The organism is Paenibacillus sp. MDMC362 (genome assembly GCF_003269305.1).
Taxonomy (GTDB): Bacteria; Bacillota; Bacilli; order Paenibacillales; family Paenibacillaceae; genus Paenibacillus_AQ.
On sequence record NZ_QLYT01000029.1, the window covers coordinates 1 to 57671 of the forward strand.

Consider the following 57671-nt stretch of genomic DNA (forward strand, 5'->3'; position numbering starts at 1 on the left):
AAAGTCATTACGGACGTATTTGAAGAAATCTTAGGCATATCTCCAATTGGAATAGAGGACAGTTTCTTTGAACTTGGTGGAGATTCTATTAAAGCGATTAAGGCTGTTTCGAGGTTACGGGAAAAAGGTTATAAGCTTTCTTTCGCAGCATTAATGTATCAGCAGACACCAAGAAAGATTGGGGAAAATATTCAAAGGGGAGAAGCAAGCCAAGTATATGAACAGGGAGAAATCAATGGGGAAAGTGCACTAACTCCTATACAACTAGAATTTTTCCATAAGGATCACATGGTACCCAATCATTTTAATCAGGCCTTAATGTTAAGAAGTGATGAGCCGTTTGACATACCTAGTTTAAAGACAGCAATTACTGAAATCATTAAACATCATGACGCCTTAAGAAATGTATATAACGAACAACGTCAAATCACGCTGTCTACAGAGGAAAGCAAGCTATATGATTGGTATGAAAAAGATTATACAAAAGTGCAAGATCCATCGAAAGAGATAGAGTATGCCAGCGATCAATTACAGGCAAGCATAGACCTAGCCAAAGGACCCTTGGTAAAAATAGGACTGTTCCATTCAGGCAGTGGAGATCATTTACTAATTTGTGTACATCATCTGGTCATAGACGGTGTATCATGGAGAATTCTGTTGGAGGATTTATTTAGTGGATATCGACAAATCCAAGAGACAGGTAAAATCAAGCTGCCAATGAAAACGGCTTCGTACAAGGAATGGGCGAATGCTTTAACACAATATGCTAAGAGTGAAGTGCTTTCAAATGAAATAGTATACTGGAAAAATATATCAGAAAAATCAAATAGTACGGAGACATTCAAGAGTACACAAACAGCAAGTGGTCAATATAAAAATAAAGTAGTGAAAGTGGACTCTGAAACGACGAAAAAGTTGTTACTTGAAGCTGGAAAGACATATAAAACCGAAATAAACGACTTGTTACTGGCATCGCTGACCATTGCAGTAAAAGAATGGAGAAACTCTAAGTACCTAACCATAGAAATGGAGGGTCACGGTAGAGAGACAATAGATAGAGAGATCGCCATTGATCGTACAGTTGGTTGGTTTACAAGTGTATATCCTATTATTTTGGAGACAAAAGATACTGTTGAAGAAAGCATTTTGGAGACAAAACAGACATTAAGACAGGTCCCTAATCATGGAATTGGATATGGAGTTTTGAGATATCTTGGTGAGCATAGTGGACTTGAGATGAGCGCAGCCGTAACATTCAATTATCTTGGAGAATTGGATAATGAGATAGACAGAATTGAAGGCATATCCATGTCGGAAATGCCATTAGGAAGAAGTATGTCAGAAAAAAATTCATCAGGAATGGGTTTGTCTCTAAACGGGGCTGTTTTAAATGGGCAACTTGAATTTGACATCATATATGATACTGGATTGTATTCCGACGAAGATGCTCAAACATTGGTGTTGGCATATGAAAGAGCAATTAAGGATGTTGTCGAAACGTGTTTAACCAGAAAAGGAACAGTAAAAATGCCATTAGACGTAACATTTATCGGTGATAACCATGATGGCGATCTAAAGTGCATGATACAAGAACAGTTGAATGATTATGGAGATAACTATATTAAAACACGTGCAACTTTAGAATGTCCTGTATTGACAGGACATGAAGACTTCTTGCGACCAGATACAGAAATTATTACTGACATCATAAGAATAGGAGGAACGGCAGAGAATGCTTCTTTGTCAGTCAAGGAAATCATCTCCAGGCATGGAGCGTTAAGAACAAAATTAAATCAAACAATGACCTATTTAGAAGAGTACGATTATTCGGATGAATGGGAAATTCCAGTAGTGAAAGGAACCTTAGCATTATCTGCAGAACAATTTAAGGAAATTGTGAATGAGATGAATTTTCTAACTGACGATAAGCTCTTATCTAGATTTTTAATCGTAGAAATTGATGCAGATCATTGCTTAGTACTTAGTGCAATTCATCATTTAATATGGGATGGAGTCTCACAAGATTTGTTTAAGGTTATGCTTCATGAAACTTTGAACAACAGACATAACACTCCTTATAACTATTCTTTCATAGAATATTGCAAAATGATCAAAAAGAAAGTTGATGAACTGGAATTTTCTAATAATCAAGAGTCTAACATGAAAGAGTATATTGAAGCTGCTAAAAAATCAGCTAACTTAGTCTCTCGACGAGACACTAAGAGGTCTACAGAAATTCATGTAAAACTAAATGAGTTACAATATCAGAAATTTAGTGAACAACCCATTAATACAGCAGCAGAATTTATATCAAGGCTTATGTATAGTGACTTATCTGAAGAATTAAATAACATACCTGTTTCTGTTTTGACACATAACAGAGATGAATTCAATAAGGGAATGTTGGGGCTGACTTTAAATTTAGATTATTCAATTTATGATAGGAAAAGTAAAATGCAAAAACAGCTTTTATCAGCATCAGAAAAATCCAGTATTAATCAATCCGCCATTACAGAAAAGTTGTTTCTTATAGCACAAAAGTACGGTTTTAATGAAATGTCCAATCGCATTCCAATCATTAATTATCAGGGAGTCCTTGATAAGTTTGCAAGTAGAGATGACATATCATTAGAGAAGATGTTTTTACAAACACAGATTATAGAGTCTGAAGATTTTGGAGTTAGCATGCACTTCTACATTCAAAATAGTACTCTAATTGCTCGCATTACAGGCATTACAATTGAAGAAGAGCTCCTTAATGATGTCATGAATAATATTTAATGTTGTATCTTACCCATAAACCACCTGCTATGCAGGTGGAGGGGGCATAAAAGGCCATATGATGCTGGGTCATGTGCATATGCTCGTGGCGGTTCCACTCAAAATATCTGAAAAATGCACATGATCTAGCAATAAACAATTGAAGTATAAATTAGACATGCTCTAAATGAAATTAGAAACAAGAAGAGGGCTTATAGTATGAATGAAAAAATTTCAAAAAGCATATACAAAAAGAATATAGGCTTATTTATTTTATCCTGCTTACTTGGTATCGTGACATCTATTCTGTTTATTGCATTGGCGTTTATACTACAAAAGTTTATTGATTATTCTATTAACAAAGATATTGACAATATCGTTAAGTTAACTACTATTTCAGTTATTTTATTGCCTTTAGGTGCAGTGGGAATGTATGTGGGGTATGGTGTTAAAAATTTATATACAAAAAAGGCAACGTTAAACCTGAAAAATACCCTGGTTGAAAACATTTTGCGGTTAGATATGAGAAGCTTCAACAAGGAGAGTAATGGAACTTACATATCACGATTGTCAAATGATATAACTATCATTCAAAACGATTATATAAAAGGGACCGTGGAAATATTTGTTCAGCTTGCTATGCTTGTAGGCGGAGTGCTTGCGATGTTTATTATTAATTCATTCCTTGCATTGAGTATATTACTCACTTGCATCATTCCACTCGCCGTTTCGAGTATATTTAATAATCGTATGCAAAAAGCACAAGGCGAAGTGGCTGAGCAAAATAAAAGTTATGTATCTTTCATTAAAGATATATTGTCTGGAAATCAGGTTGTTAAGAGTTTTAACATCGAAAAAGAGATTTTTGAAAGGGCAAAGGCAAAAGCGAACAAGCAGGAAAAAGTAAAAATGGTATACGAAAATCTGCTGTCACTCATTATGTCACTTACTGATATTTCAACATTTCTTGTTGCTGTAGTCATATTTATTGTGGGAACTCAGCAGCTCATGAAAGGACAAATTACAGTAGGGGAGATTATGGCTTTTATTCAATTGCTAAATTGCGTAACAGTTCCCATTAATCGACTCATAACCGGTTTTACCAAAAGGCAGGCTAGTCGGGTTTTATTAATGAATTTCAATAAAATAGGAGAGGCAAAAACGGAACAAACTCAAAGAGTTGATATTCCTAAATTCAGGAATAAAATTTCTTTAAATGGGCTTTCGTTAAGCGTAGATGGGAAAACAATTTTAGATGATATTAATTTTGAATTTGAACATGGAAAGTCTTATGCAATTGTAGGAACAAGCGGGAGTGGAAAGACAACCTTATTAAAGATGCTGACTGGGTTTTATGATGGGTATGAAGGAAGTATCAGGTACGACGGGGTTGAACTTGAGAAAATAAGTGATCAGTCCATTTTCCAAAATGTTAGTTTTATTCATCAGGACTGTTTTATCTTTGATGATACGATTGAACAAAATATTAAATTGTTTCGTGAATGTGATACAGATGAGTTTGAGCAAGTCATAAAGAGGAGTATGCTACAGAAATTGATTAGTGACAGAGGCGGCTTTGATATCTTATGTGGAGAAAATGGAATCCATTTTTCAGGTGGGGAAAAACAGAGAATTTCTATAGCAAGAGCACTCCTGAGAAAATCACCTATATTACTTATGGACGAGGCGACTTCAGCGTTGGACAATCAAACAGCTAGTGACCTTGAGTGTATGTTAAGTGAAATGCAGGGCATTACGAGAATTTCCATTACACATAGGCTGGATGAATCCATTCTTAGTGGATATGATGAAATTGTTTTATTGAATAATGGAAAAATTGAAGAACACGGGACGTATCATGAATTAATGGAATCCAAACAAAGATTTTATGCATTGAGTATGTTGAGTAGACATAATAATGACCTTTTAATAGAGAAAGGTATAACAAGTCTTGTATTTTAAATCTCAACGTATGTATGAAATAAGTTTTTGGACTGTTTTATGCTTGTATAAGATGAAAGGGGTGTCGTACGGATGGAGCAAATCGCAGTTGTCGGGTGTGGCGGAATGATCGGTGAAGTCATCTGTAAGAACTTATGTAAAGACTTTTTAGTTAAGGGCGGACAGCGGCGTGAACCTACAGCTTTATTGAACCTGAATAATTTTAACTATCACTTTTTGGATATTTTTGACTGGGAGAACTTGATTGCATTCTGTGCTGATTGTACCGTTGTCATTAATTGTGCAGGGCCTGAATTTGTAATTAAAGATAGAGTTGCTCAGGCAGCTATGAAAGTAGGAGCAAAATATGTTGATGCTTCCAATGCTTTATTATTGAGTCAGGAGCAAGAGCTAGAGCTCAAAGCTAACGGTGTAAATTACATAGGAGCTGGTTTTTGTCCTGGAATTACAGGTTTGCTATTAAAACGAGTGATAAATCATTTACTAGACGAAACTAAGCATGTGAATTGTTATATTGGTGGTGCGGAACATTATACGAAAACTTCTATCTCAGATATATTAATGAGTGGGCATAGTGTAATTGGAAAAACAGACTCTTATTGGAGTGATCATCGTGTTAAAACGGAAAATATAAATATGATGCAGAAAGAATTTGTACCTGAAGTGGATGTGCCTGTCTATAAGAAACCGTATTTAAGTCAAGAGATCATTGATATTCTAGAAGTTAGTTCGGTACAAGAACTCCACTGGTACAATATAGCAGCAAATGATTATATTTTTCGTTTGGCAATGCAATTTTATCAAATGCAACTTGAGTCTTCGGTTGAAGAAGCCATGAAAAAACTAGACATTAGTTTAGAAGAGCAACCTAAAGAGGAATGGATAGCTTTAGTCATTGATGCTACAGGAGTGAAAAATGGAAAGAATGTTAGGTGCAGATTGAATTTACAAATGGAAACGAGTTCAGAGTTAACGGGTACAGTGGCTGCTGAAATCGCCCGACATGCTATTTCAAGTAATAGACCTAATGGTACCTACTGGACTTATGAAGTACTTCCTATAGATTTTATGAATCAATATGTTTTTTCTAATAAACATGATTTTTATGAGGAAAAGTATATTGAAATAAAGAAATAATATTACGCTGTTACATTGCGTACATCCTATATTTATTGGATAGGAGGAGTACATTATAAAAAAGCTTTTACTTAAGAGATTGCCGTGGATCTCACTTGGAGTTATAGCTTATATACTGACAAAATACGCGCAGAACCATCAGGATTGGGCGGAAAAATATAGTAAGTCTGTCTATCCGTTATTGTCAAAAACAGTAGGATTTGTACCTTCTTGGGTCGAATTTTCTGTTAGTGAATGGCTCGTAGTGTTGGTTGTGTTACTTTTTCTATTTTATATCGTTTATTATGTGCGCAAGGTTATCATGAGTAAAGGTGTACGTAAGATGGTAGTTTATCGTGGTACTCTAGGAATCGTTGCGATCTGTAGCGTAATATATTTTTGTTATACTATTTTGGGTGGAATAAACTATCACAGATATTCTTTTTTGTCTCATACGGAATATAAAGAGGAGAACTACAGCAAAGAGGAACTGGTCAAATTGACTAAGTCGCTTGCCGTTGAGATGGAATTGGCAAGGGAAAAGTTAGCGGATACTGATCTTTTGGCTCATGTACCAGATGTTTTTGATTATTATGCACGACACGCAGTGTTCTCGATGCAAATGTTATCAAAGAAATATCCTATTTTGGAGCATTCTTTATATTCAAGACCAAAACCAGTGGTGATGTCAAAACTAATGTCGCATGCAGGGATAAATGGCATTTTTGTCCCTTTTACTTTTGAATCCAATATCAATGTTAATGTGCCAGTTTTCTTGGCGCCTGCTACTATGGCACATGAATTGGCACATCAGAGTGGTTTCATGCATGAGGATGAGGCAAATTTTATAGCTTATCTGGCATGTAAGCAGCAGGATGATCCAATGATGCTTTATAGTGGTTTTTTTCTAGCATTTGATTATTCTATATCTGAGCTAAAAAGGGTTGATCCAGATAAGGCGTCTGATATAATGTCCAGTCTGTCCAAGGCGGTGCAGCATGATATAGAACAAAATGAGCAGTACCGGGATAAGTATGAGGGTGGTATTTCAAGTATTTCAAGAAATGTAAATGACTTATATCTGAAGGCGAATAATCAGACAGACGGTTTGAATAGCTATAGTGATATGGTAAATTTATTGCTGGCAGAGCAGCGAGGGATAGAGAAGTATGATTAAATAAAGTATAGATATTATTAGGAGTGAGTGAAATAAACAAAATAAAAGTATTTCCCATTCCATATGCTGGAGCATCGGTAAATGTATATTATGAATGGAAAAAACTACTGCCGGATAGATATGAATTGTTTATGAGTGAATTGGCTGGGAGAGGAACTCGATTCAGAGAGCCTTGCTACCAGTCTGTTGGTGAAGCAAGTGAAGATATCGCCAAAAGAATAATTGAACAATTAGAATATGACGATGAATATGTTATATTTGGACACAGTATGGGAGCCTTATTGACTTATGAGATATACTATAAACTTAAGCAAATGGGAACTAAGGAACCAAGGCATCTGTTTTTTTCTGGGCGAAATGCTCCACATATTTTTGAAAAGAGAGAAGACATTGAAAATATGACTAATGAAATTTTCTTGCAAAAGGTAGAACAATATGGGGGAATACCAGAGGAGTTTTATACCCAAGAGATTATGGATATGTTTCTTCCGATTTTGCGAGCAGACTTTATAATTTTGGACAATTATAAGTTTCAGCCCAAAGCAGAAAAAATAAGTTGTGGAATAAGCGTTTTTTATGCGGATAATGACTTTTCGACTCATATCAAAGAAATTCATAAATGGAGCGAAGTTGTTGAAGGGAATGTGAAGTTTCATGAATTTAAAGGAGAACACTTTTTTTTGAATCGGTATCCTAATGATATTGTAAATACTATTGTTAAAGATACAGAGACTCAAAATATTTATTGTAATAATGAGCGCAAAGTTTACTGATATTGTACTTGAAACCCAAAAAAGAGGGAGGTTCTCCTCTTTTCCAGGCGATCCACCTGGATCGCCTGGAAAAACGGGGGTAATCTCCTCCTTAAATTCTATTTTTTGAATGAACTCAAATGCGATAAACCCTGTGCCTTTGAAAAAGTACAGGGTTTATCGACAATCTGAAGTGACCAATATGGTCGCTTTTTTGCTTATCATCACTTTTAGCTTCAGTCTGAACTCAACATGTTCTTCGTAGAAGGGTTTTTCTCTCATTACTTGGAGAGGGGGCTGCCCCTCTACCCAATTTGTTTATTCGGGATGTGTATCGCCATGGCTGGAATTAAGGCTGAACACTCCATAAAGCAGGTACATTCGAAGGTTCCCAACCAGCACCAGGAGACACACAATCAAAATCCAACCACCATTTATATCTCTAGTTACATTACTGATTCAACAAAAGTTCAACCTGAACTGATCAACGTGGTAGGCGTAGGTGACCCTGATTTATTGAAACAGGTTAACGATTGGAAAAAAGAAGGCATTCAGGGCATTCAGGCTACTTTACCTTCCCCTGATAAGATTGATCGCATTTATGTCCTCCAATATGCATACGAAGGAGCAAACCCGAAATCGATTCACCTCTTCCTTCGGTAAAGTGATCGAGGTTCAACTGATGATTGCCTTAGCCAATATGATTTTAACGACTATCGGGTTGTGGATTATGGGCTACCCTTACTTGTTCGCTCTAACGATTATGGTATTTTTACTAAGCCTTGTGCCGGTTGTCGGTGTTATGATTTCCTTCATTCCGATCAGTATTATCGGTTACCAGATTGGCGGTATCTCAACTGTCATTTGGGCGATTGTCATGATTTTACTTATCCATGCAGTAGAGACATACTTCTTAAATCCGAAGCTGTATGCTCACAAAACGAAGCTTCCGATGTTCTACACCTTTATTGTTCTTATTTTCTCTCAGCACTTCATGGGGATCTGGGGGCTTATTATCGGAATTCCGATCTTTATGTTCCTGCTCGATATTTTTGAAGTCGATCAAAGCAACGCGTTATCCTAAATAGGGGCAATAATGATCAACGAATTTCACATGCATACAGATCCCCATAAGATATCTTTGCTCTAAATTCCCTCCACACTTCAGGTGGCAGATTGGCAAAAAACTTTCGCAAGAATGTTTTAAGATCGTCTGGTCTGGGTTTTCCCCGTGCCCGGAGGGCCTTTGATAACACTGATGATGCTTTTTAAAGCCTGCTCATGCGCGTTCTTTGACTCAAGTTGTACCGAAACAAAGTATTGAGTATTAGATCTCCGAATTGGATTGACGCATCAGCTCTTTGATTTCAAGAAATTGTGCATTCGTTATTTGTTGGGATTAATGAAGGGCGTTCAGCTTATCTTCTATTCTTTCCATTCGAAGCTGCGTTTCTTTGTGGAGTTTCTCGGTCTCCTTTTGTGTTTTGGAGTTATCCATGACGACTAAGATGGTCAGACCTGCACTAAAGATCGTTAACCCTCTAGCGATTTGATTTAAATCGATTGAATTCATGGCAATCAGGCAATCGGCAAATCCAGCTCCTATAAGTAGACCGCCGATCGTGACTATCCCAGTTCTTTTCCATTGGTCTGGGATGATACTTAATGACTGTTTCATGTAGAGATCTCCTTCAGTTAGGTAGTAAACGTGAATAGGCTAGCTTCATTCTATATTTAATAAAACACAGATTCTGGAATAATAAAAGGAAATACATGGAGGCTTATTGCGTAAACTTTACTTCAATAAGTTCATCAGAGCCAGGACAGTTCCTAGTCTAAAGTCTAGGATCAGATACCCCCTAAGACGGTTATGTCGGCCACATAAGGCGGGTATAATGGATTTATAACTCGGAGCGTGACGTATGAAGCTATAAGGGGTGTTTGAATATGAAGGCAACAGAAGCGACTGGAATGGCGCGGGCAGGCAAGGTGAATTGGGTGCTTTTTAATCCAAAAACCTATGCAACGATCCTCTATTTCTTGCTATCTCTCCCGTTAGGGATTATTTATTTTACGGTAGCGATAACGGGACTTGCACTATCCATTGGTTTAACTCCAATATTTATCGGAATACCGCTGTTTTTTGGAGTAGCCAAACTGTTGAATGGGATTGTCAATTTTGAGCAAAGCATGATTAGACAAATTTTAGGTCTACCTGCTCCTTCTGGATCGTATCCCTACAATCAACAATCTGAAGCTGGGGAGAACTGGTTGAAACGAATGGTGAGAGGTTTTGACGGAGGGCTATTTATTCGAAATCTGTTGCTCGTATTACTAAGATTTGTTACTGGCATCGTATTCTTTGTTATTATGGTGACGGCGATTTCACTGGGACTCGGATTGATTGCTCTTCCCGTCGTCCATATCATCTTGATGAATGAAATGCAGCTTGATATTTTGGAGAATAGCTTGTTTAGTTATTTTCATATTGATTGGACTTATAACCAGCAATATCTGCTGTACGTAGGCGTTGGCCTTGTCCTGTTCTGGGTCGCGCTGCGCATCGTGAATGGGCTCATGCAAATTCAGCGTAGAATGATGTATGTGGATGAGCCCTATCAGCAGCCGTCAGTGCCGCCGATGGAAGCACCAATGCATGCATCCGTTCAGTCCCAATATTACGAGTACCCAGAGGATCACCCTAGTCAAGGGATGATGCAGCCAGCCCACAGAGAGCTTTAGAAGCTCTCTTTTTTTTGCCCTTTTTTGACGTAATCCAGTACAACCAGGAATTCCTAAGCCTTACTTATATGCTTATACACCTGAGCGGAAGCGGGGGTGTTCCGGGAGCATCGATTGAACGAGTTTTTGGACGCTAAGGTGCTGCAGCCCAATAAACTGCTCTTTACTCTCGGAATGCACGACCAGTTCCCCTTGATCCATGACGGCCAATGCATCGGAAATGTGATAAGCCGCCTTAATATCATGCGTAATAAATAAATACGATAGGCCAAAATTCGCCTTTAAATCAAGTAATAACTTGAGAATAGCAGATTGCGTTACCATATCAAGGCTGCTGACAGCTTCGTCTAATACAATCATTTTCGGCTTCAATGCAATCGCTCTCGCAATATTGATCCGCTGCAGCTGTCCGCCGCTAAACTGGTGAGGGTATTTTTTTCGATCGTCCGGATGAAGCCCGACGATTTCCAGCAGCTCTTCTACCTTCCGTGTTTGTGCTTGCGCTGATAACTTCTCATAGTTCATCAGCGGTTCCCCGATAATTTGCTCCGCATTCATTTTCGGATTAACCGATGAATAGCAGTCTTGAAAAACAACCTGCAGATCGCGGCGAAGCTTTTTGAGGTCGTATGCATTCGAAGCATACAGGTCGACTCCTTGAAATAAAATTTGTCCCTTCTGCGGTCTTTCCAAGCCAAGGATGACTTTGCCGAGCGTGCTTTTACCCGCTCCGCTCGCTCCAAGAAGGCCCAGGCATTGGCCGGGCTCGATCGATAGGGAGATGTCGGAAAGCACGATTGAACGCTTAGCTTTTCTAAACAGACTACTTGCGGCGTATCCATGAGTCACATGGCTTACTCTCAGCAAACTCATCACAGGGCCCCCGATCTTAAACAATTTGTGGACGATCATGCCAGTATAAACTCATTGGATTGTTGGTCTATGGAGAACGATGGCCTTGCGTTCAACAATTTTTGCGTATATTCGTGCTGCGGATGATCGAATAGCCGAAAGACATCCGCTTGCTCGACAATACGCCCTTGCTGCATGACGGCGACTTCGTCGGCCATTTCCGCAATGACTCCCAAATCGTGAGTAATGAGCAATATGGACGTGCCGTACTCCGAACGAAGACGGTCTAGCTGCCGCAATACGCGCAGCTGATTGTCCGCATCTAACGCGGTGGTCGGTTCGTCGGCAATGATGACGGAGGGGCGGAGGCAGACGGCCGTCGCAATCATGATCCGCTGCAGCATACCGCCGCTCAATTGAAAAGGGTACTGCTTCATAATGGTCGTCGGGTCCGGCAAGTTCACGTCATGCAGCGAAGATACGGCCAGCTCATAGGCTTGTTTTTTCGATAGGGAAGTATGCGTACGGATCGTTTCGATACATTGGCTGCCAATAGTCAGAACAGGATTGAAAGCATTCATCGGATTTTGCATGATAAGCGAAATTTCTTTGCCGCGAATGGCACGCATCGACTCTGAACGAATTCCGTTCAGCTCGCGCCCATTCAGCCGGATGCTGCCTTCGATTTTTGTCGTTTTCCGGTCCAGCAGCTGCAGCACGGACATGCTGGTCATCGTTTTGCCGCATCCGCTTTCCCCAATTAAGCCAAGCACGCGGCCGGGCCGGAGCTCCAAATCGATGGCATGGACGAGCGGCGTCTCGCCTTGAGCCGTCTTTGCCGTTACGCGCAGGCCGCTTATCTGCAATACAGCATTAGATTGTGCCGTCATATGGCTTCACCCTTTCAGAAACGTCGTTTTACGCCGAAGCGCTCCGATAACGCTTCTCCTAAAATATTGAAGGTCACGACGATGATTAAGATCATGATGCCCGGATACAGCATAAGCTCGGGATTGCTTCGAATATAGGATTTGCCCTCATGAATCATGGAGCCCCACTCCGGCGAAGGCGGCTGGACGCCCAACCCGAGAAACGACATGGCGGCGATGTCCATGATCGCCCATCCGATCTCTAGCGTCCCCATAACGACGATTGGCGGAAGCACATTCGGAACGATATGACGCCGAATGATCGTCCACTGTGAGGAGCCGCTTATTTTTGCCGCCGTAATGAAATTTCGCTCGCGTAAACTGAGCACCATGCCTCGAAACATCCGGGCGTAATAGACCCACTGCACCATAATCATCGCCAAGATCACCTGCGGCAATCCGGGGCCGAATATACCGACAAGTCCCAGCACGAGCACAAGCGTCGGAAATGCCATGACTCCCTCGCAAAAACGCATCAGCACTTGATCGATGATTCCGCCTTTATATCCGGCAAACGTCCCGATCAGCAAACCAATCAGGAGCGAGGATATAAAGATTAAGGATGCGAAGCCGAGTGAGATGCGCGATCCATACAGCAGGCGGGATAGATTGCATCGTCCGAGCTGATCGGTGCCGAGCGGATAATCCCATGAAGGGGACTGCAGCTTGATCGCCAAGTTGACCTGAACCGGGTCATGTGGGGCGATCCACGGAGCCATAATGGAAAGTAGAAAAAGGACGGCCAGAATGACCGAGCATACCGCTGCGGTCTTTTGGCTCCTAAGGCCGGTACGCATACTAGCTATCATTGGTCGGTCCGTCCTTTCCATGAGATTCGAGGATCCAAAACCATTTGCACAAGATCGACAATCAAGTTGCATACGATAAACAGGCAAGCGGAAATGAGCACGTAAGCCTGGATAACGGGTATGTCCCGATTAAAAATCGCTTCAATAAAATAACGGCCGAAGCCTGGCCAGGAGAAAACCTCCTCGACTATGATCGTCCCGGCGAGAAGTTTTCCTAAATTCATGCCAAGGCCGGTCAGCATCGGTGATATAGCAATTTTCAGCACGTGCTTGCCCAGAATAACCTTCTCTTTGATCCCTCTGGTTCGTGCATACATGACGTATGGCTCTTGCAATTGTTCCAGAACGCCGGTCCGCAGCAGGCGGGAATAAATGGCGATGAGCCCTAGCGCGAGTGTAAAGGACGGCAGGACAAGATGCGCGAATGAACCTCTGCCCTGCACCGGCAGCAGGTCCAACTTGACCGAAAAGAAAAAGATCAACAAATAGCCAAGCCAAAATTGCGGAATCGATGCGCCGAAATAGGCAAGCACGCGGCTAAGATGATCAAACACGCTATTTTTGTATATGGCGGCCAAAAAACCGATGGGAATGCTAATGATGACAGCCAGTACAATACTGCTGAAGGCGAGCTGAAGCGTCGCCGGCATCCGAAGGACCATTTCGTTCCAAACCGGCTCGTTCGAAACATAAGATGTGCCGAAATCGAGTCGGCACATCTTCATTAAGGATTGAATGTATTGAACGAGCAGCGGCTGATCCAAACCGAATTCCTGTCTTTTCTGTTCGAGCAGCTCCTCTGTCGGATGAATATGTGCCGCCGTCAAATAGACTTCGGCTGGATCGACGGGGGATAGATGAATCAGCAAAAACGTCAGAAACGTGGCAAACAGGAAAATAGGGATGACGGTCAAAAGTCGTTTTCCGATAAAGCTGCCCATGATGCGCCTCCCTGTATTACGGATTTAAGCTAATGCTGGAGAATGGGTTATCGTCCCGGCTTCCAGGAAATTCAAAACTGCTGATTTTGTCGTTGTATACGACATTCTTCCTGATGTAGGAGATGGGCACAAGCGCACCTTCTTCGTGAAGCGTCGTCTGAATGGCGTCATACAATTCTTTGCGTTTATTCTCATCCGTCGTAGCAAGGGCTTCCTGCACCTGCTGGTCGAGTTGTTCCTTCACCGGCAGGTTAGCGAGCGCCTCCGCAATGCCGAAGCTCTTCTCCGCTACGATATGGATGAACGAGCTTGGATCGTACGGTGCGCCGTAATTGCTGAAGAAGTACAGATCGAATTGCCCCGCGCGGAACCGTTTTATTTGCTCCGTCAGCTCAATGCCCGTAATATTCAATTTCACGCCGATAGCCGCCCATTCCGCTTGCAGCGTTTCGGCCATTGGCTTGATCACTTGATCCGACTTCTCGTAAATCAATTCCACCTCCAGCTGCTTGCCGTCTTTTTCCCGTACCGCCTTGCCCTCCGGGAGCGCCCAGCCGGCTTCGTCCAAATAAGCCTTCGCTTGCTCGAGATCGTAGCCAAGCGGGGCAGGGTTCTTCTGCGCATATGGGAAGTTGGAGGATAGCAAGCTGTCCGCGGTCTCTTCCAACCCAGAAGTGACGCCTTGCACCATGGCATCTTTATTGAAGCCGTGCTGCAGAGCCAAACGCACTTTTTTATCCGAAAGCGCCGTATTCGTCGTATTCATAACCAGCTGCCTTGTTGCAACCGGGCTGGAAATTTGCGTCGAATAATCGTCGTTAGCTTGCAATTGCATAAATGCGTCCATGCTGATGGCGCCTTCTCCGTAGATCAGGTCCAATTCGCCTTTTTCGAAGGCAAGAACGCGGGTATCGCCGTCCGGTATGATTTTAAATATGACTTTATCGATTTTAGGCTGCGCACCCCAATAATGAGGATTGCGCGTGAACTCCGCATACTCATCCGTTTTGTAATCCGTCAGCGTCCACGGGCCGGTTCCAACAGACTTCTTCACGCCCTTGGAGGTATCGCCGTCATCCGGGAAACCGGCATCACCGAGAAAACGCACCGGGCGAATAACCGACAGCTCCTGTAAAGTCGGATAATAGGCTTGTTTCAAAACGACGTTGAACGTATATTCGTCTACCGCCTCCGTTTTGTCCAGCAAGCTGATGAAACCGAGCCAGCTGTGATTATCCTTGTGTATCATAATGGCATCGAAATTTTTCTTGGCACTTGCTGCGTTGAACGGAGTGCCGTCCGAGTATTTAACATTTTGGCGAATTTTAAACGAATAGGTTTTGCCGTCCTCCGAAATTGCCCACGATTCGGCCAAGAATGGCACAATCTCGCCGCCTTCGTTATAGTTGACCAACGGCTCATAGATCATCGATTGCGCGATTAGCTGGGACGGATTATAAACATGAGGATTCATCGGTCCGATGTCCCGCGGCCACGATACCGTGATCGTTTTATTCCCAGGCGTTATGGTTTCTGAATTTTCCTTTGCGGCAGCATTGCCGTCGGCGTTATTGTTGTTAGTGCCGGAGCAGGCTGCAAGCGTAATAGAGATTAAAAGCAGTATGAGCAGCGGCGTTTGGGTTTTCGATGTAAACATCGGAGTAGTGCTCCTCTCGGATTCAGCTATTTTAATTGAGATTGATAATTATTATCAATTCACTATAGCAGATTATAATATTCCAGGTCATACTGTCAACAACAAAATGCGCTAGACTCTACAGAATATATTGATAGTATCCACAAAGAAGCACTGTAATCGATTATCAGAGCCAGCAATCAGAGTCTTAGAATCATATTCACTCCAGGTAGCAGCAAAGCCCCGACCTTATTATGTGAATACCGTTGGTTTTAATCAATTCGTACATCACTTTAGGGAGGTATAGATCTGTGGGAGACCCCTTTCTACATTTCGGAATCCGCACTTTGGCTTGGCGGCCTTCCCGTAATTTTCTTGAATACCTTGGAAAAATATTTGCTGTCCGAGAAGCCCAGTTGATAAGCCAAATCCGCCAGCTTCACATCGGGATTGCGGCGGAGGATCTCTTCGGCCCGTTCGACGCGCAGCTTGTTCACCAATTGATTAAACGGGATTCCCGTTTCTTTTTTGATCAGCTGTCCGAGGTAGATGCTGTTGTGATGAAAGATTTTGCCCAGCATGTTCAAGGTCAAGGGCTGATTCAGATGATTCTCGATATAGTGAATGACGTTCACCGCTTTGCTTCCTGAATCGGCGGCCGGTTCTGCCATCCGGGCCAACGCATCCAGCATGTCCTGTCTCGAGGAGAAGGCAAGTGCAGCCAACAGCGCTGCCTCCATCTGCTCCTGCATGCCGTAATAGGCAGGGTCATAATTCGAGTACCAATTGAACAGGTTCTTAATGAAGGTATCGAGTTGACTCGGTGTCGGAGCTGCGGCGAGGCATAGATCGAGCTTTTCAGTAACATAAGCGAGCGCGCCCTTGTAATCATGTAAGGAGAGATGCGTCCCGATGACCTGCTGATCCTTGAGGGTCAGGAAAGGGGTATGCCCTGCGGGGGCTGCCGTGAATCGGCTCGGATACAGCTGCCCATATAAACCGGCGATTGTTTCCATCAGCTCCCGCTGCATGCCGGTTAGCGACCGGAAGGACTTGCTGGTTGTATGCGATGATCGAATGCCGTCTTTCTGAAGCATCTGCGAAACAAGGTCCGTAACCGAAGTGAACTGTTCGGATGATGGAGCGATTACAGCCAGCATGGTGTCGGATGGAAGCAATAGATGGCATGCCAGACGATATCGATGACGGAGGACATCCTCATACTCCACAATATCTTCGATGGTTAATTCACATAACCTCCACCCCTCTTGAAGCGGCAGCTGAAACAGGAGCCATTGGTAGGAGGACGGGAAAGAAAGCTCGGCCAAGGATTTTCCTGACTGTACGCAGGATTCTGCTCCTCGAATGATAGAGGCCAATAGCCCACTGGCGTTCCGCTTGAATTCGCGCAGCTCCAGAATACGGGCCGAGCGGCTCATCTGCGAGGCGATTTCCTGCTCTTTTAAATTTCCGATCGCTTTCTGCAGACTGTTCATTAGCTCTTCGTCCTGAATCGGCTTCAATAAATAACCTGCCACGTCATAATCGATGGCTTTCTTCAGATATATAAAATCGTTATAGCCGGAGATGATGATGATCTGCAGCGGATACCCGTGGGAGCGCAGCTGCTCGATAAGCGCGATCCCGTCCAGGATGGGCATTTTGATATCCGTGATCATGATATGCGGTGAATGAGACTGAATAAGCTCAAGGACATCGCTGCCGTCATGGCAAACGCCCGAAAGCTCGAGACCAAGCTCATCCCATGGAATTCGGTTCTCCAAGGCCTTACAGATAATGGGATTATCGTCCGCGAGTATGACTCTATACATAGGCATCTTCCTTTCGGATCGGAACTAATAATACAATTCGCATTCCCTTCAAAGGGGCGGATTGAAGGTCTATAGCGTAGGAATCCCCATAGAATAAAGCGAGCCGGGAATGGACATGCCGCAGCCCGATGGAGGTGCCGGGAGAAGACAGCGTTCTTTTCTCAACCTGCCGCAGACTTTCTCTAAGCCTGGACTGTTCGTCGGAAGACATCCCCTTGCCGTTATCGCTCACTTCGATGCGGACATAGCCGTCCTGAACGCTGCTCTGGATCCGGATTAAGGGGGCATGTCCCGGCTGCTTGCCGAACCCGTGCTTGAAGCAGTTTTCGAGCAGGGGCTGGAGCGCCATTTTGGGTATCAGCTGGTGCAGCGTATCTGGATGGATATTCATGTCTACGTGGATGTGCGGATAAAAAGAGCTGATCTCGGCGATATACACATAATCCTTCAGATGTCTGATTTCCTGCTCCAGCGTCACGATGTCCAGAGGCTGAAGGCTGTAGGTAAACAGTGCCCCAAGCTTTTGGCACATGATGCTGGCGCTTTTAGACCCGTCGATGATCGCCTGGCTGGAGATGGTCTCCAGGGCATTATATAGAAAATGCGGATTGATTTTTTGCTGCAGGGCATCCAGCTCCGCCTGAGTCTTCAGGAGATTCATTTCATAGTTTTCCTTCAGGAGGTCCTTGGTGCCGGTTACGAGAATATTGAAGGAATTTTTAAGGTCATGAAGCTCGATGATGTTCCCCTGATAGTCTGCCGTGACCTCCAGATTGCCTCTGGATACCTGCTTCATCGCCTTCATCAGCAGATAGATAAGACGGGTAAACCGCTTCATGGAAACGAGCGAAATGATGAATATAATGAACAGGTACACAGCCATAATGGACAGGATGACCACAATGATCGTGCTGATCTGCTTGATAAACAGCTGCTGCGGCACGTAGCTCTCAATCGTGATGCCCGTAAACGGCGAAACCTCGCGGCTGAACAGCTTGCTGTCCGCATCCGACGGCTGACTCGTAGGGTCCATGTTGCTGAACAGAATCTGTCCGGAAGGATCGTGGATCCGGATCGGAATGGATGGATGAATCCGCTCGACCATATCCCTGAAATCCGGGTAGGTGATATCCATAATGACATAAGCGATCGGCTTTCGGGTCTGGATGTCAGGAATCGGCTTGATGATGGAGATGGCTTTTTCGGCCGAGATATAGTAATCACGCTCATTATTGAAAAAAATCTGGCTTTTCTCCGGATTTTGTTCGAATGTCTCGTACCAAACGGCGTCCTTCGGGATAAAGTGATCGTTAATGTCTTCTTTCGTTGAATTGACGGGCAAATGGCCTTTTTGACCCACGACGCAAAACTGCAGTCCGTCCTGAAACATGGTCATGTTCTTCAGTGTGGTGGACATGCTGCGGAACGCATGGGTAGCAGCGCTGATATCGTAATTGGGAACCGCGTAGTAGAGCGTAAGCGGCAGAACGACGTTATTGTCGGTCGTAATAATATTCTGTGTGTTTTCCACCGACCGAAAGAACGAATCCAGTTGATCGTTAATCAGGCCAATCGCTTCGTTATTGTATTTCATAATTTCATTCCGGGAGTAAACCGATAGCAGGATGAGCAGGGGAACGGTGATCACGATGACGGAACAGACGATGTAGGCGACCGTCCTGCGGTATAAATAATTGAAAAAATGCGTTTTTCCAGCCAAAGCCTAACCTCCTGTACCCAAAGCAACTAAGATTTTTCCACTTTAATGCTAAGATTCGTCGGTGTTCCAGCCGACGGATTATGGTATATCATGAACTCACACACTCATGTAAGTGCTTACAATACAGAGTTTTCTGTCAAAAGTAGACACGGTACCGTTAATCTACAGTAAAATCACCTTTTAATCAACGCTTTATCCATGCACTGTACTGCAGAACAAGGCAAGGAATAAAGCAATGCGAGATTTACGAATGGGAGGGTCTTCGAGTGATCAAAAATTGTAAAGGACTGGCTTTATCACTGGTTGCAGCCATGCTGCTGGCCCTATTATCGGCATGCTCCGGATCTTCGAGCAAAGAGGGATTTACCGGCACCGATCAGGCGGCTTCAGGTAAAAGAGTGACGATTACGGCTTGGCATGGCGCATCGGGAGAAAGCGCGAAATTTTTAGAAAATATCGTTAAAAAATATAACGAGTCGCAGTCCAATGCCACAGTGAAGCTCGTATTCGTGGATACGGACAATATGGTGACCAAATTAACGGCAGCGGCTGCAGGCAATGCACTGCCGGAAGTCGGGATGCTGATGTGGCCGATGTGGTTGGGACCGCTTAAGGATGTCGTCAAACCGCTGGATGATTTCATCCAGGCCGAGCCGGACAAGTGGAACGAGGATGATTTCCTGAACGGTCTGATTGACGGCAATGTGCGATTTGACGGTGTGACCTACGGCATTCCGATCGAGACAAATAATCGTGCGCTCTATTACAATAAAAAGCTGTTTGATGAAGCGGGCGTTACTCCGCCGAAAACTTGGGATGAGCTGGTCGTAGCAGCACAGAAGCTGACGGACCCTGCTAAAAAGAGATGGGGAATGTCCCTGCCGACGACGCAGGGCGGAGCACTGGATGCCGCTTGGGCACCCTTTATGTGGCAGGCCGGGGGCGACTATGTCAATGCGGAAGGTACGGAGCTGCAGTTTAACGGAGAAGGCGGCATCGCAGCAACTCAGTTCTTCGCCGACCTGATCAACAAGTATAAAGTGGCCAGCCTTTCGCCGCCGCAAAACGGGTTCCAGTCCGGCATGATCGCGATGAACATCTCGGGACCTTGGTCGATTCCGACGCTGAATGCTAACGAAAAGCTGGACTACGGCATTGCGCCGCTGCCGGAAGGAACGAAGGGCAAGGCGACGATTCTGGGCGGCACGAACAATTTTATTTTCAAAACGACTCCCGAAAAGGAAAAGGCGGCCTGGGATTTTCTGACCTGGTTGTCCACGCCGGAAAAAACGGCTGAATTCGCGGTCGGCTACGGTTCGATTCCGATTCGGAAGAGCAGCTCGGATACAGTAGCCTGGAAGGATTTCGTTAAGGAGAATCCGGACATTCAAGTTCATATCGATGGATACGAATACGGCAGGTACCAACCTTATAACGTGCTCACCCTTACGGAAATTACGGAGGTGATCACTTCGCATATCGAAGCTGCCATGCATAACAAAGAAATGGCTGAAGAAGCCATGAAGCGAGCATATGAGGAAAGCAAGCCATTACTGAAAACATGGTCCTCATCTAAATAGACTCAGGAGGCGGGAGATTGGATGTGAAGACACGCCATCCTATCTCCTTACCCTCTATTCCAGATTAAGCGCGTGCGAGGTGGTGCAAACATGAAACGGTTTAAGCGTATGTTCGGCAAGGATGCGGCGGTCGCATGGGTGCTGATCGCTCCTAATGTCATCTGGATTGCGGTATTTACGCTGTTCGCCATATTTTATTCGTTTTATTTGAGTTTTACCGAGGTCGATTTGTTTGCGAACCAATTCACGTTCGTCGGCCTGGAAAACTACACGCAATCTTTTGCGGATCCCGTGTTTACCAAATCCATCGTCAATACGACCGTATTCACGATATTTACGGTGGCCTTCTCCATGGCCATTGCGATCGTGGTGGCCGTGCTGCTCAACAGCAAAATCAAAGGCCGAAAGCTGATGCGCGCGGCATTCTTTCTTCCTTCCATCCTTCCGATTATCGCCGTAGCGCAGGTTTGGATATGGATTTATGAACCGAGTTACGGACTTCTGAATTATTTTCTGGAGAAGATCGGGATCGGAAATCCGAGCCATCCCTTTCAATGGCTTGTCTCGCCCGATACGGCGATGCTGTCCGTCATCATTTTCTCGATCTGGAAGTCGTTCGGCTATAACATGGTCATCTATCTGGCTGCGCTGCAGGGCGTGTCCAGATCCTTATATGAAGCTGCGGAAATCGACGGAGCGAATGCGGTCCAGAAATTTTTCCGCATTACGATTCCGGGGCTGAGACCAGCCACATTTTTTATTTTGATAACGTCTATCAGCGGTTCCTTCCAGACCTTCGGGGAGATTTATGCCCTGACGAATGGCGGTCCGATGAACCAGACGAATATGATTGCCTATTACATCTACCAATACGCGTTTGAGTTTTTCAAAATCGGCAGGGCTTCGGCAGTGAGCGTGCTGCTGTTTATTCTGCTGTTCGCGATCACGATCTGGCAGTGGAACTCGTATCAGAAGAAAGAGGATTGAGTTGTAGGAGGTTTAACGGATGAGAAGACCAACACACATGATCGGGATGCTTGTCGTGTATGGAATCCTGTTCTTGACGGTCGTGACCACCCTAATGCCATTGGTATGGATGATCACGACTTCGATCAAGACGCCGGGTGAAGTATTCGTGTACCCGCCCAAGTGGATTCCGACCGAATTTGCCTGGTCCAACTACACAACGGCTTGGGAGATGGCACCCTGGAATCGATACTTTTTGAATACCGTTTTCTATACAGTGAGTACCGTCGCAGGCGTTCTGATTACGTCGGTTGCGAGCGGATATGCTTTTTCAAAGCTGGAGTTCAAGGGGAGAAAGACGCTTTTCCTGGCTTACATCGGGACGATGATGGTACCTTCGCAGGTAACGATCATTCCGGTATTTATGATACTGTCGCAAATGAACTGGGTGGATACGTACTCGGGCCTGATCATTCCCGGTCTTACCAGCGCCTTCGGCTGCTTCCTGATGCGGCAGTTCATTACGGGCATCCCGACAGAGCTGATCGAGTCGGGCCTGATTGAAGGCGGAGGTCACATGCGTATCCTGGCTTCGATCGTCACGCCGCTTCTGAAGCCGGCTGTAGCGACGTTGGGAATTTTCACGTTTATGGGGACCTGGAACAATTTCTTCTGGCCGCTGATCGTCACGAATAGCGACGAACTGCGCACCGTGCAGGTAGGGCTCAGCTCTTTTCAGAACCAGTACGGGGACGGCGATTGGGGAGCAATGATGGCAGCTGCGACCATGGTCAGCGCTCCGGTGCTCATCCTATTTTTTTTCGCCCAGAAGTACTTCATTGAAGGCATTGCGATGACGGGGATCAAGGGGTAAATTCGCAAATACGTTAAATGTTTGGAAGGAAGTGAAGAAGTTGGATTTGAATGTATTCAAGTCACCTTCGTTGATGCTGGCCGAGACGGAACAGGGGTGGGAGAAGCTGATGCCTGCGGCGGATTCGGTGTGGAGCGCGGGACATGTCGCGGTGACCATGAAGCTGCGGGAAACGGCGACGGAAATGGGACTTTATCTGGAATCCAAAGAGCTGGCGGTGCATACCATACGCATTCGTTGGAACCACCGTTTCGCCAAACCGGTAATGCTGTTCGGAGATCACTGGGAACGCGGCTACGGAGACATGGGCTGGTCCGGCCTGCAGCCGGAACGCGTGATGCCATGGTATTTCATGATTCACGACGGCTTGTCGACGGCCGGGTTCGGCGTGAAAACCGGGGCCGGATCGATGTGCTGCTGGCAGGTAGACGCGGATGGCGTGACGCTGACGGCGGACGTAAGCAGCGGCAGTCAAGGCGTCACCCTCGGGAACCGGATTCTCAAATTCGCCGATCTCGTGCAGGTCCATGGAGGCGAGAATATGACGCCGTATGAGACGACCCGAATCCTGTGCAGCTCCATGTGTGACCAGCCGGTGCTGCCAAGCGTTCCGGTATATGGGGGCAACAACTGGTATTATGCCTACGGCAAGAGCTCTCATCATCAAATTGTAGAGGATTCGATGTTTATTTCCGCCATGGCGGAGGGCTTATCGAATCGTCCGTTTATGGTCATCGATGATGGCTGGCAGCTCAGCTCCGGCACCTGCAACGGGGGTCCATGGATAGGAAATCGTGATTTTCCCGACATGGCGGGATTGGCGAATGAAATGAAGCAAGCTGGCGTCAGACCCGGCATCTGGTGTCGTCCGCTGCTGACCCAGGAGAAGGTGCCGGAATCCTGGATCCGTTACACGAAAGGCGGGCATTTCTTAGATCCGAGCCGCCCGGATGTGCTTGAATATGTCGCGGAAACGATGAGTCGGATGCATGAATGGGGTTATGAGCTGATCAAGCATGATTTCTCGACCTTCGATCTGTTCGGGCAATAGGGGTTTCAGATGAAGGGAAAAGCCCATGCACTGCCGTACGCCTTGAGCGATACTTCCCGCACCACCGCCGAAATCGTTCTCGACTTGTACCGGACGATTGCTGAGGCTTCGAAAGACAGTCTGATTATCGGCTGCAATACGATTGGGCACCTAGCGGCGGGCTTGTTTGAAATTCAGCGCACCGGAGATGATACCAGCGGCAGATCGTGGGGAAGAACGCGCAGAATGGGCGTGAATACGCTGGCCTTCCGGATGCCTCAGCATGGAACCTTGTTCAGCCATGACGCGGATTGCGTAGGCATCACCTCCGCAGTGCCTTGGGAACTTAATCGTCAGTGGCTCGATCTGCTGGCAAACAGTGGCACGCCGCTCTTCGTGTCAGCTGACCATAGGGAGTTAAGCGGGCAGCAGAAGCGGGAGGTTCAGCAGGCCTTTGAGGCTGCTTCCCGTCCGCTTCCGGCAGCGGAGCCGTTAGACTGGATGTATAACAGCTGTCCATCTCTGTGGAAAATTTCCGGGGAGACCCGGAATTACAGCTGGAACGGCGAAGCCGTCTTGACGACAGGTACAAGAGATCACGAATGGTGGCGTTAAACTTCCATAAACAAGAATGCACCGTTTTCCGTTGGAAGTGGGTAAAGATCCTTTATTTAAGGGAATCGGCCCATTCTCGTGTTCATGCGGGCAGAAGAGGCTATGGTTATATGCTGAATATCCGCCCATTAAGGAGATCATGAGGACAGAGGATCCGTAATTTTACGAGAACCGGCCCATTATGGAGTTCATGCGGACAGAGGATCCGCTATTTACCATAATGACGGATTAATTCGCGATATATCCCGCAATAGCGGATCTCTTGTCCCCATATTGCTGCGAAATCGGTGAAAATAAGGAAATAGCGGAACCAGGGTCCTCAAAAACGCAAATCGATGAACTTTAACAATGCTGGATGGCGGTAATGATAGAATCTGTACGCGATTAATCGCTGCCGAACTGAATAACAGAGTAATACAAAAAGCTTACGCCGTTACATAACGGGTAAGCTTTAATGCGGCATGCCGTACATCCTGCCAAGCTCACGGTTCGCCTCCATAAAATCTATGCGATACTGCCAGCCCATAGAGCTTTAGAAGCTCTCTCCAAAGCGACCTTAACCGGTCGCTTTTTCCGTTTGCGTCCGGAGAGGCCTGAAATATAGCCCAATCTGCGCCTTGTATCTGCAGCTTTCAGCCGTTCACGACGATGCCAACAAGGACGTTGTCCAAGAGTAGGTGTCATTTTCCTGACGAATAATCATTAACTCAGAATATCGCGAAATGCGCCGGGTGTGAGTAAATGATTGTTTCGGAACTTCTCTAGCAGCTGATAAGCTGTGGGTGGAATTCCAAAACTTGTTGATTTTCAGCAAGGACATTGGTTTTGACAGACGTGTCCATAAGAGAGGGGGCTGATAAGAAAGTTCCAATTTATTGCAAGCGATTACAAAAGTGCGAGTTAATAAAAAAAGGAGGAGATGAAATGAAGAAAAGCGTTGCAAAGGTAACCGGCATGGTGTTGTTGCTTTCTCTGGCGCTGTCTCTCATAGCGGGAGGATGGGTGAATAAGAGTACGGTCCATGCTGCCGGTCTTTCGATCATCGGTGGTGGGGGCTGGAATGAAACGGCGTATATAGAATGGTCACCCCTAAGTAATGCGGAGGGATACAATGTATATGTTAAACAAGCAGGCGCCCCGGATTCCAGCTATCAACAAATCGATAATGAGCTGATTCGACAATACCCTTCCTATTGGAGAGCGGACGCCGTAGGCTTAGCTGCAGGACATTATGTAATGAGGGTTGAAGCCAGGCTGAGTGACGGTTCGACGGTAAATGCCGTTTCGAATAACCTATCCGTTGCGCCGCACGATCGATCGGGGTTTGCTTTTTCCTCAGACTCGCCATACCAGACAGGCTCGGGTGCCTACAATGATGACGGAACACTTAAGGATGGTGCACAAGTTATTTATGTGACCTCCGAAACGGCACGAACCGTCACCCTTAATGTGAAAATCGATAGCTCAGGCGGGGTTCAAACGGGCGTGGGGATCGGCGAGATTTTGACGCTAAGACAAAAAGGATATGATACAACCCCTCTTGCTATTCGATTTATTGGAACAGTTACAGATGACGACATGAGCGGACAACTGAATAGCAGCGGCTACCTTCAAGTAAAAGGCAAAAACGAATATTCGGAAATGAATATGACGATCGAAGGGATCGGAGATGACGCTTATGCACATGGGTGGGCATTGCTCCTTAGATACGTAGGGAATGTGGAAGTAAGAAACCTGGGACTCATGTTGTTCCCTGACGACGGGATTTCCATGGATACAGGAAACGTCAACGTGTGGGTGCATAATAACGATCTTTTTTATGGAACCGCAGGAGGAGATGCCGACCAGGCCAAGGGTGATGGTTCAACGGATCTGAAAAAAGGATCGACCTATATTACCATCTCCTACAATCACTACTGGGATTCCGGCAAGGCTGCTTTGGTCGGTTTGAGTGAATCGGAGGAATTCTTTGTCACCTTCCACCATAATTGGTTTGATCACTCGGACTCTCGTCATCCACGAATCCGATTGGGATCGGTTCACATCTATAATAACTTCTATGACGGGGTCTCAAAATATGGGGTCGGTGTGACAACGGGAGCTTCGGCCTTTGTGGAATCCAATTACTTTAGACATGCCAAATACCCGATGCTGAGCTCCTTGCAAGGTACGGATGCTTTAGGGGAAGGGACATTTTCGGGCGAAGACGGAGGCGTGATTAAGGCCTATAACAATAGGATCGTAGATGCGGACAGTCTGATTTATGCAAACTCCAATACAGGGACAGCTCCGGTAAATGCAACCTCATTCGATGCATACTTGGCTTCGTCAAGAAATGAAACCGTACCAAGCTCTTACAGAGCGTTTGCGGGAGGAACGGCTTACAATAACTTCGATACAACCGTCGATACGGGAGTGAATAGCGCCGACATTGATAACGTCAGCGATGTGGAGCAAATTGTTACCGCACAAGCCGGACGCCTGAATAACGGGGACTTTACGTGGCAATTCAATGATTCCGTTGACGACACGTCGTATGCCCTTAACACAGCTCTTATGGCTAAAATACGCAGCTACACCACTCAACTCGTATCCGTAGGCGGGAATTCAAGCGGGGTAGATCCGGATCCGGAACCCGAGCCCCAGCCCGAGCCATCCACAGGGGAACAGGCTCATAACTTTACAACGTCCGGATTGGCGAGTGATTTTTTTGATATTGTAGGGAATCTTTCAACAACGAAGGGAACCGTGGTGTATAACGGCTTGACGCTAGCCCAATGTTTGAAAATCGAGAGTTCGACCCGTATCACCTTTACCTCTACGGAACCGGCTACATTAACACTAGTGTTTAATTCGGCAGACGGAACCAAGATCAAGATTGATGGAACGAGTTATCCAATGACGAATGGTATTGTTAATGTGTTACTTGCTCCAGGAGCGCATACGATTACTAAAGATAATACAACGAATCTCTTTTATTTGGAGTTGGAGTAGAGCAGACTCCGGTTAAAAAAGTGAAGCGACCGTGATTCGGTCGCTTTTATTTTTCCTTTTTAAGACTTCTTAATTATAATTTTCTCAGTGTCCGGTCTAATTTCCATGCTGACTGTATTCGTATCCCGTAGTCATCCCTACCATGTTCCTGTACAATGAAGTGAAAATAAACGGGACGGGCGGAAGGGGGTGGCCAGCGTGTCTTTCAGGTGCAAACCGCTTAAGTCCTGGAGTCTTCGTGCTAAAATTTTGCTGATCTTCCTGCTGCTCATTTCGATTCCGCTCAGCCTGCAGGGCGTGGCTACTTACGTGGATTTTTCCAACTCCGTTGAACGAAGAACCTCCGATTATACTGCTCAATTGGTGGACCAGATCAACCGGAATTTGGACAGGACCCTGATGGAGATGCAGAGATTGAGCTTGATGCCTTTATATGATTCGGGGGTACTGTCCATCTTGCGCAAGTACAGGGAGGAGGATAGTCTGCATCAGCAGCCTACGGTGGAAGAACGCTCCAAAATGCAGCTTTATATCGCCAGCATGACCTTCGACAGGCCAGAGATTGACAGTATCCAGATTTTTGCCGGAAGCGGTTACACCTTCTCGAGCCTGGCTCCTAGTGCGATCGCTGCATATACGGACGTGGAGCGACAGCCCTGGTACCCTGGCGTGGTGGAAGCGAGAGGGGCCTGGGTGCTGCTTCCGCCGCATCGGCCTTCTTACTATCTGGACGGCAATCAAAGCTATTTTTCCGTAGCCAGGCTGATCCGTGAGCCCAATACCAACCGGACGCTCGGATTAGTCAAAATCGATTTGAAGCAGACCTTGTTCAAACAGCTTGTCGAAAATGTCAGGCTGGAAGAGAACGGCGGCATCGTCGTGCAAAATAGCCGGGAAGAGCTTTTCTACACGGCGACCGCAGATGGGGATACGGAGGCATCCAAAAAGCTTTCGGACCGGATCCTCGAGCTTTCAGGGCATTCGGAGACGGCCAGCCAGATTCTGCATATGGAGGGCAGCAAGTATTTGGTAGTCTCCAACTATTCCCGATATTCCGATATCCATATCGTCAGCTATATTCCGGTGGCGACCCTGCTTGTGGAGACCAAGGAACTTCGCAACTTCACCCTCCTAGCCGGCCTGGTATGTCTCGTTATGGCCGGGGCCTTAGCCATCTACTTCTCTTATCAGCTGACCAAGCCTCTCGGGACGCTGGTACGAAAAATGCGACTTGTGGAGCTCGGCGATTTCAAACAGAGCGTGCCGGTAACTGAGGATGAAATCGGTCGGCTCGGTTCCGGCTTCAACCGGATGGTAGAGGAAATCGACCGCCTCGTCCATGAAGTGTACGTGCTCGGCATGAGGGAAAGAGAGGCGGAGCTAGCTGCACTGCAAAGCCAGATCCAACCCCATTTTATATATAATACATTGGAGTCGATCAGCATGCTTGCCCGGCAGCGCAATAATGAGGACGTCTCAGAAATGGCCACGGCTTTGGGACGACTGATCCGCAGCGCAGTGGAGCAGGACCGAAGCCTCATCCGGCTTGGCGAGGAGCTTGAGACGGCGGAGTCCTATATTCGCATCCAAAAAATGCGCCATGGTTCCAGGCTGCAGGCTATGTTCGATATCGAAGAAGGGTTGGAAGATTGTTTGGTCCCGAAGCTGCTGCTCCAGCCGCTCATTGAGAATGCGATTATGCACGGGATTGGAGACCGCGAGCAAGGGGGAACGGTATACGTTACGGTGGCGCGTTTTGAGGATGAGGTGCTGTTGACCATTCGGGATGACGGGCGGGGCTTGTCGGAGGATGAATTGGCGGCTTTGCAAGCTTCATTGGAAGAGGCCGGGGATGATGTGGCAGCAAATACGCCGGCGATGCCATTACGCGGTCATGGAGTGGCGCTAAAAAATATTAAACAGCGTTTGCGGTTGATTTACGGCGGGGACTGTGACTTCGAAATCGATGGAAGCTTGGGACAAGGTGCGGCTTTTACCGTGACGCTGCCGTTCGCGAAACAAGAAAAGTAGGAGGTCATCAATGATCAAGCTCATGTTGGTGGAGGATGAGGACATTATCCGTAAAGGCATCCGCGATCTGATCGGCCGTGTGGCTCCTGATGTTGAGGTCGTATATGAAGCCGCTCACGGCAAGGAAGCGCTGACTTATCTGGAACGCAATGTGGTGGATGTGCTCATTACGGATATTCGTATGCGGGAGATGGACGGGCTTCAGATGGTCGAAAAGCTGCGGACCGCGGGCCATGGGATGCCGATAGTCATTATCAGCGGCTATGGAGATTTTGTATATGCTAAAAAAGCGCTGCAGTTCGGGATCGCCGATTACCTGCTGAAGCCCATAGACCGTAAGGATTTTACGGTTGCTTTGGACAAGATTCGGCTAACCTTGAATTCGTCAAATCGATATGCGGGCGGGGCTGAGCCGCAAAGTGAGGAGGACGGGGGGCCGCCATCCAACGAGGGGCACAGGATGATCCGGAAGCTGAAAGCGTATATCGCTGAAAACCCCGACGGTGATTTGCGTCTGCAGACGTTAGCGGAGATGGTGCATTTAAATCCTTCCTATCTAAGTCAGCTTTTTAAGCAGGAAGGGGGCGGCAATTTGTCCGATTATATCGCCGAAACGCGCATCCGGCGAGCCTGCAAGCTGCTGGAGACGACGAACCTGAAGGTTTACGATATCGCCCGTTTATCAGGGTATCAAAGCCCGAAGCATTTTATGCTGGTATTTAAACAGCATATCGGAATAACGCCGGGAACCTACCGGGAGCAATACGGTGTGTAACACTACATAACAAATTATGTTATGTAGTTCTTTTTTTGTGGACAAGAACAGAAAAAAACTAAAAAAATCGTACCTTTTCTGAACGTTTAGTGATTTTTTAGTTGACCATATGTAAATATAATTAACCTCATCACAACCTTAACTTGAACAATATAGAGGGGGAAGCGGTATATGAAAAAATGGTTGACCGGTTTGTTGGCATTAACACTTGGTGTGGGTCTCATTGGCTGCGCCGGAAAAGAACAGCCGAAGAATACGCCAGGCGAAGCCAGTGGCGAGAAGGTGCTGCTCAAATTTGCGACCTGGGGAAACCCCGCGCAGCTTGAGCTGTACAAAGGGCTGACCGACGCTTTCACACAGGAGCATCCGAATATTGAAGTGCAAATTGACACGATCCCGTTTGCGGACTATCAGCAAAAAATGTCCGTGCTGGCGGCAGGCCAGGAGCTGCCCGACATTGCCTGGGTATCAGAGCGGATGGTACCGCAATTTATGGCCAACGACATTCTGGCCGATGTCACGGATATTGTTCAGGATGAAGCTTTTGACATCGATGACATTATACCTTCGACGCTTGAACTGTTTCGCCAGGACGACAAGCTATACGGACTGCCGTTTTCCACTCCGCCCAGCGTGGTGTTCTACAACGAAGATTTGTTCAAGCAAGCGGGCTTAAGTACGCCAAATGAGCTTGCGGAAAAAGGAGAATGGACGTGGGAAAAGTTCGAAGAAGCCGCAAAAACGATCAAGACGAGCGCTGCTTCACCGAACGTTTACGGGGCTAACTTTTTCCGTGACTGGAAGACATGGATTATTCTCGCTTCGTATTCTTGGTCAAACGGGAGCGGACCCTTTAATCCGGAGATGACGGAATACACTTGGAATGATCAATACGGGGTTGAAACTTTGGACATGCTGAAGCGCATGATGTTTACAGAAGGCTCGCACCCGAAGGCGGGAGAGCAGGTTAATTTTGAATCCGGGCAAATCGGCATGATTTTCGACAACTATAGCTTTGTATCCAAAGCCAGGGAAATCCAAAATTTCAAATGGAGCATTGCGCCAATGCCATCAGGCTCGAAAGGCAGCGTTCCAATGATGGGTCAGGCGGGTTACGTGCTATTTAAAGAGGGAAAACATCCGGAGGAAGCCAAGGAACTGTTGAAATTCCTTGCCGGCAAAGAGGGTGTCCAAAAAACGTCGGCCTTCTTCGTGCCGCCGCGCCAATCGGTGTTGAACTCGGATGAGTTCCTGAGCGTGGAGGGCAATCCGGATGCCGGGCACATCAAGCAGGCGGTCATCGATGAAATGCCTAAAGCAGTTGTGCAGCCGGGACATATCCGCTGGCAAAACATTGACACGGAGATTTTGACAGGCTTTGACGAGTTATTTGCCGGGCGGGGTGAACCGCAGCAAATTCAGGACGAGGTAAAAAGCAAGGTGGATGCTCTGCTGAGCAAATAGTGGAAGCTTCGTTAGGAGGAACGGGCATGAATCGTTTGGATAAAGCATTAAACGAAGCGCCGGGGCTGCAGCTGTTCGTCAGCCTCCCGGCCAATGACATCAAGCTTGCAGAGGCAGCCTTGGCTTCGGGCGCCGACGGTTTGAAAGTTCATATCAACGTAGGGCACCGGGCCAGCGGCAATCGCTTCGGCACGCTGGGCAGCTATGCCGACATTTTCAAGGACATTCGCTCCCGCTTTAGCGGCCCCCTTGGAATTGTGCCCGGAGGCTCGGTGGAAGAGGTAAACGCGGAGGAAATCACCCGGCTCCCTGAGCTTGGCGTCGATTTCTACTCGATTTATGCCTTTCATCATCCTGCTTTTCTGCTGCAGGCCCCGGGATTGGCAAGAACGTTTGCGATCGATAGCGAGTTCGACCGGGGCGTCGTGGAAGGAGGCCGGACCTTCGGCATCAGTGCGCTTGAGGCTTCCATCGTTCCCGGCCATGAATATGGTACCAGGCTTACCCTTGCCGATCTGCTTCATTACCGTTGGCTTGCGGCACACGGCGGTTTGCCGGTCATTGTGCCAACACAGCGTAAAATCGGGCCGGAGGATATCCCGGCCTTGGCCGACAGCGGCGTCAAGGTGCTGTTGGTCGGAGCGGTGGTCACGGGCAATGAAGCGGAAGGCATCCGCAAGGAGGTTGCCGCTTTACGGAATGCCATCGATCGTCTGTAGAGGTGCCCCACAAGGAGGAAAGCGACATGACCACACTTGAAACGATAAAATCTGAAGGGCCCGGCCGTCCATTTCGAAGGAAGGCAAGGAAGACCAGGCCTTTAAACCGCGGAGACCATTTGGCGGGCTGGCTGTTTGTGCTGCCGATGGTGCTGGGGTTCGTTCTGCTGCTGCTTGTCCCGCTCATGATGGCGCTTTATATGAGTTTTACGGATTGGCCGCTGCTGGGTGAGGCCAAGCTCATCGGATTTGAGAATTACCGCACGATTGCGGGGGACGCGGAATTTTGGCGCGTGCTGGGCAATACGCTTTATTTTGCCGCCGGACTTGTTCCGCTGAACATTATTTTGGCATTGCTGCTTGCAATCCCGTTATCCAAAAATATTCGCGGAGCCGGCTTTTTCCGGACATTGATCTTTATTCCGGTCATGACCTCGCTGGTGGTCTGGTCGATTGTCTGGAAGTATATGTTTGCCACGGACTCCGGGTTCATTAACCAGCTGCTGCGTATGATCGGCATTACCGGACCGGCCTGGCTGTACGATACCCGGCTTGCCATGCCCGTTGTTATCGTGACCAGTCTTCTGAAAAATGTCGGTTTGAATATGGTTTTGTTCATTGCGGCGCTGCAGCAGGTTCCGGCGCAGCTCTACGAGGCGGCCAGAATCGATGGCGCAGGGAGAATGCGGATTTTTTTCCGAATTACCGTACCCATGATCACGCCGACGATTTTTTTGACCCTGATGATGACCATTATCGGTTCGCTGAAGGTGTTCGGACAAATTTACGTGATGACACAAGGGGGGCCTTCTGGAAGCACGAAGGTGCTCGTCTACAACATTTGGGAACGAGCCTTTAAGCTGTTCGAGTTCGGATATGCTTCTGCGCTGGCTTATGTGCTGTTTGTCATCACCCTGCTGCTTACGCTGGCACAATGGCAGATGAGAAAAAGGTGGGTTCTGAATGAAAGCTAGTCTATTTGCTAAAAGGGGCAACCCGGCAGGCGGGAACCTGTTCCATTATCTGCTGCTGCTTGCCGTTTCGGTGGTCATGATGACCCCGTTCGTGTGGATGGTCTCGACTTCGCTCAAACAGCCGGCTGATGTGTTTGTTTTTCCGCCGCAGCTGATTCCGTCGCCGATACGATGGGCGAATTATGCGGAAGTGCTGGAGACGATCCCGTTCCATCTATTTTATGGCAACAGCGTATATATCGCCCTTCTGGTTACCGTGGGCACTGTGCTTTTCTCTTCCATGGCGGGGTATTCCTTCGCACGAATTCCTTTTTGGGGGAGAAGCCTGGTGTTTCTGCTGCTGCTGAGCACGATGATGATTCCGAATGAGGTCATTGCCATTCCGATGTTTCTGTTTATGCGTGAGCTGGGTTGGATCAATACGCATTTACCGCTGATTATTTTGCCTATATTCGGCGCAGGCGGTGTGTTCGGGGTGTTTGTGATGCGGCAATTTTTTCTGGGGATTCCGAAGGAGCTGGAGGAGGCGGCGATGATTGACGGCTGCTCGAGGCTGCGGATTTATTCCACAATCATGATGCCGTTAGCAAAACCTGCAATTGCCACGCTGATCATTTTCACGTTTTTGACGAGCTGGAACGATTTTTTTGATCCGCTGATCTTTATTAATGACCGTAAGCTGATGACTTTGCCGCTGGGATTATCGCTGTTTACCGACGAGTCGGGGACATCGTGGCATCTGCTGATGAGCGCTTCGGTTATGGCGACATTACCACTGCTCATTGTGTTTTTCTTTGCGCAGAAGCAGTTTGTCGAAGGGGTATCCATGACGGGTCTCAAGGAATAGCGTAAATAACGCTTAAAAGGAGGAGTAAAACGAGATGGACAGCAGGACACGGATCATGGAGGCGGACGTGGTAGTTATAGGTGCGGGGCCGGCGGGCATTGCCGCCGCCATTGCCGCCGGCAGGCAGGGGGCAAGCGTCATCTTGATTGAACGGTACGGTTTTGTCGGCGGGATGTCTACGGCTGCCGGAGTTTATCCTTGGATGACGTTTCATACACAGCAAGGGGAACGGGTCATCGGCGGTATTGCACAGGAAATTGTGGAGCGCCTGATGGAGCGAGGGGGCTCGCCCGGCCATCTTCGCGATACCGTCGGTTTCGTAAATACGCTGACGCCGTACCATCCAGAGATATATAAGGTGCTTGCCGTCGATATGCTGCGCGAAGCGGGGGTGAAGCTCGTCTCGCACAGCTTCGTTGACGAAGTCGGACGTGAAGGCGAATACATCCAGTCCGTGACCCTTACTGGAAAATCGGGGCGAATCAAGGTTGACGGGAAGATGTTCGTCGATGCGTCCGGGGATGCGGACGTCGCTTATCTGGCGGGAGCGCCGACGCTTCAGGGGCGCGAAAGCGACGGGCTGTCGCAGCCGATGACGATGAAATTTCGGATGCGGGGTGTTGACGTGGAGGCGATTCGGAAGGCGATGCTTGCTGATCCCGACAATTTTTATCACAAGACGCCGTTTGCCGAACTAGAGAATGAGCGTATTCCGCTCACGGGGGTTTCCGGCTTTTATAAGGAGTGGAAGGCTGCCGAGGTCCCGATCAACCGCGATCAGGTTCTGCTGTTTATCGGACCGGAGAAGGATGAGGTGCTGATTAACTGTACGCGGGTACAAGGCTTAAGCGCGACCGACGTCGAGGAACTGACTTTGGCGGAGGAAGAAGGGCGCAAACAGGTGCTGATGATGGCGGAATTTTTGAAATCGCGGGTGCCTGGATTTGCCGAGGCCTCCATTTCCTCGGTTGCCCCCCAGATCGGAATTAGGGAGTCGCGCCGAATCGACGGTCTGTATCGGTTAACGATGGAGGACGTGGTGACGGGACGACATTTTGAAGACGGCATTGCGAGAAGTGGTTATCCGGTTGACTTGCATGATCCCTCAGGCAAAGGGATCATGGAGGCTACCATCGAGAATGACGGGTCCTACAGCATTCCTTACCGCTGCCTGGTGGCCCGAGGGCCAGTAAATCTGCTCGCGGCGGGGCGCTGCATTTCCACCACGCATGAAGCACTGGCGACCACGCGCTTGACGCCAAGCTGCATGGCTACGGGAGAAGCGGCGGGCACGGCGGCGGCCCTGGCCTGCAAGGCGGGAATCACCGCGGCGGAAGTCGATGCATCGCAGCTCAGGGAGATGCTGTACGCCCAAGGGGCGATTGTGTAAAGAGGCGCGGGCTAGCCGCTCCGGTATAAACCCGGGGCGGCTCCGTATTTTGTAGTGCGTTTGTGGCATATTGCTTTTTCGCATCTCCTTAAAGCTCGTTTCTAGGTTCCTTGTTGATTCAGACGATGAAATTCAAAAGAGCACTAAAAGGGTTTGACCCCTTCCATACATATAATGAAGAAGCGTCCGTAACCGGTCGCTTTTTGTGTATCAGCTCAATACAGTTCGGAATTACTTTCTTTGTTCTATGAGGAAAAAATATTACATTTTAATCAGAATGGTGTAAACTAAAAAAAGAATTCGACCCATATTATGGAATAATATAAGGGGTAGAGTATTTACACAGGAGGTGCGAGTTGATGCCCAACAAAATCGGCGGACTTAAACTACTGTTCATCTGTGCAGGTCTTGGCTTGATTCTGCTTTGCGCCGGGTGCACTCTGAAGACAGAAGAAGATGCAAAGCCGGAGGTTGTAAACGTACCTGCGGAAGAAATGATCGCCATACCTTGGAATAAAGGATGGTCACCGGCTATCAGCGTCACTCGGGGTATTCCGTTGGAACTGAACGGCAGCGATGAAATCGTGTATGACATATCAGGCGATACCGGCTACTTATGCGTGGAAATAGAGGGCAGGCTTGAAAGCATGAGCAAGACGGGAACCTCAAGGAAAGCAGAAGAGCAATTTTACTGGAATCCCTTCTGCGGGGACCTTCCTGCTGATCTCGCCGAAATTGGAACCTCGTGGATCACCCTCGTTCGAAAACAGGATGGGTATCCAACCGGAATGGTTCTGATCAGGATCTCGCCAGAGCAAGACAACGGGAATCGAGGGTCGACGTTCAAGGCAGACATTATCGCGAGCTTAGCTTTTCCCCAACAAGACGGGGCTTACCAAGACATTTTCGACGAGGATTTAAAGGAACTTGAAGCCGCCTACAAAAATTGAACGGACAGAGGGCTCCATCCCCAGATCGTCACCAGCCCGAGTTTGGGTCGGTGGCTCATTAACCTGTGGTATAATAAGCCTTAACAGGCGTAAATGTGCACCATTTAATATATTAGGTGAAGAGTGCCCGATGAATCTGAATGAGCAAAAAATTCTGCTTGGTTGTACACTATTCTCTGAAAGGCGTTAATTCATGAACGCGATATCTTATCGAAAATCCGTGGCATGGGGCAAAACACTTGGCAGTTTACTGTTTGTGCTGACCTGCCTGTTTCTGTTGTACGCGGCTTTTTTTATGGATACTTCCTTTATTCGTAAGTTTTTTTGCATCACATCAGCCATAATAGGGATTCCGTTTTTTGGAGGATATTTGGTTGTCAGCTTGCCAAAGGCGCTGAAATCAGACACGCAGCTCCTCACCTACGATCCAAATTCCATTTCAGACGGTACGCGAACCGTAGCCTGGGCGGAGATTACAAGCATCAGCTACAGCGGCCCTTCCATTCGGAAGTGGCTGCTTCCGAAATTACCTGTGCTGATTTTTCATTTGAAAAACAGAGAGACCTGGACAGTGAATACATATTATTTGTTGACCGATACCGAAATTCAGTCTGTCATGAAGCGACTGCGGGGGCTGATCAGCCGTAACGGAAAGGAAACGAAATAGATCGGATCGAATCAGACTAAGGAGCACCGAATCGGTGTTCTTTTTTGTTTACCTTACAGACTTACCAAGCACCTTCCAAATCAATCCAGCGATGTCTTATCTTGAACTTTGCGTAGTACTAGAATCTCCTCTATAATAATAGGCTAATCTTAAACTGCGTCAGGAGGAAACAATGGACTTTATCAAAAATCAACTAGACGGATATGGCATGAGCGAACAAACCATTGGATATCTCTCGAATATGATCATGGTTGTATTTATCGCGGTGATCTCCATGCTGGCTAATTTCATAGCCAAAAAAATCGTGCTGAAGACGATTATTCATATCGTCAACAACAATCGGTACACATGGGACAATATCATCGTAGAGAAAAAAGTGTTCCACAAGCTGTCGCATCTCGTACCGGCAATCATTATTTATTTTTCGGCGTCCATCTTTCCGGCTTATCAAGTTTTGATTGAAAAAGCTGCAGCAACGTACATGATTATCGTAACGATCTCGGTGTTGAATGCGCTGCTTAACGCTTTTGATGACATTTATCGTTCGTTTGAGGTTTCCAAGATCAGACCGATTAAGGGATACATTCAGGTAGTGAAGATCGTTCTCTTCATCATCGGCGGCATCGTGGTCATCTCGAACCTCATCGGGCAAAATCCATTGATCATCCTCAGTGGGCTTGGTGCTCTATCGGCCGTTCTGATGTTGGTTTTCAAGGACTCCATATTGGGCTTGGTGGCAGGCGTTCAATTATCATCGAATGATATGGTGCGCGTCGGCGACTGGATTGAAATGCCGAAATATCATGCGGACGGCGACGTCATCGATATTACATTGAATACGGTAAAAGTAATGAATTTTGATAAAACGATCACGATGATTCCAAGCTACGCCCTTATCTCGGACTCGTTCAAGAATTGGAGAGGCATGCAGGTATCCGGCGGCAGAAGGATTAAGCGAAGCTTTTATGTCGATACGAGCAGTATCTGCTTTTGCACCAAGGAAATGATCGAGGAATTTCAGAAGATTCACTACGATTATGTCACGACCAGAGTAAATGAAATTAACGCCTACAACATCGAACATCAGATTAATACGGAAAGCAAAGTGAACGGCAGGCAGCTTACGAATGTGGGCGTATTCAGGGAATATATCCATCAATATCTGCGGAACCATCCGAAAATTCATAAGGATATGACGCTGATTGTAAGACAATTAGCGCCTGGAGATAACGGACTGCCATTGGAAATTTACGCTTTCAGCAATGATACCAACTGGGGAGTATATGAATCGATTCAAGCGGATATTTTTGATCATATCTTTGCGGTTGCGCCGACCTTCGGGCTTCGTGCCTTCCAGAATCCAACCGGTCATGATATCGTCCATCTTAAAGAAAGCCCGGAATATTCGCGAGGATATTAGATCGGCTTACGGAAATTATATTACAAACAGGTACCCGTAGTCCGCACCTTTTAAAGTGTTCAGACTAGGGGTACCCTTTTAATACGAGTCGCCTCAGATAAAATCGTAAAGTCTGCTCGTGTCGACTACTTGTGCAAAGGTATCTTGTAACGATGCCATAAATGTATCATGGACGGTTTTTGCAGGAATTACCGTATCATTCCATACTAAATCTCGGGTGGTGCACGCATCACTGAGCAATAGGACTTCATAGCCCAGGCGACTTGCCGATCTCACGGTCGAATCGATACATATGTGGCTCATCATGCCGCCAATGACCAACCGCGTGACTTTAATGGATTCAAGATATTCTTGCAATTCCGTTTGAAAAAAGCTGTCTGGCGTGTGCTTAACGATGACTTGTTCGTCGGATTGGGGTTTTACGCCATCGTGGATGTTGATCCCTTCGGTATCGGGGAGGAAAAATGTAGCGTTATCCTCCAGAAGAATACACTGAACGTGGACAATAGGCAAATTCTTTTCCCGGAATAGCGACAAAGCTTCTTGAGCATGGGTTAACGCTTGATCGGGATGGAATAATTCATTTCTACCTCCTGGAAAATAATCATTCTGAATGTCTACTAATAGCAACGCTGTATTCATGGTTCATGGCTCCTTTACTCGTAGTAAAATCGGTTTCTACAAGTATTATAATTTCGGACCCGTGAACGGTGAATTACCCACTTTTTTGTGGGTATGGTGATCATGATTTCATAACTTATAACTGATGCCTTTGCGGTCGAGAAGCTCGGTTTGCCCCCGTTCCACCATATATTCAATGCCGATCTCTTGCATAATCAGTACCGCCTCTAACAGCTTCCTCCCGCGTTCCGTAAGATAGTATTCTACGTGTAACGGATACCCTTCCGTTTTGATTTTATCAACGATCCCGCAGGATATAAGTTCTCTTAAATGCTGTAGCAGCATCTTTTGGGTGATCTGGTCAATATCTCGCTCCAGTTGGGCTAAGGACGTGTTCCCATTTTTCAATTGATAGATGATCATGGTTTTCCATTTGCCTTTTATAATGTCATGAGCAATCTCCAATGGGCAGGTACATTTCTCTCGAATTATCATCGAACTCACCTCTATGCCATCATAACAAAAGTAATAAAATCGTGACACTTGAACCTAAAAAAGTAGCATGTATACCATAAAAAAAGCGACCGTTACGGGTCGCTTTTTTACGTTTTCTCATTGGGAAGGGAGATCAGTAAGGTTTGTCACCGACGCTCCTAATGATAGTTCTTGGATTCATTTTCTTTGTATTTGTCATCGCTGTTATGCAGCGCTTGTTTCCGGCGATCGTTCCGGGCTTGTTGCTGTTGCTGGGCCTCTTGGCTGTTTACAGGCGTTTCTGCCAGTTGTTCCACCGTGTTGATCAGGTTCTTGTCCGGTTGGTTCGTGCTCAATGGAAAGCACCTCCTTGTTTACTTTTTTTCGGTTATGAAGTTTATTATGTGCTGGCTTAGGAAGGGCTATTCGTAGGCGGGTTAAGGGTGTTCATGATTTCAAACGAACGGTAACGACGGATGATGGATCAGACAGAAGCTTGTCAAAGTGGAGCTGGAAGCGGGTTATTATAAGAGATGAAGCTGGGTTTCCGGCTTGCAGATCGATAGGATTGAACGGGTTTACATGTGATGAATGTCATCGAAAAAATATTTAAAATTCGAATAATAAGGATGATGCAAGAGCCTAAAAACAAGAGAGGGTGTGAGACGGTTGGCAGCAACGATCCGGGAATGTGTGGAGCAAGACTATATTATTGAGCATGTGAAGCAGCGATTTCATTGCACGGTATTGTGGTGTGAAGGGCGTGCATGCCTGGAATATAACGGCGAGGAAGAGCTAGCTCGAATATCGGAGTACGTAAAACAAACGTTTGACAAAGAGCTGCTGGATGTATTCTTCACGGCTATTGAGAGCATGCCGCTGGATGCTTAAAGGGTGATGATACAGATGCCGATCAGAATAACCTAAACTTCACTTTCTACTTCAGTTGAAGCCGATGCCTCATAATTAGATTCTCTCAGAATATTTACCATTTGGGCACGAGCGAAAGGGTGTAACGGACACTATCCATGACTTGTCGAGGTTGAGCTGTAGATAATGAAAGAATCCCCAAACCTGTCGTTTGGGGATTCTAAATAGAGGGACCTATGTAATCGGGGGTGTTTGAGGGCTGGAGGATATGATTCAGGAAACAACCCATGAGGTTCACCTGTTTATTCACTTATGGCATCTAAAACCATGGCCGTTAGCTCGTGCACGGTATGTTCGTTTAATGGACGTTGAATCTGGTACATCGCCATACTCCCGGACATACGCGCCGTGAGGTCAAAATGCCACTTCGTTAATCCGCTGCCGGATAGAAGTTGGTTTCGATAGGTATGACGATGGAGGAGCGGCAGCTTCTCTAATTTATCAATCTCACGTATATGTAGTTGACAGCAATCCGTCTTGACGAGCTCAAAAATGCCAGCCAGCGGCAGGGGATTATTGGAGAATTGGGATGTGACGGGGACGGCGTACTTGGTTTCACGCTCGAACAAGGGCCGAAAATGCCTGGAATCCATACCGAAGACATCAAGGCTTTCCTGCCAGAGCTTTTGTTGAGGATAAGCTGGCGTTGCGTAAGGAATATTTTGTTGGTCCAGCGTCACAGCGATAATGTCATCCGTTAATAATTGGAATCCTTTCTGCAGAAAGGCAGAGGCCAGCGTCGACTTTCCGTGTCCGGAATGACCGATGAAGGCATAGGCTTTATCGTCAATGACTACCGCACTCCCGTGCAGGGGGAGTATTCTACGCTGCAATAAAAGGGCACCCATACAAGATCCCAGCACGTACAGCCGGATTTTATCCTCCGCGGCCTCGATCTCTGGAGAGACTGAGATGGTCGTCCCCTTCTCTATTGCAAAAACAGCGAGTTCGGGTACTCTGAACATGACCATATCTTCAGTGCATACCCATGTTTTATTCGATTTATCCGATCCATCAAGCCATCTTTCAGTCAGATCAGCATAACGGACGACAATATCGGCATAATCATCCGGGAGGACGACGGGCTGTAACTCAGGCAGTGGAATGTCACTATGAATGGAAAACCCGAAGGCCTTATATGTGGTTGGCTTAAACGTTTGAAGCATGGTCCTCACTCCAATGATTAATATGCGAATAAAAAAAGATAGCCCTTATACCCGATCAGGCGTATAGGGGCTCTTTTTATCAGAAAATGATGACTTTATATGTTAGCTGGTGTGAACCATTTCGTCCGGATCCGGTTGCACTCCATCCGGAATTGCACTACCAGGACCAGCCATGGTCATTTTGATGTCAAGAACCTCCAAAGCAGGTACGCTCCATTCCTTTTTCATATAGATTCACCTCCTTTCAAAAGTTTTTTTGAAGAAATCGGTACAGAATGAGGCTGCGCATGAGGAGTTTAATGGACGGGCCATAGGCTTGATTTGGATCCATTCCTTGACGAGCCTCCGATAGAGCTTCTTCGAGAACAGGCATGTTAATGAACTGCTGCATTCTAGAATCACGACTCAGATGATCCAGTTCATCGATAAATGCTGGCCAGTCACTTCGCATACGATGGATAGAATCGGCTGCCTGGATGCCTCTCGTTCTCTGGTTAAGCCGGATGGAATCGGGGAGCAAGCCTGAAGTAGAGCGTCTAATTAAAGCCCGATCCATGCCGTTATGAACGAATTGCTCCATGGGCGTTGACAAGCAGAATCGAATGACGCGTAGATCATTGGTCGGATCGTGACTCCATACGGAATAACGAAGGGACAGTTTGCAGCCGCTTGACCCGGTGGCGCTCCACATGTTAACCCGGTTGAAATGCTGAATTCTTGCTTCCAGCGGATCATCTGGAAGATCGTCTGTTGAACCAATTCCGGTAAACGCGCGATCCTGCAGCTTGTCGTAGATCCCTGCGCGTTCAGCAAAGTCGGAATGAATGAGCTGCGGCAACTCAGTTGATGATCCGGATGGCCTTATTCTTTCAAGGGAAGGCAATGCTTTACGGCAGAGGATGGAATATAGCCGCTTACGTCCAACTCCAACGTTCCTGCTATACTGATTGATCTCGCGGGATAGATGGAGCCAGTTGAACTTTTTCATAAGTCGCGTGTAATACTCGATCGCGGGTCCCCAAGAGATGCTATAATTCCCCCGTGCTCCATTCAACAGAATTCCGATCCCGCGCTGCTGCGCTTGCGCATAAATTCCTCTTAACCAAAAAGAGTTATCAAAGAACTTATAAGGAGATTCCAAGATGTCAATCCAGTCGTCGATTTCCGTAAAGGGACTGTGACCTTTAAAATCCAAGTAATGATCATGGATGTTGCCCACAAACTTTACGGTTTGCTTGATGAGAGGCCTCTCGTCAGCAAATCTGTGCTTTGGCGTCCAATCTATGAATTCATCTTCCGGTATGTAACTGAAGGTATGAAGCATCCGGTTCTCTTCCTGAAGCGCTCTGGCAGCAAAGCTTGCAACGGAGCCTGAATCCAGACCACCACTGAGATGAGCACCGATTTGCAGGCTTGAACGACGAAGCCTTGAGGTTACGGCTTTATGAAATACCTCACGGAAGGCTTCTTCATACTCCTCGGATGAACGGAGCTGCAAAGGCTGCACATTAGCCAGGCTGTCATATCGGCTGATCCATAGCCGGTTATGTTTAACGATGAAGGAGTGGGAAGGCGGGATCTGATAAATATGATTGTACACAGTGGTTGAAGCATCCGGGGGTTCGAACACGCCACGGATCGCCAGAAACTCGGCTAGCCAACGTTCGTTAAGCTCTTTATGTATATAAGGTAAAGTGAGCAAGGGAGTCATCATTGTACAGAAGGAGAACTGCTGCTCATCGTGATGATAATATAGCGTTCTTGCGCCTGAGAAATCCCTTGCCCCGAACAGCAGCTGCTTGCGTGCATCCCATATGGCAAAAGCAAAATCTCCGACCAGTCGTTCCGGCATTCGTTCGGACCATTTCTCATAAGCCCGCAGCAGGATTTCACTGTCTGTCAAGTGCGACCTTTGGACTTGCGGCACATGCAGTTGCTCCATAAGCTCATCTCGATTGTCTAGGATAGCGTCGGCCGTGATGGCAAGCCCGCGCTGCGGATCGTAATAAGGAAGTATTTCGTGGACGGCTTGCTCAGTAATCCATTGAGCATGACAACCCATCATAATGTAATCCTGTTGCCAAACGGCGCTTTGATCGGCAGGATACTTGCTCAATGCCGACATGATGAGCTCACTGTTCTCCTTTGGAATCGGCTCTCCATGAAAACGATAAATACCCGCAAGTGCGCCCATTCGATCTTCCTTTCGTTGCATTTCATTACGAAATAGTAAGTATGTCTGATACATTTCGTATCGTGATCATTATAATACAAGTATACATTTTGTATCAACACTTTTTTTATCCTTTATGGTGAATACATTAACTTAGAGTTATATGGCTTCACCTTTTTGTGCTCATTGTACTTTTGCGGAACAGGATCATACAGAGTAAGTAAGCAAGGAGAATACCGAGCGAATCATTGATCACATCGTAGATTCGACCGCCTCGGAAGAAGAAAAGCTGGAGAATTTCGGTTAGCGCCGCATAGGCGACAGACCAGAAAAAGGCGGTTCTTCTTCTGCCAAAATCGGATGCGAGTAGGGCAAGAATGAAGAACCCGATAAAATGGCCAATTTTTCGGAGAATCCAATCGCTGCTGTACCATTGAAAATCCAGTTTTGCAAGCTCGGACCAGTCGGGAGAGGGGTTAAACTGAAAATCCACGACTTGATATCTGATCAGGAGATGGAAATTAACTGAACAAGTGAAGACGAATAGAGCTATTGCCCATAAAAAAGTAAGTATGATTCGCATGAAAAATAGCTCCTTTTGGTGGTGAAGATGCTTCTATTTATATAACTGATTACAGTGCGTTTTTATTTGATACAAAATGTATCCAACCAGTTCCTATATTATAGTAATCCATGAGTTGTTTTCAAGATTGAAGTTTGAATTGTTTCAATATTTGGGCTTGGCTCTAATCGTAGGTGGGTATTTTCATCAAGCACATTTGTAATGTAGTCACTACTATGTAGCAAGGAGGAGATGAGCATGGCCAAGAGACAAACGAAATACATGAAGATGAATGCATGGTCATCCTCGGATACGATGGATCCGAACGATGTAAGCTTCAATTTCGATTTGTTAGATGAGGAATTAATGAGCCGTGGCATTAACGTTAAGTGGTTTGGAGCTGTAGGTGATGGAAGAGCAGATGATACTGCGGCTTTTCAGGCCGCGATGGCAAAGTGTGATAAGCGTTACAAGCTATTTGTGCCTCCTGGTGATTATCGGATCAGACAAACGATAGAGAATAATAGCAGAGGAATTTATGGGGCAGGTCCCTATGTAGATGGTGGACAAATGGGCACGAGAATTATCTGGGACCCCCTCGACACAACAACCGATTTACTTCCATGCATAAGAATCCGAAATTCTGGAGTGAAAGCAGTATTTGAGGATTTCGGAATATATGGTGTTTCAAGATATAACTCAAGAGAACTGATCAACTGGATAAATAAGGAGTTATTTGAGCAAAGTCTGTACGATATGTTTGCTGTAGGTTCAGCTGCGTTTGAAGTTGCAGGATCAGCGACACCGATATTTAGAAATATTGCTACATCTGGAGTGAAGGTTGGGCAGCTTCTTAACAGTAACAATGGACATGTATCTTCATACGAATGTACCTGGAACGGATTAATTGGCGTATATTGCCGTATCAATACGGGGGATTATTTTTATCAAGGTGGCAGTATAACAGGAGCATTCTGCGGCATCATGTTCGGTACGATATTAGCGGCCGGACATCGCGGGGGGTTCAATGCCAACCTTCATAGAACACATCTTGGATTTTCACCGTACGCTATTTATCAGTGCATTGACAGTGGACTTGATGACTATAAGGCAGCTCCTGTAGTTCTAGGATTAAGCGGCATCTATATGAATGCTCAGTTTGAGCAATGCGGAGAAGCTGCAATCAAACTATTGAGTAAATCTTTAACATCGAATTTAAGACTATTCGGCTTCGGCTTTACTTGGTCTGTAACAAGTTATACAGGGAATCCTTCAAAGTGGGAGTACTCGATGCCAGATGAACTGATACCTGCTGGTGAAAAACAGAAATATGCAGCTTGGTTTGGAACCGTTACAGCTCCGACGACATTTAACGATGAACTCGGAGTATTAAAAAAATCGAATGCTCCAGGCGCTATTGGAACGGCATATATTGATATTCTGACCGGTGATAAGGAGTCCGATTTGACTGGATTGGGACCAGAGGATGTGGTGATTCGTAGAAAGGTCACACCTTTATACAAGAGTGCCGACTTACAAACACGAATGAAGGAAAGAGAGCATCGCACGCTTATGCCGGTATCAGCGCCAAACCTTCTGAGGAATCCGGAAGTGTTATCGAATTGGACGGTATTAAATGGAGGCGTAATTAGTCTTGTCACGGCCGACCAAGTGCCGATCCCGATTAGTAACGAGATGAAGCAGGTCATCGGTCCGCAGCCTGTCATTTTAAAAGTCACGCCAGATGGAGTACGATCACCGATGATGGCGATCAAGTTCAATAGCCGGACATTGCCGTATCAGGGAGATGCTAACAGAAACTTGGCCATGCAATATTTCATTTTGCAAACGGAGTACGAAAGTGGATCGTTATATAAATCAATGGGCCGAATTGCTGCCCAGAATGCGGAGTATATTTTTAACGATGCCATAACTTGGCGTGAAGAAGGTTGGAAGCATCTTCGGGGGAGAGAGCTTGCAAGTCAAACGGGTTTATTGCATGAATTCAGCATATCGTTCATCCCCAAAGTGGGTGAAACCTATATTGCTGGGGTAATGGTGACGTGGGATCATATCGGGTCGTACTCTCCGTATCCACATAGTTATATGACAGATTCCTTAGAAATCGAGGGTCCGGGAAACGGGATTATATTGACGGACTCGGTGACAAGAGCCAGATATCAATTATCTATTGTCAACGGCAGCTTGCAAATTACGCAAAAATGAATACTGTTCCGTGAATCGATGATTCACTTAAATAAATCAGCTTTGTTGATCTCGTACATCAACAAGGCTGATTTTTTTGCGGTTAGAAGGAAGAGGAGGCGGCATTGAGGATACATATTGTGTCATTTTTATGTAAATTCATGAAAATTGACCTTGACATGATACAAATTGTATCGTAAATTATGGATTGTAAAATATACAGAATGTATCAAGAGCTTAGAAATTCAAGGCAAGTTTTTTAATCCATAAAATAAGCGGAGGTTTACAGCCGAATGGAACTTAAACAATATTTCCGAATTGTTCAGAGAAAATGGTGGTTGATTGCGGTTATTGTCGTCATTGCGATGGTAGCAGCCGCTGTAAAGAGCTTCTATTTTACGACACCTATCTACGCAGCGAACGCTAAGTTAATTGTAAACCAATTCTCGGGGGACAGAGCGGCGACACTCAACGCAAGCACAATTCAAACTAGTATTTTTCTGATCAATTCGTACAAGGAAATTATTAGGTCCTCGGCCGTGATGAACAAAGTGGTTGAACAGTACCCCGAGCTGGGTGAAAGCCCCTCACAAATTGCTGCCAAAATATCTGTTACCTCGGCGAACAATTCACAAGTTATGAATCTGATTTACGAAGATGTCTCTTACACCAAAGCCGCCAGTGTCGTAAATGCTGTCTCCACGGTATTTAAAGAGCAAATTCCAAACATTATGAATGTGGACAATATAACCATTCTGAGCGAAGCGGATCCAACCATATCTCCTGCGCCTATCAATATAAATCCGGTGATGAACATGTTGATTAGTTTTGTTATCTCACTCCTTCTGGCGATCGGCTTTATATTCCTGCTCGATTATTTGGACGATACCCTCAAGACCGAAGTGGAGATTGCAGAAATCATGGAAGTACCCGTGCTTGCTGTTGTAGGAAGGATCAGCAGAAAAGAGCTGAAGAGGTCCACACGATCGAAAGCTATTCCAAAACAAAAGGCAGGTGAGAGTCAGTATGCGTCGCTCCATCAATAACCATAATCTGATAATTTCCGCTAATCCAAAATCGCCAATATCAGAGATTTATCGTCTGCTTCGAACCAAGATCCAATTCTTTTATAAAGAACAGGAATTGAAGACCGTTATGGTGACATCGTCACAGCCTGGAGAAGGCAAAAGTACCGCGATAGGCAATTTGGCGGTAGCTTATGCGCAGGAAGGTAAGAGTGTACTTCTGATCGATGCAGACCTGCGAAAGCCCTCATTACACCGGATGTTCTCGTTATTAAACTCCCAAGGCTTAAGCACTTTGCTTGCGGGTGACATAAGTCTTGAGGAAGCGATTCAGGAAACGGCTGTTGAACGATTATCATTGCTGCCATCTGGACCGGTCCCCGTAAATCCATCGGAATTGATCGATTCACCTTCTATGCGGGAACTGCTCGAGGTTTCAAAATTGCAATATGATGTCATTCTTGTCGATACGCCATCGGTGCTCTCCGTATCGGACTCCGTAATTGTCAGCGCATTATGCGATGGAGTCATTATGGTAGCTGCAACCGGAAAGGTAAAGAAGGATCATCTTAGAAAGGCGAAGGAGCAGTTGGACCATGTGAATGCCCGGATATTGGGGATTGTGCTGAATTAAACGAAGAGAACACCATTAAAGAAACGGCTTTCAGGCAGGAATGATAATGATAATAGAAGAGGAATGAGTAAGAAAAGGTAATGTCTACTGCACCTATATCACTGCAGACACTCGGTTACGCTGTGGGTCGCTTCGACCTTAGACATGATTGTCGAGGGTGTAATGTGAGGACGGGTTTAATGCCCTTTTTTCATGAAAGGCTTAGCTATGTTCTTTTCTACAGAGAAGAGTATATAGCTGAGCGTTTCTGCTAAACGGACAATGAGCCTACCCGTTGTCTACATAAAAATATGAGTTGGAGAGTGAATGGGTGATGAGGAGAGTAAAGAAAGCCATTATTCCTGCAGCGGGGCTTGGGACACGTTTTCTGCCTGCAACGAAAGCAATGCCAAAGGAAATGCTTCCGATCGTGGATAAACCCACCATTCAATACATTGTGGAAGAGGCCGTGGCATCGGGAATTGAGGATATTATCATAGTGACGGGTAAAGGCAAGCGTTCTATTGAAGACCATTTCGATCATGCGTTTGAACTGGAGCATAATTTGCTCAGCAAGGGAAAGTATGAATTGCTTAACGAAGTTCGGCGCGCTTCGAATGTTGAAATCCATTACATACGCCAAAAAGAAGCCCGGGGTCTAGGCCATGCTGTTTGGTGTGCACGTAACTTTATAGGAAATGAGCCATTTGCCGTCCTATTAGGGGATGATATTGTTCAATCCGATACACCTTGTACTCGGCAATTGGCCCAGCAGTTTGAACGATTGCAGAAGTCGGTTATCGGCGTTCAGAACGTGCCCGATGATCAAACACATCGCTATGGAATTGTGGCTCCACTGGGTAAGATGAATCGCTTGTATGAAGTGGACTATTTTGTAGAGAAGCCTCCTGCCGGTCAAGAACCGTCGAGACTAGCCATCATGGGCCGCTACATATTAACTCCTGAAATTTTTGATTTTCTGGAACATCAAGAGGAGGGGGCTGGTGGAGAAATTCAGTTAACGGACGCGATCCAGAAGCTGAATGAAAGTCAGGGCGTATACGCTTACGATTTCGAAGGTACCCGATATGATGTAGGCGAAAAGCTTGGATTTATTATGACTACTCTTGATTTTGCACTTCAAAATGAGGAGCTCCGAAAACCCCTTCTACAAGGTATGGAGACGATTCTTGAAAGAGAGTATTCAAATTCAAATAAAAATTAATAGCTGAAGAGGTGTATCATTCATGTCTCCCAATCCGCAACGTAATGAAGTAGACGTTGTGTTCGAAGTAAATAAACGATATGCAAACGATTTGGCATTAGAGGCGGAACCCAGAGTTTTGTATCTGGCAATAAAACGTGTCATGGATTGCGTATTGGCTTTCATCGGCCTTGTTCTGTTGTCGCCACTCTTTGTGATTGTATCCATTCTTATAAAGCTGGAGGACCCGAAAGGGTCTGTTTTTTTCTACCAGACACGCATCGGTAAGGATGAGAAGCCATTCCGAATGTACAAATTTCGCTCCATGGTATCGAATGCGGAAGAACTGCTTGAGGAGCTATTGGATCAAAATGAAGTCAGCGGTGCTATGTTCAAAATGAAGAATGATCCTCGTATTACCAAGATTGGGAAATGGATTCGAAAGACGAGCATTGATGAGCTGCCTCAGCTATGGAATGTTCTCTGCGGCGAGATGTCTCTGGTCGGTCCAAGACCGGCATTACCAAGAGAAGTTCAATTATACAGCAATTACGACAGGTTGCGATTGAGGGTAAGCCCTGGTTGCACCGGATTGTGGCAGGTGAGCGGTCGTAACAATTTAAGTTTTGATGAGATGTTGGAGCTGGATCTGGAGTATATCGAACGAAGAGGCTTGTGGATGGATCTGAAATTGATACTTCAAACCGTCAAGATCATGATTCTTCCGAATTCAGCCTATTAACTGAGGCGTGCTATTGGAATTTTTGAGGGAGATAGGGTGATTGGCAAATATGGAGAGGATCTCTGGATTAAGCTCTTGGCGAAGGAACGCCGCACGAACGGTTCATGTCGGAGTCATTATAGCGAGCGGTACTTTGATTGGATTGCTCAGTTCCGTTGACTCTCTGCATATTAAACTGCTGGAATTGGTGTTCCTGGTCTTATGTATGCTGATCGGACTGTATATCCAGTTTAAGAGCCCACATGTTCTTATTCCATACTCACTTTTGATATGGACGATCAGCCCTGAGGTAAGACGCTTGCTCGACTGGTCGTTTCAGTCGTACAGCGATACATCGATTATCATGCTGACTCCGTATTCTGTTTCGTTGATATTACTGATAACAACGATTAAACACTTTCATCGGATCGATTCGAGAATAAGACTGATCATAAAAATCATTGGCGTGGCATTGATATATGGGTTTATTCTCGGTTTCATGAAATATGGGCTGTCTTCTGTATATGACTTGCTGAGCTTATTTGTCCCATTCTTAGTGCTTCTATACGTGAGTGCCAGTCAGTTCGATAAGGGAATTTGGGACAAATGGCTGAGAAGCTTTGCTTATCTTGCGGTCCTTGTTGGAGTCTACGGCATATACCAATACTTGGTTTTGCCTCCTTGGGATCATTTCTGGATGACAACCGCGGATATGAACTCAGTCGGAATACCGGAGCCTCAGAAATTTCGGTTGTTCTCTCTGCTGAATTCACCGGGACCAGCAGGTATGTTTCTTGGTTTTGCACTAGCCATTATGATTGTACAAAAAAAGTGGAGAGCGTTTGGCATAGTCGGAATTATGATTGTCGCGTTTGCGCTTCTGCTCACTCTGGTTCGGGTTGGATGGATTACGTGTGTAATAATGATCGTTGCCTATTTTGCCCGTTCACGATTAAAAGGCAAAGTGCAGTTGGTAGCCTTAGGTGTCATTATGGTGCTGGCGTATACCTTTATTCTTCCGCTCTTGCCGGGGGCCAATCAGGTATCCTCACGTATTAGCACGTTCGAGTCATTGGAGGAAGATCACTCTTTTAATGAGCGGTTGGACTTTGCTAAATATATTATCTCGGATGTGATATCCAATCCCATTGGAAGAGGACTGGGCAGTTCGGGACTGGGGGTCAAGCTAACCCAGAGTTCGAATACAGTGGCTGTATTTGATAATGGGTATTTAAATTTGTTTTATTCATTTGGGTTACCCCTGGGACTGGCCGTTATTTTTTTATTAGGATATTTGTTCGTAATTCTCTTCAAGATCAGCAAAACAGAGAAGGGTTATGCTCCGATTTCCTTTGCAGCTATTAGTGCGATTCTATTTCTGTTATTAGGAAGTAATGTATTGAGCGGATTAAGCGGATATATTCTACTGTTGATTATCTCACTCGCATTTCCATATGCGTCTACAAATCGGAGGGAACTGTAGCATGTTAATTGTTTTTTTAGGCGACTCCATTACGGAAGGATTAGGTGTCATTCGCTCCAATACCAATTATGCCAATTTGTTGCAGGCTCAGCTCAAGTCACTGCTTTCCCAGCCTGTCGAAATCATGAATTTCGGCTCCAGCGCCATGCAGGTAAACGAATCAAGGGCCAAGTATGAACAGCGTATTATGGAGCTGCAGCCGGATTTCATCGTGTTTGCCCACGGTATTACGGAATCCATTGTACGGGAACAGAAGCAGTATTTGAAATGGCTGCCCAGACGGTGGCGAAGGCCCGGTTGGATGGACCCAAGACCTTATTATTCGACTAGAAAAGCGCGGAGACTTATGGAAAAGCTGGAATCGGCGCTTCGATGGAGAGTGAAGGTGACCCTGATTAAAGTGTTTGGCGGTAGACAATGGATGAGTCTCGAGGATTTTAAACAGCATACGACGGAACTTATTCTGAACATTCTGAATAACAGTCCGAAGACCAAGGTGGTGCTGCTTACTCCCAGTGATATCGAGGAGAAGTACTTTCCGGGATCTGTAGAATCAATGAAGAGATATAGAGGTATATTGCACGATATTTGCGAGAACAGCAAAGATTCAAAGCGGATATTTCTGTGCGACACATCCCAAACCTTGAATAAATGGAGTGATTACTTGGAAGACCGGTTTCATCCGAATGAACTGGGACACAGTAAAATTGCTAAAGCGCTGCTCAGCGCCATTCGTGAGGATTCCCTTGCTGCACAACCATGGATGAAAGAGGTACAACGATGAGAATCTGTTTTGTTACGCACAAGGTGAAGAAGGGAGACGGACAAGGCAGAGTCAATTATGAAGTCATTGTGGAGGCCTTAAAGCAAGGGCACGAAGTGATAGTGATATCCTCAGAGCTGTCGGAGGACCTCCGAAATCATTCCCAAGTGGAGTGGATCAGGATCAATGTTAGCAAAATGCCGATCGCCTTATTGCGAAATCAGTTGTTTGCTATCGTTTCCGCATGCTCAATCTGGCTTCGTCGGGCCCGTATTCAGCTAGTTGTGGTCAATGGATTCATAACTTATGCCCGGTCTGATATCAATTGTGTGCACTTAGTTCATAGCGCGTGGGTGAAGTCGAAGTATCATCCGTTTCGAGAAAAGAAAACGTTAAGGACGTTTTATCACTTTGTCTACAACGGAATCAATGCCGTTCTGGAGCGAATCGCACTAAAGAAAACCCGGCACATTATTTCTGTGTCTGAGCAGGTGAAGCAGGAACTCGTCCGGGATGCAAAATTAGGCGGTCGGTGCATCTCAGTTGTTCATAATGGCGTTGACACGAGCGAATTCTATCCACGTCAGATCAATAGAGCCGATTATAAGCTGGATGAACACATAGTCTACGCCTTGTTTGCAGGAGATTTGAACTCAGGCATAAAAAATCTGGATACAGTGCTCCGTGCGTTATCCGAAGTGGAGCATGTTCACCTGCTGGTTTTAGGAAATGCAGAAAAGAGCCCATACCCGAATTTTGCCGAACAATTAGGAATTTCGGACCGGGTTCATTTCCTTGGGTATCGGAAGAATATCGCAGATTTTATGGCGCTTGCTGACTTGTTTGTTTTTCCGTCCAGATATGAGTCGTTCTCGCTTGTCATTCTAGAAGCGATGGCATCGGGCCTGCCTGTGATCATGAGCAACCGCTGCGGTGTGGTGGAGCTTCTGTCTGATGATGCAGCCATAGTCTTGGACAATCCGGATGATACCAAGGCTCTGACCAATGCAATCAGAGAACTATCCTCCAACCCGGAACAATTAAGAAGGATGGCACGAAGAGCGAGAAAACATGCGCTCCAAAACGACTGGGAGACCATGGCAATCAAATACATGGAAATATTCAAAGAGACGATGAGCGCTCAGTCAGGCATCCTGCCGATCGACAGGCTTGAAGGGAAAGAACGGTATGTTGAAAATACATATACTCAAAAATAAAAGAAGTTGGGGAAGTCTTGGCAATGTGATGCAAACATTTGCATCCAATGTGTTAATCCTCGGTGTCAACATATTGACAGGTATTATTATCGCGAGGACTTTAGGCCCTGAGGGCCGTGGAGAACAGGCAGCCATGATTATGTGGCCGCAATTCCTGGCGTACTGTTTAACTTTAGGCATGCCGTCGGCGCTGGTCTATTATATGAAAAAAAAAGATGGGAACCAGGGCTCGCTCTATATCACCGCGTTGATTATGTCGTTGATTCTTGGGTGCGTGGCCATAGCGATCGGTGCTGCCCTCATTCCGTTCTGGATGAAGGAGTACTCACCGGAAGTCATTGAATTTGCCGTGTGGGCACTGGCAGTTTCGCCGCTTGCCATACTAGGCACCATTAATATAGCTGCCTTACAGTCTAGGGAAGAATACCTTTTGTATAATTTCATGCGATATATTCCGGTCCTAGGTACACTGATTCTGCTCTGTGTTCTTGTTGCAACCGGGAATGTTACGTCATTTTATACATCGATTGTATATCTTTTTCCCGCAATCCCAATAACCATCTGGATAACAATCAAGCTGGTCTTGCATTATAAAATGAAGCAGAGGAACAAGCTGGAATCCGCCAAAAAGCTGCTCAGTTACGGGGTCCGTTCCTATGGAACCGATGTGGCAGGGACCTTCTCCGGTTATATTGATCAGATTTTGGTAGTAGGGTTACTATCACCCGCCAGTCTTGGCCTATACGTTGTTTCGCTGAGCCTGTCAAAAATTTTAAACACGATTCAGACTGCGATTACCTCGGTGTTGTTTCCCAAGGCGTCCGGACTTCAACATGCGGAAGCCATTCGACTCACGTTCAAAGTTTACCGCGTTAGTATGCTGGTGACTCTTCTTGTAGGTGCCTCGGTATTTCTTATTGCGCCGTATCTGTTAATTCTCTTGTATGGACAGTCATTTACGGATGCTGTTCCGATATTCCGGATTTTAATTTTCCAAACGGGGATTGCAAGTCTTTCATGGATTCTTTCACAAGGATTTATGTCTACTGGCAAGCCGGGGGTAGTTACCATCATTAGAGTATCAACCCTTGGGCTTAATATTGTGCTGCTGAATATTCTTATCCCGATGCTAGGAATTGAAGGTGCGGCAATCTCGCTGTTGATTACATCCGTTGTGGAATTTATTCTGATCTTTCTGCTCTATACGCTGAAGCATCATATTAAACCACGGGACTTTATCTTGGCGAAGAAAGATATTGTATGGCTGCTTCAACGTATTCGTATTCAATTGAGCAGCTAAGGAGTCACACTGTGCCAATTGTATATGAACTAGCTTTACCGTTAAATCTTATTGAAGAAAAGAGAGATTATGATGAATATACTTACAACTGGAATGGGTTGGATCGATATTCAGCATGGCGGATTAAACCGTTATTTTGCGGATTATATGAAAGCTATGAAGGAGTATGGCCATACCGAGCTTGGACTAGTCGTAGGTCCTCAGGGGGCTAGTATTGAAACAGATCTTAATATTATCAATACAACAGAAGGAGCAACCCATCACGACCTCCTCTCTCGAATGAGGTCCGTTCAGAAGCGTTCCTTTCAAGCAGTTGGCAGCTTTCAGCCCGATGTGTATAATCCGCATTTTGCACTCTATTCGGCTATGGTTACAAGAAAGAAAATACCTCCGCATGTCCCGATTGTTACTCATTTTCAAGGACCTTGGGCGTTAGAATCAAAAATTGAGGAGAAGAAGCAGAGCGGAGCCGTGACAGAGTTGAAGTGTTGGCTGAAGAAGCAAGTAGAACAAATTAGCTATCGGCGTTCCGACAGCTTTATTGTCTTGAGCCAATACTTTAAAGATATGCTCGTGGAGAACTATGATGTGAAAGAGCGGGACGTTCATATAATTCCAGCCGCCGTAGATCATGAACGCTTCCGCCCTCATTCCAATCGGGAGCAGTTGAGATCAGAACTGGGTATATCAGCTGGTCAGCCTATGCTCTTCTGTATAAGAAGATTAGTCCGTAGGATGGGAATTGACAGGCTGATTCACGCCATGGTAGACGTGATTAAGATACATCCAGAATCTCGCCTGTTCATCGGTGGAGACGGACCCATGCGTGCGGAATACGAAACGTTAATCGGTCAGCTTGGACTCTCTTCGCATGTTAAATTGCTTGGCAGAATTTCTAACGAGGAGCTTGTTCGATACTATCAAGCTGCGGATATCAGTGTTGTTCCGACACTTACCTTAGAGGGATTTGGGCTTATAACTGTTGAGTCTCTTGCGTGCGGGACGCCCGTGCTAGGAACTCCATATGGGGGGACGAAAGAGATTCTGCAGCAATTGTCGAATGACTTAATGTTCAAAGACGGGACATCTGAGGCCATGAGCGAAAAAATTATTGATGTTCTAAATAACAATTTGTTTTTACCAACCCGAGAAACGTGCAGACAACATGTGCTGAATCGATATACATGGAGCAGGGTGGCGGAGGCTGTAACCGGGTTATTTACGGAAGAGATTGAGAAAAGGAAGGTACTTAGAACATGAGGATTGCCTTCTATAATCATACGAGCACCGTGAGCGGGGGCGAGATTAGCTTGCTGTTGACCGCCAGGCATTTAACCAAAGCGCATCCGATATTGTTTGCACCAGAGGGGGAGCTTCTTCAGAGAGCCCGCAGCCAAGGGCTTGAAGCTGTTGTTATACCAAGCTTTCGTCCGAGGTTAACTAAAAATCCTCTCCTTCTTGTTATATATGTATTCGGTATGCTATGGGCAGGTTGGAGGCTTGCTCTTCTTATGAAGCGAAGCCAGGTAGATCTTATTCATGCCAATTCGATTCGTGCTGGTATGATGGCAGCACTATTCAGATGGTATCATAGGCTTCCTGTCGTATGGCATTTGCGAGATATGCCACCTAAGGGACTCATTGGAAAGCTTATACAAAAATTAGCCATTCATACGACACAGGCTCTTATCGGTATTTCTGAATCCGTTATTCATAGTATGGATCATCCCTCTTTACAAGAAAGGTGCCATCTTGTGCATAACGGAGTAGAACTGGTTCATTTTAATGCGGGGGAAAAAGACGAGATAAGAGCACGGTTAAGGTCGGAGTTCCAAACACCACGGGACGCGAAAGTGCTGGCCATAATTGGTCAGATTGCCCCATGGAAGAGGCAGGAAGATGCGATTGAAGCATTTTCAAGATTTGTGGTTGAAGAACCGGATGCGGTCCTATGGATCGTTGGTGAGGCTAAATTCAGGCAGGAGAACGAACGCTATCTTGAACGTTTAAAGGCCAGAGCTAGAACGTTAAAGCTCGAAGATAAGGTTAGGTTTACTGGATTTAGAGATGATGTACTGGAGATCTGCTGTGCAGCAGATCTCCTTTTATTATGCTCAGAGAATGAGCCGTTTGGAAGAGTTATTATTGAAGCCATGTCGCAAGGTATGCCGGTTGTTGGCACCCATGGAGGCGGCGTGCCTGAAATTATCCAGAGCGGTGAAAGTGGGCTTCTGTATGAGACTGGAAACATCGAAGAGCTTACACAATGTATCCGGCAGGTGCTAAAGGATAAACGAATGTGGTGGACGCTTAGCGATAACGGGCAAGAGCGCGTGCGAGATCACTTCTCGATTAAGCAGACATCTCAAAAAATTGAGCTGATCTATCAACAGCTGTTGTCTAAGCCAGGAATGAAGCAGGTAGAGCAACAGCATGCAAGGGAGTTGGTATAATGCGGGATTTGAAAATAGCCATTGTGCATGATTACCTCAATCAAATGGGGGGAGCCGAACGTGTGGTGGCTGTATTACACAAAATGTTTCCCGAGGCACCAATCTACACAACCATCGTCGATCGTGACAAGCTACTCCCTGAGTTACAGAACGCCGTTATCCATACGACTTGGATGCAGCGAATTCCGGGGATATTGAATAAATTTAAGCTTTATTTCTGGCTGTACCCATTCTCAA

Annotated in this window: 51 protein-coding genes and 1 pseudogene (1 of these 52 running past the window's edge); 37 read left to right on the forward strand and 15 right to left on the reverse strand. The window is 46.1% G+C overall.

Translation table 11 applies throughout. From position 1 onward, the window contains the following. The 7 genes and pseudogenes from DP091_RS14910 to DP091_RS14935 form a co-directional block, all read left to right on the forward strand. Positions 1-2781, forward strand: a 2781-nt coding sequence (locus DP091_RS14910) for a condensation domain-containing protein (protein WP_258394532.1), incomplete at its 5' end; no start/stop codon positions are given. 198 nt (positions 2782-2979) lie between these two features. Next, positions 2980-4722, forward strand: coding sequence for an ABC transporter ATP-binding protein (locus DP091_RS14915; protein ID WP_113059041.1), 1743 nt, complete (start codon positions 2980-2982; stop codon positions 4720-4722). 72 nt (positions 4723-4794) lie between these two features. Continuing rightward, positions 4795-5859 carry a saccharopine dehydrogenase NADP-binding domain-containing protein gene (locus DP091_RS14920; RefSeq protein WP_113059042.1) on the forward strand — a complete coding sequence of 355 codons (1065 nt, stop codon included), beginning with the start codon at positions 4795-4797 and terminating at the stop codon, positions 5857-5859. A gap of 88 nt (positions 5860-5947) precedes the next feature. Next, on the forward strand, positions 5948-7015 hold the full coding sequence (locus DP091_RS14925; RefSeq protein WP_113059186.1) for a DUF3810 domain-containing protein: 1068 nt from the start codon (positions 5948-5950) through the stop codon (positions 7013-7015). Positions 7016-7038: 23 nt separating this feature from the next. Then, positions 7039-7788, forward strand: a complete 750-nt coding sequence (locus DP091_RS14930) for a thioesterase II family protein (RefSeq protein WP_258394534.1) — start codon at positions 7039-7041, stop codon at positions 7786-7788. Positions 7789-8106: 318 nt separating this feature from the next. Next, on the forward strand, positions 8107-8430 hold the full coding sequence (locus DP091_RS31125; RefSeq protein ID WP_146747003.1) for a hypothetical protein: 324 nt from the start codon (positions 8107-8109) through the stop codon (positions 8428-8430). Further along, positions 8408-8851, forward strand: a pseudogene (locus tag DP091_RS14935) (AI-2E family transporter); the annotation flags it as partial. The gene DP091_RS31125 and the pseudogene DP091_RS14935, both read left to right, overlap by 23 nt. A 315-nt stretch (positions 8852-9166) precedes the next feature. On the opposite strand, the gene DP091_RS14940 reads toward DP091_RS14935, so the two are convergent. Beyond that, positions 9167-9445: a hypothetical protein gene (locus DP091_RS14940; protein ID WP_113059044.1), complete on the reverse strand. Its 279-nt coding sequence runs from the start codon at positions 9443-9445 to the stop codon at positions 9167-9169. 269 nt (positions 9446-9714) lie between these two features. On the opposite strand from DP091_RS14940, the gene DP091_RS14945 reads away from it, so the two are divergent. After that, positions 9715-10509: a sensor domain-containing protein gene (locus DP091_RS14945; protein WP_113059045.1), complete on the forward strand. Its 795-nt coding sequence runs from the start codon at positions 9715-9717 to the stop codon at positions 10507-10509. 72 nt (positions 10510-10581) lie between these two features. On the opposite strand, the gene nikE is transcribed toward DP091_RS14945, so the two are convergent. The 7 genes from nikE to DP091_RS14980 form a co-directional block, all read right to left on the reverse strand. Continuing rightward, the gene (nikE, locus tag DP091_RS14950; protein WP_113059187.1) at positions 10582-11382 is read right to left on the reverse strand and encodes a nickel import ATP-binding protein NikE; all 801 of its coding nucleotides are present in this window, start codon (positions 11380-11382) and stop codon (positions 10582-10584) included. 35 nt (positions 11383-11417) lie between these two features. After that, the gene (gene nikD, locus DP091_RS14955) at positions 11418-12251 is read right to left on the reverse strand and encodes a nickel import ATP-binding protein NikD (RefSeq protein WP_113059046.1); all 834 of its coding nucleotides are present in this window, start codon (positions 12249-12251) and stop codon (positions 11418-11420) included. 14 nt (positions 12252-12265) lie between these two features. Next, entirely contained in the window at positions 12266-13099 is an 834-nt protein-coding gene (gene nikC / locus DP091_RS14960; protein ID WP_113059047.1) for a nickel ABC transporter permease subunit NikC, read from the reverse strand. Beyond that, positions 13096-14040: a nickel ABC transporter permease subunit NikB gene (gene nikB / locus DP091_RS14965; RefSeq protein WP_113059048.1), complete on the reverse strand. Its 945-nt coding sequence runs from the start codon at positions 14038-14040 to the stop codon at positions 13096-13098. Before nikB ends, nikC begins: the two co-directional genes overlap by 4 nt. 16 nt (positions 14041-14056) lie before the next feature. After that, on the reverse strand, positions 14057-15697 hold the full coding sequence (gene nikA / locus DP091_RS14970) for a nickel ABC transporter substrate-binding protein (RefSeq protein WP_113059049.1): 1641 nt from the start codon (positions 15695-15697) through the stop codon (positions 14057-14059). Between the two features lie 305 nt (positions 15698-16002). Next, the gene (locus tag DP091_RS14975) at positions 16003-17508 is read right to left on the reverse strand and encodes a response regulator (protein WP_113059050.1); all 1506 of its coding nucleotides are present in this window, start codon (positions 17506-17508) and stop codon (positions 16003-16005) included. Continuing rightward, the gene (locus DP091_RS14980) at positions 17501-19228 is read right to left on the reverse strand and encodes a cache domain-containing sensor histidine kinase (protein WP_113059051.1); all 1728 of its coding nucleotides are present in this window, start codon (positions 19226-19228) and stop codon (positions 17501-17503) included. Before DP091_RS14980 ends, DP091_RS14975 begins: the two co-directional genes overlap by 8 nt. Before the next feature lie 266 nt (positions 19229-19494). Between DP091_RS14980 and DP091_RS14985 the strand changes: the two genes are divergently transcribed. From DP091_RS14985 to DP091_RS15055, 16 genes are all read left to right on the forward strand, one after another. Then, positions 19495-20808, forward strand: coding sequence for an ABC transporter substrate-binding protein (locus DP091_RS14985; RefSeq protein ID WP_113059052.1), 1314 nt, complete (start codon positions 19495-19497; stop codon positions 20806-20808). 90 nt (positions 20809-20898) lie between these two features. Beyond that, on the forward strand, positions 20899-21795 hold the full coding sequence (locus tag DP091_RS14990; RefSeq protein WP_113059053.1) for a carbohydrate ABC transporter permease: 897 nt from the start codon (positions 20899-20901) through the stop codon (positions 21793-21795). Between the two features lie 19 nt (positions 21796-21814). After that, positions 21815-22648 (forward strand): carbohydrate ABC transporter permease, encoded by an 834-nt coding sequence (locus DP091_RS14995; protein WP_113059054.1) that lies wholly within the window; start codon positions 21815-21817, stop codon positions 22646-22648. A 40-nt stretch (positions 22649-22688) separates the two neighbouring features. Then, positions 22689-23699 carry an alpha-amylase family protein gene (locus DP091_RS31595; protein ID WP_220091171.1) on the forward strand — a complete coding sequence of 337 codons (1011 nt, stop codon included), beginning with the start codon at positions 22689-22691 and terminating at the stop codon, positions 23697-23699. Between the two features lie 9 nt (positions 23700-23708). Next, a complete protein-coding gene (locus DP091_RS31600) occupies positions 23709-24293 on the forward strand; it encodes a hypothetical protein (protein ID WP_220091172.1) in 585 nt (194 codons plus the stop codon). A gap of 924 nt (positions 24294-25217) precedes the next feature. Continuing rightward, positions 25218-27287 (forward strand): pectate lyase family protein, encoded by a 2070-nt coding sequence (locus tag DP091_RS15005; protein ID WP_113059055.1) that lies wholly within the window; start codon positions 25218-25220, stop codon positions 27285-27287. A 198-nt stretch (positions 27288-27485) separates the two neighbouring features. Beyond that, positions 27486-29318 carry a cache domain-containing sensor histidine kinase gene (locus DP091_RS15010; protein WP_113059056.1) on the forward strand — a complete coding sequence of 611 codons (1833 nt, stop codon included), beginning with the start codon at positions 27486-27488 and terminating at the stop codon, positions 29316-29318. 10 nt (positions 29319-29328) lie between these two features. Then, positions 29329-30093: a response regulator transcription factor gene (locus DP091_RS15015; protein ID WP_113059057.1), complete on the forward strand. Its 765-nt coding sequence runs from the start codon at positions 29329-29331 to the stop codon at positions 30091-30093. Between the two features lie 171 nt (positions 30094-30264). Beyond that, positions 30265-31557 carry an ABC transporter substrate-binding protein gene (locus tag DP091_RS15020; RefSeq protein WP_071219266.1) on the forward strand — a complete coding sequence of 431 codons (1293 nt, stop codon included), beginning with the start codon at positions 30265-30267 and terminating at the stop codon, positions 31555-31557. A gap of 26 nt (positions 31558-31583) precedes the next feature. After that, entirely contained in the window at positions 31584-32276 is a 693-nt protein-coding gene (locus DP091_RS15025) for a hypothetical protein (protein ID WP_113059058.1), read from the forward strand. A 26-nt stretch (positions 32277-32302) separates the two neighbouring features. Further along, positions 32303-33250 (forward strand): carbohydrate ABC transporter permease, encoded by a 948-nt coding sequence (locus DP091_RS15030; protein ID WP_113059059.1) that lies wholly within the window; start codon positions 32303-32305, stop codon positions 33248-33250. Further along, a complete protein-coding gene (locus tag DP091_RS15035) occupies positions 33240-34097 on the forward strand; it encodes a carbohydrate ABC transporter permease (protein WP_071219263.1) in 858 nt (285 codons plus the stop codon). The genes DP091_RS15030 and DP091_RS15035 overlap by 11 nt, the downstream gene beginning before the upstream one ends. Before the next feature lie 34 nt (positions 34098-34131). Beyond that, entirely contained in the window at positions 34132-35487 is a 1356-nt protein-coding gene (locus tag DP091_RS15040; RefSeq protein ID WP_113059060.1) for an FAD-dependent oxidoreductase, read from the forward strand. Positions 35488-35846: 359 nt separating this feature from the next. Continuing rightward, on the forward strand, positions 35847-36437 hold the full coding sequence (locus DP091_RS15045) for a hypothetical protein (RefSeq protein WP_113059061.1): 591 nt from the start codon (positions 35847-35849) through the stop codon (positions 36435-36437). 193 nt (positions 36438-36630) lie between these two features. Further along, on the forward strand, positions 36631-37104 hold the full coding sequence (locus tag DP091_RS15050; protein ID WP_113059062.1) for a DUF5381 family protein: 474 nt from the start codon (positions 36631-36633) through the stop codon (positions 37102-37104). A gap of 172 nt (positions 37105-37276) precedes the next feature. Further along, complete coding sequence (locus DP091_RS15055) at positions 37277-38524, forward strand: mechanosensitive ion channel family protein (protein ID WP_113059063.1); 1248 nt, start codon at positions 37277-37279, stop codon at positions 38522-38524. Positions 38525-38617: 93 nt separating this feature from the next. Here the strand turns inward: DP091_RS15055 and DP091_RS15060 are convergent, their stop codons facing one another. The 3 genes from DP091_RS15060 to DP091_RS31350 all read right to left on the reverse strand — a co-directional run bounded on the left by DP091_RS15060 (position 38618) and on the right by DP091_RS31350 (position 39975). After that, the gene (locus tag DP091_RS15060) at positions 38618-39166 is read right to left on the reverse strand and encodes a cysteine hydrolase family protein (protein ID WP_113059064.1); all 549 of its coding nucleotides are present in this window, start codon (positions 39164-39166) and stop codon (positions 38618-38620) included. 108 nt (positions 39167-39274) lie between these two features. Further along, positions 39275-39640 (reverse strand): winged helix-turn-helix transcriptional regulator, encoded by a 366-nt coding sequence (locus DP091_RS15065; protein WP_113059065.1) that lies wholly within the window; start codon positions 39638-39640, stop codon positions 39275-39277. Between the two features lie 158 nt (positions 39641-39798). Continuing rightward, positions 39799-39975, reverse strand: coding sequence for a hypothetical protein (locus DP091_RS31350; RefSeq protein WP_181469815.1), 177 nt, complete (start codon positions 39973-39975; stop codon positions 39799-39801). Positions 39976-40288: 313 nt separating this feature from the next. Between DP091_RS31350 and DP091_RS15070 the strand changes: the two genes are divergently transcribed. Further along, positions 40289-40510 (forward strand): hypothetical protein, encoded by a 222-nt coding sequence (locus DP091_RS15070; protein ID WP_113059066.1) that lies wholly within the window; start codon positions 40289-40291, stop codon positions 40508-40510. A gap of 281 nt (positions 40511-40791) precedes the next feature. Here the strand turns inward: DP091_RS15070 and DP091_RS15075 are convergent, their stop codons facing one another. From DP091_RS15075 to DP091_RS15090, 4 genes are all read right to left on the reverse strand, one after another. Then, a complete protein-coding gene (locus DP091_RS15075) occupies positions 40792-41715 on the reverse strand; it encodes a phosphoenolpyruvate carboxykinase (ATP) (RefSeq protein ID WP_113059067.1) in 924 nt (307 codons plus the stop codon). 102 nt (positions 41716-41817) lie between these two features. Beyond that, positions 41818-41943: a paeninodin family lasso peptide gene (locus DP091_RS15080; protein WP_106426994.1), complete on the reverse strand. Its 126-nt coding sequence runs from the start codon at positions 41941-41943 to the stop codon at positions 41818-41820. Between the two features lie 16 nt (positions 41944-41959). After that, positions 41960-43909 (reverse strand): asparagine synthase-related protein, encoded by a 1950-nt coding sequence (locus tag DP091_RS15085; protein WP_113059068.1) that lies wholly within the window; start codon positions 43907-43909, stop codon positions 41960-41962. Positions 43910-44057: 148 nt separating this feature from the next. Further along, a complete protein-coding gene (locus tag DP091_RS15090) occupies positions 44058-44471 on the reverse strand; it encodes a VanZ family protein (protein ID WP_113059069.1) in 414 nt (137 codons plus the stop codon). Between the two features lie 237 nt (positions 44472-44708). On the opposite strand from DP091_RS15090, the gene DP091_RS15095 reads away from it, so the two are divergent. The 12 genes from DP091_RS15095 to DP091_RS15150 form a co-directional block, all read left to right on the forward strand. Further along, complete coding sequence (locus DP091_RS15095; RefSeq protein WP_181469816.1) at positions 44709-46676, forward strand: glycosyl hydrolase family 28-related protein; 1968 nt, start codon at positions 44709-44711, stop codon at positions 46674-46676. A 272-nt stretch (positions 46677-46948) separates the two neighbouring features. Then, positions 46949-47701 (forward strand): YveK family protein, encoded by a 753-nt coding sequence (locus tag DP091_RS15100; RefSeq protein WP_113059071.1) that lies wholly within the window; start codon positions 46949-46951, stop codon positions 47699-47701. Beyond that, positions 47682-48314, forward strand: a complete 633-nt coding sequence (locus tag DP091_RS15105; RefSeq protein ID WP_113059072.1) for a CpsD/CapB family tyrosine-protein kinase — start codon at positions 47682-47684, stop codon at positions 48312-48314. Before DP091_RS15100 ends, DP091_RS15105 begins: the two co-directional genes overlap by 20 nt. Positions 48315-48627: 313 nt before the next feature. After that, positions 48628-49518, forward strand: coding sequence for a UTP--glucose-1-phosphate uridylyltransferase GalU (galU, locus tag DP091_RS15110; RefSeq protein ID WP_113059073.1), 891 nt, complete (start codon positions 48628-48630; stop codon positions 49516-49518). A 22-nt stretch (positions 49519-49540) separates the two neighbouring features. Then, on the forward strand, positions 49541-50239 hold the full coding sequence (locus tag DP091_RS15115; protein ID WP_113059074.1) for a sugar transferase: 699 nt from the start codon (positions 49541-49543) through the stop codon (positions 50237-50239). 49 nt (positions 50240-50288) lie between these two features. Continuing rightward, complete coding sequence (locus DP091_RS15120; protein WP_258394550.1) at positions 50289-51701, forward strand: O-antigen ligase family protein; 1413 nt, start codon at positions 50289-50291, stop codon at positions 51699-51701. A 1-nt stretch (position 51702) separates the two neighbouring features. Then, positions 51703-52485, forward strand: coding sequence for an SGNH/GDSL hydrolase family protein (locus DP091_RS15125; RefSeq protein WP_181469817.1), 783 nt, complete (start codon positions 51703-51705; stop codon positions 52483-52485). Next, positions 52482-53681: a glycosyltransferase family 4 protein gene (locus tag DP091_RS15130; protein WP_181469818.1), complete on the forward strand. Its 1200-nt coding sequence runs from the start codon at positions 52482-52484 to the stop codon at positions 53679-53681. Before DP091_RS15125 ends, DP091_RS15130 begins: the two co-directional genes overlap by 4 nt. Before the next feature lie 28 nt (positions 53682-53709). Then, a complete protein-coding gene (locus tag DP091_RS15135) occupies positions 53710-54981 on the forward strand; it encodes an oligosaccharide flippase family protein (RefSeq protein WP_258394551.1) in 1272 nt (423 codons plus the stop codon). Between the two features lie 69 nt (positions 54982-55050). Continuing rightward, positions 55051-56241, forward strand: a complete 1191-nt coding sequence (locus tag DP091_RS15140) for a glycosyltransferase family 4 protein (protein ID WP_258394535.1) — start codon at positions 55051-55053, stop codon at positions 56239-56241. Then, entirely contained in the window at positions 56238-57434 is a 1197-nt protein-coding gene (locus DP091_RS15145) for a glycosyltransferase family 4 protein (RefSeq protein ID WP_113059079.1), read from the forward strand. Before DP091_RS15140 ends, DP091_RS15145 begins: the two co-directional genes overlap by 4 nt. Beyond that, positions 57434-57671 carry the 5' portion of a glycosyltransferase gene (locus DP091_RS15150; protein WP_113059080.1) on the forward strand. It continues 902 nt past the right edge of the window, so only the first 238 of its 1140 coding nucleotides appear in the window; the start codon lies at positions 57434-57436; its stop codon lies beyond the right edge, outside the window. Before DP091_RS15145 ends, DP091_RS15150 begins: the two co-directional genes overlap by 1 nt.

What these genes read in the sequence shown, in the direction of transcription:
- DP091_RS31125 (WP_146747003.1), top strand. Translation starts at nt 8,107, where the DNA reads ATGGCTGGAATTAAGGCTGAACACTCCATAAAGCAGGTACATTCGAAG.
- DP091_RS14990 (WP_113059053.1), top strand. Translation starts at nt 20,899, where the DNA reads ATGAAACGGTTTAAGCGTATGTTCGGCAAGGATGCGGCGGTCGCATGG.
- DP091_RS15075 (WP_113059067.1), bottom strand. Translation starts at nt 41,715, where the DNA reads ATGCTTCAAACGTTTAAGCCAACCACATATAAGGCCTTCGGGTTTTCC.
- DP091_RS15145 (WP_113059079.1), top strand. Translation starts at nt 56,238, where the DNA reads ATGAGGATTGCCTTCTATAATCATACGAGCACCGTGAGCGGGGGCGAG.
- DP091_RS15105 (WP_113059072.1), top strand. Translation starts at nt 47,682, where the DNA reads ATGCGTCGCTCCATCAATAACCATAATCTGATAATTTCCGCTAATCCA.
- DP091_RS15120 (WP_258394550.1), top strand. Translation starts at nt 50,289, where the DNA reads ATGGAGAGGATCTCTGGATTAAGCTCTTGGCGAAGGAACGCCGCACGA.
- nikE (WP_113059187.1), bottom strand. Translation starts at nt 11,382, where the DNA reads ATGAGTTTGCTGAGAGTAAGCCATGTGACTCATGGATACGCCGCAAGT.
- DP091_RS15100 (WP_113059071.1), top strand. Translation starts at nt 46,949, where the DNA reads ATGGAACTTAAACAATATTTCCGAATTGTTCAGAGAAAATGGTGGTTG.
- galU (WP_113059073.1), top strand. Translation starts at nt 48,628, where the DNA reads ATGAGGAGAGTAAAGAAAGCCATTATTCCTGCAGCGGGGCTTGGGACA.
- DP091_RS14940 (WP_113059044.1), bottom strand. Translation starts at nt 9,445, where the DNA reads ATGAAACAGTCATTAAGTATCATCCCAGACCAATGGAAAAGAACTGGG.
- nikD (WP_113059046.1), bottom strand. Translation starts at nt 12,251, where the DNA reads ATGACGGCACAATCTAATGCTGTATTGCAGATAAGCGGCCTGCGCGTA.
- DP091_RS15085 (WP_113059068.1), bottom strand. Translation starts at nt 43,909, where the DNA reads ATGGGCGCACTTGCGGGTATTTATCGTTTTCATGGAGAGCCGATTCCA.
- DP091_RS15135 (WP_258394551.1), top strand. Translation starts at nt 53,710, where the DNA reads ATGCAAACATTTGCATCCAATGTGTTAATCCTCGGTGTCAACATATTG.
- DP091_RS15055 (WP_113059063.1), top strand. Translation starts at nt 37,277, where the DNA reads ATGGACTTTATCAAAAATCAACTAGACGGATATGGCATGAGCGAACAA.
- DP091_RS15065 (WP_113059065.1), bottom strand. Translation starts at nt 39,640, where the DNA reads ATGATAATTCGAGAGAAATGTACCTGCCCATTGGAGATTGCTCATGAC.
- DP091_RS15015 (WP_113059057.1), top strand. Translation starts at nt 29,329, where the DNA reads ATGATCAAGCTCATGTTGGTGGAGGATGAGGACATTATCCGTAAAGGC.
- DP091_RS15030 (WP_113059059.1), top strand. Translation starts at nt 32,303, where the DNA reads ATGACCACACTTGAAACGATAAAATCTGAAGGGCCCGGCCGTCCATTT.
- DP091_RS15025 (WP_113059058.1), top strand. Translation starts at nt 31,584, where the DNA reads ATGAATCGTTTGGATAAAGCATTAAACGAAGCGCCGGGGCTGCAGCTG.
- DP091_RS15045 (WP_113059061.1), top strand. Translation starts at nt 35,847, where the DNA reads ATGCCCAACAAAATCGGCGGACTTAAACTACTGTTCATCTGTGCAGGT.
- DP091_RS15060 (WP_113059064.1), bottom strand. Translation starts at nt 39,166, where the DNA reads ATGAATACAGCGTTGCTATTAGTAGACATTCAGAATGATTATTTTCCA.
- DP091_RS15080 (WP_106426994.1), bottom strand. Translation starts at nt 41,943, where the DNA reads ATGAAAAAGGAATGGAGCGTACCTGCTTTGGAGGTTCTTGACATCAAA.
- DP091_RS15040 (WP_113059060.1), top strand. Translation starts at nt 34,132, where the DNA reads ATGGACAGCAGGACACGGATCATGGAGGCGGACGTGGTAGTTATAGGT.
- DP091_RS14975 (WP_113059050.1), bottom strand. Translation starts at nt 17,508, where the DNA reads ATGTATAGAGTCATACTCGCGGACGATAATCCCATTATCTGTAAGGCC.
- DP091_RS14995 (WP_113059054.1), top strand. Translation starts at nt 21,815, where the DNA reads ATGAGAAGACCAACACACATGATCGGGATGCTTGTCGTGTATGGAATC.
- DP091_RS14915 (WP_113059041.1), top strand. Translation starts at nt 2,980, where the DNA reads ATGAATGAAAAAATTTCAAAAAGCATATACAAAAAGAATATAGGCTTA.
- DP091_RS15005 (WP_113059055.1), top strand. Translation starts at nt 25,218, where the DNA reads ATGAAGAAAAGCGTTGCAAAGGTAACCGGCATGGTGTTGTTGCTTTCT.
- DP091_RS15140 (WP_258394535.1), top strand. Translation starts at nt 55,051, where the DNA reads ATGATGAATATACTTACAACTGGAATGGGTTGGATCGATATTCAGCAT.
- DP091_RS14945 (WP_113059045.1), top strand. Translation starts at nt 9,715, where the DNA reads ATGAAGGCAACAGAAGCGACTGGAATGGCGCGGGCAGGCAAGGTGAAT.
- DP091_RS15130 (WP_181469818.1), top strand. Translation starts at nt 52,482, where the DNA reads ATGAGAATCTGTTTTGTTACGCACAAGGTGAAGAAGGGAGACGGACAA.
- DP091_RS15125 (WP_181469817.1), top strand. Translation starts at nt 51,703, where the DNA reads ATGTTAATTGTTTTTTTAGGCGACTCCATTACGGAAGGATTAGGTGTC.
- nikA (WP_113059049.1), bottom strand. Translation starts at nt 15,697, where the DNA reads ATGTTTACATCGAAAACCCAAACGCCGCTGCTCATACTGCTTTTAATC.
- DP091_RS14920 (WP_113059042.1), top strand. Translation starts at nt 4,795, where the DNA reads ATGGAGCAAATCGCAGTTGTCGGGTGTGGCGGAATGATCGGTGAAGTC.
- DP091_RS15090 (WP_113059069.1), bottom strand. Translation starts at nt 44,471, where the DNA reads ATGCGAATCATACTTACTTTTTTATGGGCAATAGCTCTATTCGTCTTC.
- DP091_RS15115 (WP_113059074.1), top strand. Translation starts at nt 49,541, where the DNA reads ATGTCTCCCAATCCGCAACGTAATGAAGTAGACGTTGTGTTCGAAGTA.
- nikC (WP_113059047.1), bottom strand. Translation starts at nt 13,099, where the DNA reads ATGATAGCTAGTATGCGTACCGGCCTTAGGAGCCAAAAGACCGCAGCG.
- DP091_RS15020 (WP_071219266.1), top strand. Translation starts at nt 30,265, where the DNA reads ATGAAAAAATGGTTGACCGGTTTGTTGGCATTAACACTTGGTGTGGGT.
- DP091_RS15035 (WP_071219263.1), top strand. Translation starts at nt 33,240, where the DNA reads ATGAAAGCTAGTCTATTTGCTAAAAGGGGCAACCCGGCAGGCGGGAAC.
- DP091_RS15050 (WP_113059062.1), top strand. Translation starts at nt 36,631, where the DNA reads ATGAACGCGATATCTTATCGAAAATCCGTGGCATGGGGCAAAACACTT.
- nikB (WP_113059048.1), bottom strand. Translation starts at nt 14,040, where the DNA reads ATGGGCAGCTTTATCGGAAAACGACTTTTGACCGTCATCCCTATTTTC.
- DP091_RS15095 (WP_181469816.1), top strand. Translation starts at nt 44,709, where the DNA reads ATGGCCAAGAGACAAACGAAATACATGAAGATGAATGCATGGTCATCC.
- DP091_RS31600 (WP_220091172.1), top strand. Translation starts at nt 23,709, where the DNA reads ATGAAGGGAAAAGCCCATGCACTGCCGTACGCCTTGAGCGATACTTCC.